The sequence below is a fragment of the Vibrio sp. 10N.222.55.A1 genome, assembly GCF_041473835.1.
Lineage (GTDB): Bacteria > Pseudomonadota > Gammaproteobacteria > Enterobacterales > Vibrionaceae > Vibrio > Vibrio crassostreae_C.
In genome coordinates this window covers 57,672-115,342 of record NZ_JBFRSX010000022.1, presented here as the reverse complement: position 1 = coordinate 115,342, position 57,671 = coordinate 57,672, and the positions used below count along the sequence as shown (strand labels likewise).

Here is a 57,671-nt window from a genome sequence, read left to right as displayed (position 1 = left end):
GTAACCAAGCTCTGAAGCCGTGTTAGAGATAATACCGGCAAAAACTACGGTTACCGTAACCATACGCTTAGATGCGCCCATTACCATGCCACGCATCGCCGCAGATAATAGACCTGAGTGTTCAGCAATCGCTACACCTAGCATTGCAACAAGCACGGTACCTAATGGCGCAAAGCCAACAAAGTTTTTAACTAGATTAGTAACAATGAGCTGTAAGCCTTCAGCATTAAGTAAGCTTACAACGTAGATCATGCCGTCAGCAGCACGACCTGGAGCACCTTCTGGGCGAGGATCCATTACAGATACTTCGAAGTAACCAGCAATCCCTGAAGAAACTAGGATTGCGACACAGAAGATTGCGAAAAGAGTGATTGGGTGGGGTAAAAGGTTCCCCAAATATTCAACGCCATCGAGAAAGCGGGTAAAAATAGGTTTCTTTGGCGAGTTGTTTTTTATTGAAGCTGATGAACTCATCAGTTCCCTCCTTGTAGTGATTCCTGTGCAATTGTGACAAAAATGTTCAAATTGCCAGCGCAGAGTACGCGACAAAATTATCAATTAGAAATTCAAAATGTTACAAAATGTGTAACAAACGACGATTTTTAACTCTATTTGAACAATTAATTAGCAAATAAATCTATATTAAATACAAAAGATAGATTTATAATTCACAAACAAGTATTCACTACAAATATGACTGACAATATAACTCATTGATTCACATGAAAATAAAACACACCATACTCTAAAGTAAGATTCTATATTGGCCAAGGTTCCGCTCGAAGGAAAAGAAAAACAGGCAAATGAATGAAGTTTGACTTTCCCCTCGTTTTTACACACGCGTCACATCATATTGACGGTTATTTTTGAACCGCTTTAAATCTTGGATTGGATTTGCAGATCACATAATGACGCCCTCTACGCTTAACGATCTGGCAATCTGGGTGACGGCTTTTCGCACTTTTAAGTGATTTAACAACTTTCATTATTTAGCTCCCTTACCTAATTGACCAAAGCGACGAGTAAAGTTGGCAACACGCCCTTCTTTATGTAGCACTCTCTGTTTACCCGTATAGAAAGGATGCGATTTTGCAGACACTTCAATCGTGAAATAAGGGTAAGTATTGCCATCTTCCCATTCGATAGTGCGGTCTGTTTTCAGCGTAGAGCCGATTAAGAAGTATTCATCAACGCTGGTGTCGTGGAACACCACTGTGCGGTAGTCCGGGTGGATATTCGGTTTCATTGTATTTCCCTAAATGATCAAATTGATATGTTATAACATACCAAATGATAATTATTATCAAAAGAAAAACAAGCGATTTTGTGATATTTTTCTGCCATAGATCGTAATTAGAGAACGCCCACTCATGTACTCCATTGAACCTATTGGCTTTATAGAGTCTCCCTATAAAGAGAAGTTCGCGGTACCCAGGCAGCCTAGATTGGTGCCAACATCCACCTCAAGAGTCAGATTAGTTGATGCAGCAAACTGCCTTGAGTCTGTTCGTGGTATTGAGCAATTTAGCCATGTTTGGTTACTATTTCTGTTCGACAAGAACCTTGAAGCAGGCTGGAAACCAACCGTGAGGCCACCTCGCCTTGGCGGGAATGAACGTATTGGTGTATTCGCGTCTCGTGCCACATTCAGACCGAATGGAATTGGCATGTCTGCGGTTGAACTAAAAGGTGTGTCTCAAGAGAAAGGGCAAACTTGGTTGGATCTCGGCAGCGTCGACTTAGTAGATGGCACACCGATCATCGACATCAAGCCTTACATCCCCTACTCAGATTCGATTCCGGACGCATTGGGAGGGTTTGCTGCTGACGAACCAGAAGTGCTCGAAGTTAACTTTTCGCAACAAGCGCAAAGTAAGCTAGCCAGTCATCCACAAGCGCGCCATATCGTTCAGGTGATCAAAGAAGTATTAGGCCAAGATCCTCGTCCTGCCTATAAGAAAGGTAAACCTGACAACAAGGAATATGCGGTAAATTTGTTCGATCTTAACGTGAAATTCGTAGTTGAAACACTTTTCATCAATGTAACTGACATTGAACGCTTTTGAGATCCCAAATAGGCTGATATTATATGCGGCTATATCAGATTTGCTGTCGTCGCTAACGACAGCAAGTTTTCTTTTATCAATGATGAAACGGATACCATAGAATGCGTACCAGTAACTACCTTCTTTCTACTCTGAAAGAGACTCCAAACGACGCAGAAGTTATCAGCCACCAGCTGATGCTACGTGCAGGTATGATCCGTAAGCTAGCTTCAGGTTTATATACTTGGCTACCTACTGGTCTACGTGTACTGCGTAAAGTCGAAAATATCGTTCGCCAAGAGATCGATAATGCAGGTGCCGTTGAAATCTTGATGCCCGTAGTTCAACCTTTTGAGCTTTGGGAAGAGACTGGCCGTTCTGAAAAGATGGGCCCTGAGCTACTTCGTTTCACAGACCGTCACTCTCGTCCGTTTGTTCTTAGCCCAACAGCTGAAGAAGTAGTAACGAGCCTAGTACGTAACGAGATCAGCTCTTACAAACAGCTACCTCTAAATCTGTACCAAATCCAGACTAAATTCCGTGATGAGCGCCGCCCTCGTTTTGGCGTAATGCGTGCACGTGAATTCTCTATGATGGATGCGTACAGCTTTGATATCGATAAAGAAGGCTTAGAAAAGTCTTACCAAGCGATGCACGATGCTTACTGTAAAGCATTCGACCGCATGGGCCTTGAGTACCGTCCAGTATTGGCAGACTCTGGCGCAATCGGCGGCAGCGGCTCTCAAGAGTTCCACGTTCTTGCTGAAAGCGGCGAAGACCTAATCGCATTCTCAACTGAGTCAGATTACGCAGCAAACATCGAAAAAGCAGAAGCACTTGCTCCTACTGAAGATGCTGCAGCACCAACTCAAGAGATGGAACTGGTTGATACACCAAACGCGAAAACTATCGCAGAATTGGTAGAGCAACACGGTCTAGCAATCGAGAAGACAGTTAAGACTCTATTCGTTAAAGCTTCTGATGAAGTAGACGCTGATATCATCGCGCTAATCATCCGTGGTGACCACGAACTGAACGAAGTGAAAGCAGAGAACCTTCCACAGGTTGCTTCTCCACTAGAGATGGCTTCTGAAGAAGAAATCCGTGCACTTGTTGGTGCAGGTCCTGGTTCACTTGGCCCTGTTGGCCTAGAGCTACCATTCATCGTTGACCGCTCTGTTGCTGTAATGAGTGACTTCGGCGCTGGCGCAAACGTAGATGGTAAGCACTACTTCGGCATCAACTGGGGTCGTGACGTTGAGCTTGCTCAAGTTGAAGACCTACGTAACGTTGTTGAAGGCGACCTTAGCCCATGTGGTCAAGGTACTATTCAGCTTAAGCGTGGTATCGAAGTTGGTCACATCTTCCAACTAGGTAATACTTACTCTAAAGCAATGAACTGTAACGTGCTTGGTCCTGATGGTAAGAGCGTAATCCTAGAGATGGGTTGTTACGGTATCGGTGTTTCACGTGTTGTTGCATCTGCTATCGAGCAAAACCACGATAAATTCGGTATCACTTGGCCAGACGCACTAGCGCCGTTCCAAGTTGCTATCGTACCAATGAACATGCACAAATCTGAGCGCGTTAAAGAAGCAGCTGAGAAGCTATACGCTGAATTAACAGCTATGGGTATCGAAGTTTTATTCGATGACCGTAAAGAGCGCCCTGGTGTTATGTTTAAAGATATCGAGCTTGTGGGTATCCCTCACACTATCGTTATCGGCGATCGCAGCATGGACGAAGGTAACTTCGAATACAAAAACCGTCGTACTGGTGATAAAGAAGCTATCGCAATGGACACGGTTATCGAGCACCTTAAGGCTCAACTAGCTTAGTAATCCGATTACTGACTAGATAAACATTGAAAGGCTGCCGTTAGGTGGCCTTTTTTGTGCCTGTCATTTCGCTTCAAACTCCCTTCTATTTATCAGTAGAGTAAATAACGTAAGTTAATCCCCTGTTCATCTTTAAATCCGTATATTGGTGTCATCAACTTTTTGGACATGCTCACCATTGGAGGTATCGATGGATATCAAAAGCTTACTGAACCAAGCACTTAAATCAGATCTCGTAAAACAAGGTACTCAGCAACTTTCACAAGGGTCTTCAAGTTTAAGTGGCCTTTCTCAAGGCAGCAATAGCAAGAGTAGCAGTAAAAGTACACTCGGAGCCTTCGGTGCAGGCGCAGTTGGCGGAGGACTGTTAGGTGCGTTAATGGGCTCTAAGAAGACTAAGAAAATGGGTAAGAAAGCGGCTGGGATTGGCGGCGCAGCAGCACTGGGCGCTTTGGCTTATAAAGTCTACAACGACTACCAGTCCAAACAAGGCCAGACACCTAACGCCGAACAGGCTCAGTTTGATGAAAATGATGCAAACCACAGCGTGCTGATTCTACGATCGATGATTGCCGCGTCTAAAGCTGATGGCCATGTTGATGAAGAAGAGATGGCTAAGATAGAGCAAGCCGTCGAGAATATGGGCGCTGATTATCAACTGACTAAATTGGTCTCTGAAGAACTGCATAAGCCACTCGACCCAAGCGAAATCGCTCAACTGGCAACGTCACCTCAACAGGCGAGTGAGATCTACTTAGCCTCTTTGATTGTGGCCGACGAACAGAATTTCATGGAAAAGGCGTACCTGAAAGAGCTCGCGAAACAGCTCAATCTTGCTGATGAAGTCACCTATCAACTTGAACAACAAGTCTCTGGCTAATCGGCAAGTACCAAACGAAGCCGTAAAGAACGGCCTAAGCAGCGAGCTAACCAAGTGAGATATTGAGCAAGGACAAACTAACTCTGAACTTAATCAGATCCACTTTGTTTTTGCTTATCTCTATGTGTATATTGAGATCAGTTATCATTTGGTTAGGTATAAAAATGAAAGTATACGATTGTTGTGATTTGGTGCGTGAACTGTATTCTCAAATTGGCAGTGGCGACCAAGGCTATATCCCTAAAGCGATCACCTGCGCGGTAAAAACATTGAATGACCTTGCTGCAGATGAATCTCTTCCTAAAGAAGCGCGTGAGCGTGCAGCCTTTGCCGCTGCAAACCTGCTGATCTCAGATTTCGAGGACTAATATGAACCTCGCTAATTTTGAAAAAATGGATCCTGTAATGTTGATGAGTATCGTCAACATGAAGCTACGTGACGACTTCGGTGGTGATTTGGATCGAGTGGTCAACTTCTACGAGATCGACAAAGCAGCATTGATCGCAAAGCTCGCGTCTGCTGGTTTTGAGTATCTTCCAGAAGCTAAACAGTTTCGATAGTCGTTAAAAAAATCTTCCTATTTAAAGGCCAACCTCTGTGTTGGTCTTTTTTTTGGTGATACGTAACAAGCAAACATGCAGCAAACCCGTTATAAATTATCTGTCTGCACCTATACTTTTATATCTTAGAGTCAACGAACGCGCCTTGAACCAAAGCGTATTGTTGTATAGGCTACCCAAACTAGCATATAAAACTCATCACCCAACTTGATGATAGTGAAGGATTAACAATGAAAAGACTCGGACTTTTAGCCGTTATCGCAGCCGCACTCACCGCAGGTTGCGCTTCAAATACTCAGCAAGACAACTTTCGCGAAGCCTCTTTTGAGCTGTGTAATACTGAAGTCGATATTTACTCTGTAAGCCATGATGAACGAGTTCGCATCGTCTGCTCTGATGGCTCTAAATTCGCTTTGAACAGCGAAGATACACTAGAAGTAATGCGTGATATCAACATCGACTACTGCGATGGCGAAGGCTTAGGCAAATTCAACGAGAGCCGCCACTATTACTCATTCAAGTGTAAGTCAGGCACCCTACTTAGCATCAAAAAGTAGAATCGACACTACCAAATACCAAAGGGTTAATGTGAAAGCATTAACCCTTTTTAATACCCGGTTTTCTTTACTCTTAATCCCAAATCCACCAGCCACCAGCCACCAGATACAAAAAATAGCTCCTTTAAAGAAGCCTCTAGTATCATTGCTTTTCAAAGTAGTTGTTTGAAATTCTAAGAGAGCACGCAGAGATTACGGGTGTAAGTGAGCATGCTCGACAACAATTTTAAAACTTCTAAGTACAAAAAAGGCCCCTATTAAGGAGCCTCTAGTATCAATATTTTTCAAAGTAGTTGTTTGAAATTCTAGGAGAGCACGCGGAGCTTACGAATGTAAGTGAGCATGCTCGACAACGTAATACCCAAAAAAACAAAAAAAGCTCCCAACAGGAGCCTTTCAAATCGTATTTTTCAATCAAATAGCTTTAGTTCAAGGAAAAGGCGCGGAGTTTACGAATGTAAATGAGCACCTTTGACACAGAAATTAAGCTATTTGAGCCAGAAAAATTAAGCGTAAACCGGTAGACGCTTACAGATCTCTAGTACTTTTGCTTTAGTCGCTTCGATAACAGACTCATCACCCATGTTATCTAGGATGTCACAGATCCAACCTGCTAGCTCTTTCGCGTCTGCTTCTGAGAAACCGCGACGAGTGATAGAAGGAGAACCGATACGGATACCTGAAGTAACGAATGGGCTACGTGGGTCGTTTGGTACTGAGTTCTTGTTTACAGTGATGTTTGCTGCACCTAGTGCTGCATCTGCTTCTTTACCTGTGATGTCTTTGTTGATTAGGTCAACTAGGAACAGGTGGTTCTCTGTAGAACCTGAAACGATGTTGTAACCACGAGCTAGGAATTCAGCAACCATTGCTTTTGCGTTAGCAACAACGCGTGCTTGGTATTCTTTGAACTCTGGCTCTAGAGCTTCTTTGAACGCTACTGCTTTACCAGCGATAACGTGCATTAGAGGACCACCTTGGCCGCCTGGGAATACTGCTGAGTTCAGCTTCTTGTAAAGATCTTCGCCTTCGTTAGAAAGGATTAGACCACCACGAGGACCCGCAAGCGTTTTGTGCGTCGTTGTAGTTACTACGTGAGCGTGTGGCACTGGGTTCGGGTAAACGCCTGCAGCGATTAGACCTGCTACGTGAGCCATATCTACGAACAGGTAAGCACCTACTTTGTCAGCGATTTCACGCATGCGCTTCCAATCACAGATTTGAGAGTAAGCAGAGAAACCACCGATGATCATCTTAGGCTTGTTCTCGATAGCCAGCTTTTCCATCTCTTCGTAATCGATTTGACCCGCTTCATCGATACCGTAAGGGATGATGTTGTAAAGCTTACCAGAGAAGTTTACTGGAGAACCGTGAGTTAGGTGACCACCGTGTGCTAGGCTCATACCTAGAACCGTATCGCCTGCATTTAGTAGTGCCATGTATACAGCGTTATTTGCTTGAGAACCTGAGTGAGGCTGTACGTTTGCGTACTCTGCACCAAATAGTTCACATGCACGTTCAATTGCTAGAGTTTCAACTTTGTCTACGTACTCACAACCACCGTAGTAACGCTTGCCTGGGTAGCCTTCAGCGTATTTGTTTGTTAGCTGAGAACCTTGAGCTTCCATTACACGTGGGCTTGTGTAGTTTTCTGAAGCGATAAGTTCGATATGCTCTTCCTGACGAAGAGTTTCTTCTTGGATAGCTGCGAATAGATCCGCATCGTAATCAGCAATGTTCATGTCACGCTTAAGCATCTGTATCTCCTGACTCAGATTGTACTGAAAGTTTCAAAAAAACCACACAACGACCGAAAGCAAACGTTTCCGTCACCGTTTTGATGTGACGCATTCTACATAATTTGATCTAGGTCATAAAGAGCTAATTGCAATTTTATCATGCAGTTTTTTCATAATCACAAATAAGATTCATCATGGTTATTTGGCTTATCCAACCAAAGATGGCGCTTACTGTCAATTTTACGCTTTACACCCTGTAAAACGCAGATTACATAGGTTTACCTTAATTTTGCCCCTCAAGCTACCGAAAGCTAAGGTTTTTCTCTACTATGCACGCCTTTATTGGTTAGGTAATTATAAAAACGATGGAAAAACACTCACGTAAAGAAGATTGGGTAGCGATTCTCACTGGCACGTTTTTAGTGGCGTTAGGCATCTTCTTTTTACAGTCAGCGAACCTGCTTACCGGGGGCACTACTGGCTTGGCTCTGCTTTTGAGTCAATTCTTGCCTGTAACCTTTGGTATTTTGTACTTTGTTGCCAATTGTCCATTCTATTTATTAGCATGGAAACGATTCGGCCGTAGCTTTGCTATTAGCAGTGCGATTTCTGGTGCTTTAGTGTCTGTGTTTGCCGATCATTTATACTTAGTTATCTCGCTAGAAGTTCATAACGAGATCTATTGTGCTGTTGCCGGCGGCTTACTAATGGGCTTAGGTATGCTAATCCTATTCCGTCACCGCTCAAGTCTGGGTGGCTTCAACGTACTGTGCTTGTTTATCCAAGACCGCTACGGTATCTCGGTAGGTAAAACACAAATGGGTATTGATGCATGTATTCTGTTTGCATCGTTCTTCTTCGTGTCACCTTGGGTGATTGCCGTTTCTGTATTAGGCACCGCAGTATTGAACATCGTATTGGCAATGAACCACAAACCAACTCGCTACTCGGTGAATTACGCGTCTTAGAGTTCATTACCTGCTCTGTCGTTGCTGGCACTCGATGCTCAAACTTCTCGCAAGTAGACTCGAGGCACGATATTCCAGCCATCACTAAAACAAAAAAGGCTTTGGGGAGCACTCCAAAGCCTTTGTAGAAGCCCAATCCTTTAAGGGGAATAAGAATCAAGCTTCTTAAAATGAAACAAGGTTAACCTTCAATCAAGAGAATACGAGTCTCGTAAGGACGTAAGACTTGATGATGTAATGCAACTGAAGTGTTCGCTTGTTGATAGTTAGACAACAGACTCTTCGCCTTAGTCATATCAAAACGTTCCGGTAAAATGCACTCCGCCTCTTCACCATAATAGTTGTTAATACACAGCAAGGTTTGCCCTTCGTTCTCACGTGCATATGCAAAAATGGATGAGTGATCAGGCAATAGATCTTGATAGCTGCCATCTGTAATCACTGGCACTTGTTTACGTAACTCAATCAAACTCTTATAGAAATAGAAAACAGAGTCTTTGTCTTCCAGTGCTTGCTCAGCGTTAATCCCAGGGTAATTATTCGCTACATCAAGCCATGGCTGAGCTTGTGAGAACCCTGCGTAAGGCTCACTGTTCCATTGCATTGGTGTACGAGAGTTATCACGAGACTTCTGCGCCAAAATCGCCATCATATCTTCATGAGCCACACCATCACGGTTCACCATGATGTCGTACATATTGGTACTCTCAACATCACGATACTGGCTAATTTCAGTATAGCTAGGGTTAGTCATGCCAATCTCTTCACCTTGATAGATATAAGGTGTGCCCTGCATCATGTGGACAGAAGCGGCGAGCATCTTGGCTGATTCAACGCGATATTGCTGATCGTTACCTAAGCGACTCACCACTCTTGGTTGGTCGTGGTTACACCAGAATAGTGCGCCCCACCCTTTGCCATTCAATCCCGTTTGCCAGTGGTTAAAGATCGATTTGAGCTGTAAGAAATCAAACGGCGCATTGGTCCACTTCTCACCATTGGTGTAATCGACCTTAAGGTGGTGGAAGTTAAACACCATCGATAGCTCACTGTTATCAACGTTTGAGTATTGCTGGCAGTGTTCCAACGTGGTTGAAGACATCTCGCCTACGGTCACGCTGCCGTACTTCTGAAATACGGCTTCGCTGATCTCTTTCAGGTATTCGTGTACACGTGGACCATCGGTATAGAAACGACGGCCATCACCGATATCATCATTAGGAAAGTCTTGCTGCTTCGAAATCAGGTTGATCACATCCAAGCGGAAACCATCAACGCACTTTTCTGCCCAAAAGCTGATAACGTCTTTCACTTCTTCACGTACAACCGGGTTCTCCCAGTTGAGGTCAGCCTGTTCTTTGGCGAATAAGTGTAGGAAGTATTGCCCAGTCGCCTCATCTAGTTCCCACGCATTACCACCGAACTTAGACTGCCAGTTAGTTGGTGCTTGACCATCTACGGGATCTTTCCAAATATAGTAATCGCGGTAAGAGCTGTTTTTGTCGCCCAAAGCAGATTGAAACCATGCATGCTCTGTCGAGGTGTGGTTTACCACGATATCCATCACGATACGGATACCACGTTGGTGCGCTTCAGACAGCAATAAGTCGAAGTCTTCCATGGTGCCGAATTGAGGATTAATCGCGTAGTAGTCTGAGATATCGTAACCATTATCGATCATAGGAGATGCGTAAACCGGGGTTAGCCAAATCGCATCGACACTCAAATGTTTGAGGTAATCCAGTTTCGAAATGATCCCTTTGATGTCGCCAGTACCTTTACTGCCACTGTCGCAGAAGCTCTTTGGGTAGATTTGATAGATGGTTGCGGTTTTCCACCAGCTTTCATCATGTTCAGTCATCGCCATCTCTAACACTCACTTACCAGAAAATATAAAATAAAAATCACCATGTGAATCATGGTCGAATAGCCGTTATAACTAAAAGAAAAAGCTATAACTAAGAGAAAAAGCGATAACTCATTTTGGAGTCATCGCTTATTCAATGCATTACGCGTTCGCGGTTTCTAACTCACCCTTGGATTGGGCTCGCTTGTAGAAAAACAGGGTTAGCGTGATAGGCAGTACTATCGCCACCAGCATCGCGACTAGGTAAATCGACCAATATTGAGGTTGAATCGATAGGATGCCCGGCAAGCCGCCGACACCGATACCATTCGCCATCACACCCGCGCTACCACAGATTGCGGCTGCAACAGCACTACCAATCATTGCGCTCAGCATTGGGAATTTGTATTTAAGGTTAATACCGTACATCGCAGGCTCTGTTACACCTAAGTAGGCTGAGATTGCCGCAGGAACCGAGATATCTCGTTCACCTTCACGCTTACTCAAGATAATGATGCCGACTACTGCCGATGCTTGTGCAATGTTTGATAGTGCAATCAAAGGCCAAATTGGTGTCCCGCCTAAGTCTTGCATCAGTTGCAGATCCACCGCGTTGGTGGTGTGGTGAATACCCGTGATAACCAAAGGTGCGTATAGGAAACCAAAAACCACTGAACCAAGAATCGCAAAATCACCTGTCATTGCAGCTTTAGCCGCGAATGCCACACCATCGCCTAACATACGACCGAATGGGCCAATGAAAGTGTGCGCTAGAATCACAGACAAAATAATCGATACAAATGGCACAACCACTAGGTACAAGTAAGCAGGGACGATACGCTTAAGATTGGTTTCAATGAACGCCAAAGCCACACCCGCTAACATCGCTGGGATCACCTGAGCCTGATAACCGACCTTCTCAATCACGAACAGCCCAAAATCCCATACCTCAGGTACCGATTTACCTATCATGTATGCGTTCATGAGTTGTGGTGAAACTAAGGTCACACCGAGCGTGATACCCAAAATAGGGGTTCCGCCAAGCTTCTTAACCGTAGCCCAACACACGCCAACCGGTAGGAAGAAGAAAATAGCTTCGCCGATCAACCATAAGAAAGAGTGAACGGTTGCCCAGAATTGACTGATTTCAACGAGGGTTTTGCCGTCGAACATGCGAATGTCGCCAATCACATTACGGAAACCAAGAATCAAACCACCTGTAATGATGGCAGGCAGCAGTGGTACGAAAATTTCGGCTAAATGGGAGATACCACGCTCAAGGAAGTTCATGTTTTGACGAGCAGCCAGCTTCGCCTCATCTTTTGATGATGCCTCTTTACCTGTCTGTTCAATCAGAAGTGCGTACACTTCATCAACTTCAGTGCCAATCACAACTTGGAATTGGCCTGCATTAGTAAAACAGCCTTTTACTAGCTTCAGTTTTTCGAGTTCAGCTTTGTTGGCCTGCTCTGTATCGTTCAATACAAAACGCAGTCGAGTCAGACAGTGGCTGACACTCGCAATGTTTTCTTTACCACCGACTAACTCGATAAGACGCGCAACGTCTTGCTTCGCTATCTTACTCATACTACCCCACCCTGGTTTCATTCAATTACTCATCTAAACCATGCAAGCTATAATCACTCAGACTTAGATTTATGGGAACATTCCCAATTACGGTTATTATAATGCCCGTATGAATGATAAATTAAAATGGGAACAATCCCATTAATTGAAAGAGATCACACTCTAATTTTAATCTAAGCGGTTCAATTTCGCTTAATTGAGTGGATTATAGAATAGGAGATTGTGTGTGATGAGAGATCTCTGAATTGCCTAAAAGCTGAGAGATCAATAGATTAGCAGCCAGCTTACCTGCAGATTGGTAACCAGGATCAATGCTAAATACTCGTGGGAATAAGAAAGAGAGAAGATCATTGCCACCAACGCCGGTGACGACCACATCTTCACGTTGTAGTTCTTGCAGACGCTTGATTACACCAAGAGCCAGCGTATCACTGGCACAAACGATCGCTTGAGTCGCGGGAGTTAACACCTCATCCACCAGCTGATAAGCACTTTCGTGATGAAGTTGACCAGTACGATAGTTTGCCACTGAACCTGTGTTTTCACACCAATCGAGATAAGCCTTAAGACGCAGTTCACCGGTTGATTTATCACTAGGATCAACCCCGATAAAGCCAACGTCAGAGATCCCTTGATCCGATAAATGCACCAACGCACTATTGATCACCTGTTGGTTATCATAGTTAATCGACGTCACGTTCTCGGTATCCAGAGCAATCACCACCGCTTTGTGTTCCCAAGCTTCGATTGCCGGAATATCGCAGTCAGTAAAACCAAATACAATAATGCCATCAACGTTACGACGCTTTAGAACTTGCAGGTGCTCATTGGCTTTATCTCTATCAAGTTGGCTTTCCATGATCACGACATCGTAATCCGCTCGATACAACTCGGCCAGCATCGTACTTACCGCTTTGTTTTCAGAAGGAGAGTCCAGACGAGAAATGATTACGCCGATGACTTTTTGACTGCCACCGCGCATCGATTGCGCAGATTTTGAAGGCGTGTACCCAGATTCTTGAATTACTCTTTCCACCCTTTCACGGGTTTCAGGTTTCACTTTTGGATCATTGGTCAGAACGCGTGATACGGTTGACTTACCAACACCGGACAGCTTTGCAATATCAAGAATAGTGAGTTTTTTGCTCATAAAAAGTCTAACGTTAAAGGGAAGAGAAGAAAAAGTGAGGGTAGATTCCCTCACTTAACTGTTTGTAAATACTAGCAGTTCTTACTATGACTTACTTTTGGCAATTTCGATAGACTACGCGACCAAGTTCTAGACGCGCATTGTCACCTTTCGTGCGCAAAGTGATGCTGTTAATCATCTCTGAAGTGCCATCATCTAAGATGTATTTGGTTCCTGAGCCCGCTGGAACTTGAGTCAGGCGGTATTCATTATCAGGCAAGCGTAGTACCGCTTTTTCATTATCAAGGTAAGACACATCAAACGAGACGTCAGACTCACATTGATAAGTCGCGAATTGATCATTCGATGTTGCGCTATCAGTCTCAGGGGCTGCTGATTTAGAGCACCCAACCAATGCTACTGTACATAGAGATGCTACCAACATAGCTTTCATACTTCGTTCCTCATCTTTATATAGTCAACGACACTTAGCCTATTCACAGGTTCGAACAAACCTAATGTAAGTGCCTAATGATAGGTCCATACCTTAGTGATAAATAAAACGTTTAGCCTTTTAAGAAAGCGGGTACGTCTTTAATGCTATCAAGTACCACGCTAGCCAACGCTTCACCTTTTTCAGTGATGGGTTTACCCGTTCTTACCAAGACTTTAGTACCAACACCTGCTGCTTCTGCAGCCATCATGTCTTCCGCTTTATCGCCGATCATGACCGAGTTAGCCATATCAATCTTCAGAAAGTCACGAGCAGAAATGAACATGCCTGGCTTTGGCTTACGACATTCACAATCTTGCTTGTAGTCACCAATACCGTGCTCAGCGTGGTGAGGACAGTAATAAATGCCATCGAGCTCGACACCATTATCAACAAAGTTCCAATCCATCCACTGCGTTAAAGAAAGAAAACGGTCTTCACTAAACATGCCGCGAGCAATACCAGATTGGTTGGTCACTAGCACCAATAAATAACCCATATCTTTAAACGCTTTCGCCGCTTCAAACACACCATCGATGTATTCAAAGTCATGCTCATCATGTACGTAGCCGTGATCAACGTTAATCACTCCATCACGATCTAAAAAAACAGCAGGTTTAGACAAAATTTTGTTCTCTATCAACTCTCTATTAATCATTAATTATTACACGCTTTATTTGCTTCATCACTATCTATTTAGTTTTGCGTTCGTTAACGATTTGTTTCTAGCTTAGCCATACAATCGACGTTTAGCCGTCTAGACGTAAAAATATCTATTGACTTAGATCATAGAACACCATAGCATCGTCTGTAAATCGAGCGAGCTATCGACATATTATTCTGTTCTACCTGCACGGGTTTCTCTATGATTAAAGTGAATCAAGTCAATAAGGTTTTTTATCAAGGCACTAAAGAAATCAATGCCTTAATTGATATCAACCTCCACATTCCTCAAGGTCAAATCTTTGGAGTCATCGGCTCTTCAGGTGCAGGCAAAAGTACCCTAATCCGCTGTGTAAATATGTTGGAAGCCCCGACTTCGGGTGAAGTGATTGTTGATGGTATCGACCTAACAAAACTCAGCAAATCAGAGCTTAGCGAAGCGCGCCGTAACATCGGCATGATATTCCAGCACTTCAACCTGCTGTCTTCTCGTACTGTATTTAACAATGTAGCACTGCCTCTAGAACTTGCTGGTAAAGATAAAGCGATTATTGAAGCGAAAGTCAGCGAGTTACTTGAACTGGTTGGCCTTGCTGATAAGCGTGACACCTACCCGGCAAACCTAAGTGGTGGTCAAAAGCAGCGTGTGGCGATTGCTCGCGCACTGGCCTCTGACCCGAAAGTACTGCTATGTGATGAAGCCACCAGCGCATTGGATCCAGCAACAACTCAATCTATCCTTGAGCTGCTGCGTGAAATCAACCGCAAGCTGAACATCACTATCCTGCTTATTACACACGAGATGGATGTGGTTAAAAGCATTTGTCACGAGGTTGCGATCATTGGCGGCGGTGAATTGGTAGAGAAAGGTACAGTCGGTGACATCTTTGCTCATCCGAAGACAGAGCTAGCGCATCAGTTTATTCGCTCAACGTTGGATCTGACGATCCCTGAAGATTACCAAGCACGTTTGCAAGAGACTCGCGTAAACAGCAGCTACCCGCTGGTGCGTCTTGAGTTTACTGGTGCAACGGTTGATGCTCCGCTAATGACGCAAATCGCACGTAAATTCAATATCGATGTCAGCATCTTAAGTTCTGACCTTGATTACGCCGGTGGCGTGAAGTTCGGCATGATGGTCGCTGAACTGTTCGGTAATGAAGCAGATGATAATGCTGCTATCCAATTCCTACGCGACAACAATGTAAAAGTAGAGGTGCTTGGTTATGTCCTTTAGTTTCAACGAGATTGCTGACTGGATCAGCCTTAACGGTAACCTTCTATTAGGCGCAACAGGCGAAACGCTTTACATGGTTGCTGTTGCAGGCATTGTTGGCTTCGCGGTCGGTATTCCACTAGGCGTGATTCTGCATACGACTAAAAAAGGTGGCCTGTTAGAGAACACCAAAGTAAACAAGATTCTAGGTGCGATTGTGAACGTGGGTCGTTCAGTACCTTTCTTAGTTTTGATGGTTGCGATTATTCCACTGACTAAGATGCTGATTGGTACCTTCATCGGTACAACAGCAGCGATTGTTCCACTGACGATTGGCGCTATCCCATTCGTGGCTCGACTTATCGAAAGTGCACTACTTGAAGTACCAACAGGTCTAGTGGAAGCGGCCCAATCAATGGGCGCAACACCAACACAAATCATCAATAAGGTTCTGCTTCCAGAAGCACTACCGACTATCATCAACTCAGTAACGATTACGCTAGTGACTCTGGTGAGCTACTCAGCAATGGCCGGTACTGTAGGCGGAGGTGGCCTAGGTGATGTCGCGATTCGTTACGGATTCCACCGCTACGATGTGACCATCATGGCTGTGACAGTAGTGATGTTGATTGTGCTGGTACAAATTATTCAATCAATCGGTGATTCATTAGTTCGCCGTGTTGACCACAGATAAAGACTCACACATAAAGAGTAGAGTCGTCTGAACCTAATTAAATAGATTTATTAAAAGGAGATTATTATGAAATTTAACCTTAAAGGTTTACTAACTATCGCAGCAGCAGCTTCAGCGCTAGTTCTAGCAGGTTGTGGCGATAAAGAAGTGGATACTTCTAAAGTAAAAGTTGGCGTAATGGCAGGTGCAGAAGCGCAAGTTGCTGAAGTGGCAGCTAAAGTAGCGAAAGAGAAATACGGCCTAGACGTTGAACTGGTTACTTTCACGGATTACGTAACACCAAACGCAGCTCTAGATGATGGTTCTATCGACATCAACGCATTCCAACACGCACCGTACCTAGATCAGCAAGTGGCTGACCGTGGCTACAAGCTAACTATCGCTGGTAACACGTTTGTTTACCCAATTGCGGGTTACTCTAAAGAAGTGAAATCGGTAGACGAAATCCAAGACGGTGCTCGTATTGCTGTACCAAACGACCCTACAAACCTAGGTCGCTCTCTACTTCTTCTTGAGCAACAAGGTCTTCTTGAACTTCGTGAAGGCGCAGGTCTTCTAGCTACAGTTCGCGACATCGTGGGTAACCCTAAGAACCTAACGATTGTTGAACTAGACGCAGCTCAACTGCCACGTTCTCTTGATGATGTTGCTCTATCTATCATCAACACAACTTACGCGAGCTCTATCAACCTGACTCCACAAAAAGATGGCGTATTCGTTGAAGACAAAGATTCTCCTTACGTAAACCTAATCGTTTCTCGTGAAGACAACCTAAACGCTGAAAACGTACAAAACTTCGTTAAAGCTTACCAAACTGAAGAAGTGTACAACGCAGCTTCTGACATCTTCCAAGGTGGCGTCGTTAAAGGTTGGTAATCAACTAAACGACAGCACTGTATAGATACCCGAAGGGGCTGACATAACGTCAGCCCCTTTTTTAATGATAAAGATTTGCTAGAAAGTAAAGCATCTCAGATTTAAGCGAAACAAAGTCGATTACTTCAGGTGATCCCAAGAGATGTTTGACACCAATCGGCAGTCATCACACTTGAAATAGAAAATATCGTGGATAGGCGCATCTAGCAGCCATTCACCACCACATTGCGGGCATTTGCGCTCTTTTTCATCTTTCAGGCTGATCCCACCGACACGGTATAAGTAGTAGTAGGTTGGAACCTTAGTCAGATACTCAATGCGCCCTCTTAGACCCCAACCGCGTTTAAACAGCACACTCTTCGTGTCACTGATCTCGGCTAGCGTTGCATGTTCCGCGCGACAACCACCACCCATTTGTACTTCATCACAGGCTTGCCATTCGGTCTGCCATTTCAACACGGCTTTATGGTCGCCATTGAAGGTAGGTGGATTGCGATATAAAGGGATTGGTAGCAAGCTATCGCCACTACGCAGCGGTGAACAGGTGTGCACGAATGTCGTGTATAACACCTGCCAGCTTGGTGTTTCATCTTCTGCCACTTCTTCTGAGTTCAGATCTCGACCTAGCAAACGCATTTTAGGCGCTAGTAGGCTCGCGTTAGACAAGCGATCAAAACACACTTTCACAAAGTCTGAGTGATTACGCGGGTGCAAGCTATCTTGCTCCGGGCACACAACGCGAACATAGAATTCCCCATCGCCCATCACGATTGGGAACTCACGACCTAACACTTGTCCGTTATAACGAAGTGCATCCATTAAGCCATTAACCGCCTTGTCGACAGCGCTTACCGTTGTGTTATCAAAACACTCAAATTGAAGTTCTAGTACGTACATCTATTTATACCGCTGGTTGTAGCTTTTCTAAAAATTCTGCCAATGTCTCGGCGAGCACATCACGATTTTTGGTACCTAAGCGCTCCAAAATCACGTTACCCGTTAGGTTACAGATAGAGATAACATCCAGCTCAGCATCGGTCGCGGCAATGAAAACCGTTGGTTTTAGCTTCAAGCGACGCTGAGTTACTAGGTGACCCAAAATGTTTTCTTGTAGGCATTCGAAGTCTTCATCACTCCAAATCTGTAACAGAGTCAATTCGTTACCATCGAAAGTTGCGTTCATATCTGCGCTGAATTGTGCGCCGTAGAAAGTTTTGATGTCTTCATGCAGAGTCAACTCAATACCGGTTTCAACGTTGGTGAAATCCGCGAATTGCTCACGTGGATAGTGCTTCCACAACACGGCATCGCCACTCTTTTCTTCTACGCATGGCGATACGATGTCCACCAACTCCTCATTACGAGGTAAGCTTTGGTGTTTCTGCTGCCACGCGTCAACGTATCGCTGACTAAAAGAAAGTAGTGCGTCTTGAGCACGTTGAGTCATGAAAATCTCCTAAACACAAAATAATAAATAGAATCCGAGCCCTTTCCGCGCCGATTAAGCGATGACTTAATGACAGGGTAAGGGGGATTCAGTAAAATCGACCCCATTCTAATCGAATTTGAAACGAAAGTATGAGCAAATATTCTGACGCAAAAGAGCTAGCGGGTTTAACCCTTGGCCAAAAAACTGAGTACTCTAACCAATACGATGCAAGTTTATTGCAACCAGTGCCTCGTAGCCTTAATCGCGATGATCTTGCGCTAAACGGCGAGCTGCCTTTTGTTGGTCATGATATTTGGACGATGTACGAGCTTTCGTGGCTAAACACCAATGGTCTACCACAAGTGGCTGTCGGTGAAGTTTTCATCCCAGCAACCAGCCCAAATTTAATTGAATCAAAATCTTTCAAGCTGTACCTGAACAGCTACAACCAGACTCAATTTGAAAACTGGGATCAAGTAACCGAGCGCCTGACCCAAGATTTGTCGGCATGTGCAGGCGAAACGGTGATTGTGAATGTAAACTCAGTAACCGACTACACTAACCAACCTATCGTGACGATGGAAGGTGACTGTATCGACAACCAAGACATCCAAATCACTAGCTACGACTTTGAAGCGTCGCTGCTTGAAGGCGCTGCTGGCGAACAAGACGTTGAAGAAACACTGCACAGCCACCTATTGAAGTCGAACTGTTTGATCACCAATCAACCGGATTGGGGCAGCGTTGAGATCGCATATTCTGGTAAGCAAATTGACCGTGAAGCTCTGCTACGCTATTTAGTTTCTTTCCGTGAGCACAATGAATTCCACGAACAATGTGTTGAGCGTATCTTCACTGACATCATGAAATACTGTGCACCTTCGAAGCTAACTGTGTTCGCACGTTACACACGTCGTGGTGGTCTGGATATCAACCCATACCGTTCAACAGAGCAAGATAGACCAAGCCACAATAAGCGTATGGCTCGCCAATAATCAGGCGAGAACCACCCACACTTATTTGAACCTACCAAATCTTTAAAGGGACATTGAAATGCGTTGGTTATACGTTGTTAGTCTATTTATTTTAAGCTTAAGCACATCGGTCAATGCGTCGGTTTATTCGTCGGCGCTACTCAATGAAGCCAATAATTTGGTTGAGATCGATCCGAGCCAAGCAAAACAAATGGCCAACAGCTACCTAACGCTGCGTGTCCTTTCTGATCAACGCGAGAAAAGCCCTTCAGCTATTTCTCGCGAAGAGACAGACTCCTCGATTCGAACACCAAACAGCAGTATCGATGCGTATAAGATCTTAGCCAAAGCGGAATACAACCTTGGCAATATGCGTATTGCGATTCAGCACATCGACAAAGCCTCCGAGCTAGCGCAAACCTATAAGCTTGATTACCTAAAAATAGATCTTCAGATCCTAAAAGTTCGCTTACTTTGGCTGAGTGATAGAAAATCAGCCAAAGCAAAATCAGAGCTCACTAACATTGAAACAAATCTAGAGTCGGTGAATAAAACCTTACGCTTAACGGAAGGCATTACCTATCGCTTGATCATGTTGAAAGCCGACATCGCCTCTTACGACAACAAGATCGATGAAGCCGAAAAGTTCTATCAAGAAGCCAAAACCTATCTCGATCAACGTTACTCTGAAAAAGTCACCATCGACTACCATATCTCCGTCGGCGAGTTTTATCTGACTCACAAAGAGTACAACCACGCGTTATCCGAGTTGTTGTATGGCTACTGGAAATCAGTAGAGGGCAATCTAAGTTCACGTTTGGCCAAGGTCAACCGCCTACTTGCGCAGCTTTTCTTTGAGCGCCAAGTGTTGGATAAAGCGTTAGAACACCTATCTCAAGCCGCTGATTTCTATGACAACTTTGAAAGCTCGCCTGTCTTAGCACAAGTGCTTAAGAAAATGGGGGATGTGTACTTCTATCAAGGGAAATATAACCTTGCCTTGGTACACTTCTTCAACGTTCTTGATCACGAAAGCACTGACCGAGATATCCACCAAGTCATTGATATCCGACTAAGTCTATCGGCGACCTACTTACGCCTTTATAACTACCCTCTAGCAGAACAGTACCTAACCCGTGCCCTTGAGCTGCTGGAATATACCGACATTCCAAAGCTGGAAGGCCGTGCTGCACTGTTATCTGCAGGGTTAGCGTATCACCTACAAGAAAGCGAAGACGTGATAAAGCATGCGACACGTGCACTTGAGATCTCACGCCAGATAGAGAACATGCGCCTTTCACAACGCTCGTACTACTTACTTTCTTTGGGTTATGAACAGGCAGGTCGTCCACAGCAAGCATTGGCAAACCTCAAGCAATACAACAGCCTTGTCTCTCTAGAGCAGCAAAAACTCAACCGTGTTGGCGAAGACGCGTTCCGTCAACAGAAAGAATTTGCCGAACAAACCCTGCACTACGCAGGCCAAGCGCAAGAGCTAGAAAAGTACAAACTAGAGCATCGCAAGTTCCAGAAAATATCGTTCGCCCTATTCTTGTTCAGTATTATCTTGTTCTTCTTTGTGCTTCGCCGTGGCTACCTCATTCAAACCTTAGCCAAAGAAGTCGACTCACTACGAACAGACCTGTTTACGCACTCACGATCTAAGCTCCCGAACCTCAGAATGCTGAATGCCAAGCTGTCCAATTCGCTAGAACAAACCAGCCAGACCTTCGAACAGTGGCAACTTGGCGAATTGATTCATGAGCCACTCAACGACCGCTTACGCTTCGTGATGATTGATTTACCGTTCTTACGCAATATGTACACGCAGAACGGTTACAAAGCCGGTCTAGAACTGGAAGACGCTTTCGGTGAATTCCTAAAATCTAAGCTTGAAGGCCCAGCTCGTGTCTACCACTTCTCGGATGCGAACCTGCTTTATATCGAGCCAAACGCGGACCGTGATTTGTCGCCTGAGGACATGTTCAGAAAGATTCAGTCTTGGGTGAATGACTTCGAAACAGAGCGAAACATCAACCGAACGGTCCGTATGGGCATCGCTGACTACCCATTCTTGCCACGCGCTTACACCGCAATTAACGATCAAGAGCTGCTCGACGTATTGTTGATGTCGACCAATCTCGCCCGTGAGATCAGTCTCAAAGAGCGCAGTAGCCAATGGGTCTATCTAAAAGCTATCGATAATGCACCAGCAGCGAGCCTTGCAACTGGTAACATAAGAGAAGCGTGTAAACATGCGATTAATCAAGGGTTAATAAAAATACAATCCTCGTACCAGAATGAGGACAACATCAAAAAAATGCTAAAAGATGACTGATTTGCGAGCGGTTAAGAGCAGCAAGTCGTGACCTTATTTTTAGTTTTGTTATTATCGATGTAACGGAATTTCATCAAAATGATCGAGATCGGTCTACGCGGCGCTAATAAATACATCTATGGGCATTCTTGAAAAAGACATTCAGGCGCAACTCCACCAGCTGAAATCTCAGTTGGAGCAGGTCCGTTTGACGCAAAGAGACACCTCGTTCAAGTTTATTAGAGAACAGAAAGTTCTAAAGCGTATCGTCACGTCTTTAAGTGATGCATGTGTTGGTAGTAACAGCCATTTAGATGAAAACCTCATTGCCCTTAGGGAAGAGCTAGAAAAGCAAAAAGACATTAGCTCAATGATCCCAAAACTGGCAGTATTAGAAAGGATGCTTAAACAGAAAACGTTGGCTATGGATAAACAGAACGGGTATCTGGACGATAGCATTAAGCACAGTGGGGAAACGCTGCAGCGCATAACTGGCCTTCCAGCACAGCTCAAACGCGACCTACGAAACTTACTTAGCTTCTCCGAATGCAATGGCAGTCAGAAAGTCGACCACGCCATGAAACTTCTCGGTATTTATGAGCGTGCCATAAAGATTATGGCGAATAACTCACGCACCCATTTTGCTGACGCTGCGCACTCTCCGGAACAAGAGCTCCTTTCCGACCTATCAAACGAACTACAACATCTGATCACTGAACTCGACTTCGAGGGTGAATCGGGTGATCTGCTTACCGATATTCGAGCGAAGCTGCTGCTTGGTGTTTCCACACAAAACCTACTTGAGCTAACACTTCAGATCCTCAAACTGGTTATTGAAGGCACCAACCTAGAACGTAAGAAGTCTGAACAATTCATCGATCAGCTTAATTCTTCTTTAGCGTCCAGCATCAAAACGGCAGACCAAAATGCCGACCAGAGCCAGAGCTACTTTGAGCACCGACAAGGTCTAAACTCTGAGTTAAATGAACTAGTCACTAGAAGCCAAAGCTCGGTAGATAAAGCGAAAGATATTGATAGTTTAAAGCTGTCGATTAATCCGCTACTCAGTGAAATCGCCTCTCTTTCGGAAAGGCTGAACCACGCAGAGCAAAAAGAACAAGCTCTGATAGAGAGAATGAGTTACGGAAAGACTCAGTTAGATTCACTCTATGAAGTGACGCAAGATTACCGTAAGCGCTTGGAAGATCAGGCTCAGCGTATGCTGCTTGATCCTCTAACCAAGGTTTACAATCGCACTGCCTTTACTGATCGCTTAGAGCTTGAGTATCGCCGCTGGATCCGCGCGCAACACTCGCTACGCGTAGTACTGCTCGACATCGACAACTTCAAAGCAATTAACGATAGCTTTGGTTACACCGCGGGCGACAAAGCACTCAAGATCATCGCAAGAACTATTACCAAAGAAGCAGGCACCACCGATACTGTGGCACGTTTTTCAGGTGAAGAGTTTGTGTTATTGCTGCCAGAGCAAACCGATGAATATTGCCATCAGGTGATTCAGAACATTCAAACTCAAGTAAGCCGCCTGCCCTTTAAATTCCGTGACCAGCAAATCACGATCACTTTATGCGCGGCAAGTACTCAGTTTAAAGAGTCAGATACACCTGAAGAAGTGCTAGAGCGACTCAATAAGACTCTAAATAAAGCAAAACAACGCGGTACCAACCAACTTGTTTGGCACTAGGCCAGCCCTAGATTTAATTTATTTCATTTTTTCAAATACTTATCACATACCATTTCCCTCAATGTTTGCTAAGCTAATGATTAACATTCGCTTAACAAGCATTCATGGCAAGCAACGCTGTCGTATCCGTTTCGTCTGGTTAACTCTCTCCTACCTTTAACCAAACACTTTCAACGTTTGCTTCTCACTCTCGAGCCAGAGGGTCACTTCAACGTCCCCTGCTCTTTTCAACAAGGAGGCACTATGATCACTCATATCAGCCCTGCCGGTAGCATGGATTTACTCTCTCAACTTGAGGTTGAGCGTCTTAAGAAAACCGCGTCTAGTGATCTGTACCAACTGTATCGCAACTGTACGTTAGCGGTCCTGAACTCGGGTAGCCATACCGACAACTCCAAAGAGTTGCTCGACAAATATCTGTCGTTCGATGTCGAAGTCGTTCGCCGTGAGCGTGGTATTAAGCTCGAACTAAGCAACCCACCAGAGCATGCCTTTGTCGATGGTGAAATCATCAAGGGTATTCAAGAGCACCTATTTTCAGTGCTGCGTGACATTGTTTACGTCAACATGCACTTAGCCGATAACCAAAGGCTCAACCTGACTAATGCCACTCACATTACTAACCTTGTGTTTGGTATCTTGAGAAATGCAGGTGCGTTGACGCCAGGCATCGAGCCTAACCTGATTGTATGTTGGGGTGGTCACTCTATTAATGCCAGCGAATACCAATACACTCGTGAAGTCGGTAATGAGCTCGGCCTCCGTGAACTGAATATCTGTACCGGTTGTGGACCGGGTGCAATGGAAGGCCCAATGAAAGGGGCTGCCATTGGTCACGCGAAGCAGCGTTACACCGATCATCGTTATCTTGGGCTTACCGAGCCTTCGATCATTGCGGCTGAGCCACCAAACCCAATCGTCAACGAACTGGTGATCATGCCAGATATTGAGAAGCGTCTTGAGGCGTTTGTTCGTATGGCACATGGCATCATCATTTTCCCAGGCGGCCCCGGCACGGCCGAAGAGCTGCTGTACATCTTAGGGATCATGATGCACCCGAATAACGCCGAACAGCCAATGCCGATTGTGTTAACGGGCTCGAAAGAGAGTGAGGCTTACTTCCGCTCAATCGATAAGTTCATTGGGGAAACTCTAGGGCCTGATGCTCAGAAACATTACGAGATCGTGATTGATGACCCAGCACGCGCTGCGAAAATCATGAAACAAGCGATGCCAGATGTGCGTTCTCACCGTAAAGAGACCGGTGATGCCTACAGCTACAACTGGTCACTGCATATTGAGCCTGAGTTCCAACTGCCATTCGACCCAACACACGAATCTATGGCGGCGCTTGATCTTCATATGGACCAAAAAACAGAAAGCCTAGCCGCTAATTTACGTAAAGCGTTCTCAGGCATTGTGGCTGGTAACGTCAAAGCAGAGGGTATTCTGGAGATCGAGAAGCACGGCCCATTCCTAATTGATGGCGACAAAGAGCTAATGACCAAGATGGACCAACTGCTGAATGACTTTGTTGAGCAACATCGAATGAAGTTACCGGGAGGGACCGACTACGTGCCTTGCTATAAAATCGCCTCACGTGATTAAGGCGTTTACGTTACCAACGTTTCAACTCACCAAGTGATACGTTACTATAAGGGGCTAGCAGCCCCTTTTTTATTGCCTATTTAGTGGAAACTTATGTCTATCCATCTTGTTATTATCGATGCCTTAAACCTCATCCGACGCGTGCACTCTGTTCAGCCGGATCCAACCGATATAGCAAGAACCATTACCACCACAATTCGCACTCTCAATAAGATTCTGAATGAATCAAAGCCCACCCACATCATCGCGGTATTTGATCACCATTTACAAGACCGTGGCTGGCGCGCAGATGTGCTTCCTGCTTATAAGCAGAATCGTAAACCGATGCCAGAACCATTGATGAAAGGCCTTGATGCTATTCAACAAGCTTGGTGGGAGTTAGGCATTGATTCACTGCTGTCTGATGGCGATGAAGCGGATGATCTCGTCGCAACACTGGCAAAGAAAGTGGCTGACCACGGAGAAACCGTCACCATCGTCTCGACGGATAAGGGCTACTGCCAACTGTTGTCACCAACGCTTCAGATCCGAGATTACTTCCAGCACCGCTGGTTAGATAAACCCTTTATCGAAGCTGAGTTTGGCGTTAAACCTGAACAACTGGCGGATTACTGGGGATTAACGGGCGTAAGCTCAAGCCAAGTACCGGGCATCCCAGGTATCGGGCCAAAAGCAGCCAAAGAGATATTGACCACTTACCCAGATATCGAAGCGGCCTATCAAGCAGAAGATCTGCCGAAAAAATATCGTAAGAAGTTCGACGAACACATCGAATCCGCTCGTGTATGTAAGCAAGTATCGGCACTCAAAACCGATATTGATTTAGGGTTCAACCTGCAAGATATTCGTTACGAAGCAAACGCTTAAGTCGCTGTGACTCGATAATATTGATACAAAAAATGCCCCTTAAAGGAGCATTTTTTATCACTGACACACTAACGTAAATATTAGTGCGGTGAGATGTTTGAAAGCGCCTGAATGTGGACCGTGATCTCTTCGCGATCGTGGTAAAGGTGCTTAGCCTGCATCTTGAACTTCACTTTGTTCTCAATCAGGAACACTTTTAGGTTCTCGATATCTTGCAGTACTTCATCGTAACGGCCTTTCATAGGCAGTTTAAGGTTGAACAGTGCTTCTTTCGCCCAGCCTTTGATGATCCACTCACCCATAAGGTGAGCAACACGAGCTGGCTTCTCAACCATGTCACAGATAATCCAAGTTACGTTCTTACGGTCTGGTTCAAACTTAAAGCCATCCACCATGTGGTGCTTAATTTGACCTGTTTCCATTAGGCTGTCTGCCATCATGCCGTTATCAACACAGTGAACGAACATCGAGCGCTTAACCAATTGGTAAGTCCAACCACCTGGACATGCACCTAAATCAACACCCCACATACCTGGAGCCAAACGCTCGTCCCACTCATCACGAGGGATGAATACGTGGAATGCTTCTTCTAGCTTCAATGTAGAACGGCTTGGCGCATCTGATGGGAACTTCAGACGAGGGATACCCATAAAGAACTGGGAGTTGTTCGTTGGGTAAGAGTAACCAACAAAACAGTGGCCCGGAGCGATGAAGCATAAATGAAGCACAGGCTTCTTAGCGTTATCTTTCGCTGTCATCAGGCCTTTACCACGCATCGCTTGACGCATCGGCACGGTAAATTTACGGCAGAACTTCAAAAGCTCTTTTGCTTCGTTAGTATCTGGCGTTTCAATACGGATATCACCACAACGAGGGAAACCTTCTTTCTCAGAAAGCGCCTCAAGAATTGGAGAAATACGGTCATCGGTTGGCAGGTCTTTAATTTCAACAGCCACTGCCAACATTTGACGAGCAAAGATCAGTGATTGGAAATCGATCTCTTTGATCAACTTGTCCGCTTCACCTGCTTGGTAACATTCAAACAATACAAAACCTGTATTGTTCTTTAGGCGAGGAAAACCAAACACTTCCAGTTGTGTTGCCTTGTCTTGAATTTCGCCAGCACATTCTTTTTCAAAACCAGAGCGACAATAAAGTAGTACGTGTTTCACTGAGTTACCTCTTTTATATTCAAAGCAGCGAAGGAGAAGACTCCCCAACCAATGATAAATAGTAGACCACCAAACGGAGTGATAGGGCCAAACCATTTTATTCCTGTCAGTGCCAAGCCATAAAGGCTGCCACTAAAACAAAGGATGCCGATGATAAAGCAAATTGCCGCAATGAAAAAATATTTTTGTGATTTAGCGCCAAGTTTCATCTGCAGCAGAGCGCCACACGCCAATATCGCTAGAGTATGGATAAATTGGTACTGAACACCCGTCTCAAACACGCCTAGCAGATATTCAGACAAGATAGCTTTCAAACCGTGAGCTGCAAAGGCGCCAAGCATCACAGCAACCGCACCAGAGATGCCAGTAAACGTGAGTAAATACTTACTTCTCATTGAGTACCTCTTTGATAAACGCCGATAGTTTCTCAACGGTTAACGCTATGTTCTGCTGTTCGGTGTAGCCAGAGCTCTTACGAGGCTTAAAGCTGTGATCGCCATCAGGAATAAACTCAACACGAATCGAATCCGACAGGTCGAAATCAGCAAACTCTTCTCGCTTACCAAAGGTATCACGTTCACCCTGCAGAATAAGACACGGCTTTGCTAACTCAGCCAAGTGCTCACCTTTGTATTTCTCTGGTTTGCCTGGCGGATGAAAAGGAAAGCCTAAACAGGCCATTGCAGCCACCTTATCAACTTCAGACAAATGGCTCGCCATACGTCCTCCCATCGACTTACCGCCAATCACAAGCTTATCGGCATCTACCTGTCCGATAATATCTTGGTAAGCTTCGAGCAGTTTAGGGGCTCGATCAGGTGGACGACGCTTACCATCTTCAGCACGTTTGATCATGTAAGGGAAATTAAAACGAATCACTCGTATCCCTTTAAACGCCAACCCTTTTGCTACCGACTGCATGAACTCATGATCCATACCTGCGCCAGCACCATGTGCAAAGATAAAGGTTATTGGGTTGTCTTCACCATCAATGATGAGGTTATTCATCAAGTAAGTCCTCTTGTTCACTTTGCGCTTTCGCCAACATCCAATCACGGAAAGTCGCAATACGCCCCATGTCAGCTTGTTTCTCATGACACACTACATAGAAGGCGTTCTTACTTACCAACACTTCATCAAAAGGTGCAATCAAACGACCTGCTTCGATTTCAGGTTGCGCCAACACATTATTACCCAAAGCAATACCTTGCCCGTGAGCGGCCGCCTGCAATACCATGGTTGAGTGACTGAAGATAGGGCCATGATTAACGTTTACCCCATCAATACCATTTTGCTTAGCAAACTGTTTCCAATCCTTTCGAGATGTATCATGCAGTAGCGTATGACATGCCAAATCACTGAGAGATTCTAAAGGTTTAGCTCCTAGCAGCACGGAAGGTGAGCAAAGAGGAATTAAGTATTCTTGGTAAAGTTTATCGGCTCTGAGCCCCGACCAATTCCCTCGGCCATAATAGATAGCGACGTCTACATCATCGGTTAGCGAGCCTTCATCCATATCAACGGCTTTGATTCTTACATCAATATCAGGCTCTTGCTGATTAAAGTCAGCGAGCCTTGGTACCAACCATTGAATAGCAAAACTCGGCGGTAAACTGATGGTCAATGCGCCCTTCTCACTTCGCTCCAGCACTTTGTCTGTCGCTTCTGCTAGTGATGTGAAAATATCTTTGATATCTAAGAAGTAGCTTTGACCTTCTTCAGTTAGCAGCAAAGAGCGGTTTCTTCGGCGAAACAGCTTCAAAGATAAGAATTCTTCAAGCGCTTTGATCTGATGACTGACTGCCGCTTGAGTAACAAACAACTCTTCTGCAGCACGCGTAAAACTCAAGTGTCGAGCTGCAGCTTCAAACACTCTTAGCGAGTTTAATGGGGGTAATCGACGAGACATAGTTACTCTCTAAATAAGCATTAGTTTTTTTTATCTGAAACATTATAATTTGTCCATTGCCTAGCAGCCAGAGAAATTCTATATTTCATCCCGCAGCAGCTAGCCTGAACGGCTTGATTCTCTCTAGAATCAATTGGCTTAGCTCCTGCGATGTTGTGTTTGCAAACTCGTTCTTTTCGAGTTGGGTAGAGTTCTACCAAATGTTTTGTTGCAGTTTATACTGAAACGAGGCATGTACTTCCTGTATTTATTTTGACCTGTCTGTCAAATTTGTTTACACCGCCTTATGGGCGGTGTTTTTTTATGTGCAAAGAAATGTAACAACAAGTTTATCAATAGCTGTGCTAATTAATCTTTATTATTTTTCATCGCCAATCACAGAATCAGACACCCACTCAAATAATCAACTGAACACATACAAATAGCACCATTGAGTTGCACTAAAAAGTAACAGAATACTTCAAGATACTCACACTTCTTCGGTACTTATAAACCCGTTTAGAACACACTCTTTCTATCAATCAAAAATTTCAAAGCTGAGCATGACGATAGCACGCCCAAACTCACGCCTCTGTCTGACTACTGTAAATCATTCACAATAGAAAATAAAAAAGCCGCTTACTTTTCAGTAAACGGCTTTGCAAAATGATTAACGCTTGGTCAACACACCACTATGGGCGGTAAACCTTAACGTTATGGAAGCCCTGCTCTTGTAGGTAAAGTGCCTGTAGACGGCTCATTACACCACGGTCACAGTACAGCAAGTACTCTTTCGCTTGGTCTAGGTCGCCAAACTGAGTCGAAAGCTTGAAGAATGGGATGTGTTTAATTTCAACACCCTCGATCTCTAATGGGCTTTCGTCTTCTTCTTCTGGGCTACGGATATCAAGAACGATAGCGTGCTCAGCAACAGCTTGAACTTGTTCAACTTCAGGCGCTTGCTCTTGGCTCTCTTTCTCGATGTCACGGATATCCATAACACGAGCGTTCTCGATCACTTGATCCAGCACTTCAAAGTTAAACTTAGCTTCTTCTGCTTCCAGTTTGCCTTTCTTCGCTTTCACTGTTGGCTTCTTAGAAATAACACCACAGTACTCAGGCATTACCTTAGCGAAGTCTTCAGTACCGATGATACGAGAAAGGTCGATGATGTCTTCTTTATCCCAGTTGATAAGCGGACGAAGAATCAAAGTATCTGTCACGTTGTCGATGTGACGCAGGTTAGTTAGCGTTTGGCTTGATACCTGACCTAGTGCTTCACCAGTAACCAACGCTTCGATCTTGAACTTGTCTGCAACCATACCACCAGCACGCATGAACATACGCTTAAGAACAACGCCCATTTGGCCGTCTTCTACGTTCTCAAGGATTTCAGCAACCACAGGTTCAAAGTCTACAGAAATGAACTTCACCTTTGCAGATGAGCCGTATTTATTCCATAGGTAGTGAGCCACTTGTTTAACACCAATCTCGTGCGCTGGGCCACCAAGGTTGAAGAAACAGTAGTGAACCTTAGAGCCGCGTTTGATGTGCAGGTAGCTTGAAACACCAGAATCAAAGCCGCCAGAGATCAAGCTCAGTAGATCTTCTTGAGTACCAAGAGGGAAGCCACCGAGGCCTTTGTGACGAGCTAGAACTTGGTTTAGCTTGTCGTTAGCCACTTCAACCTTAACGGTTACATCAGGGTTCTTAAGTCGAACTTTCGCTGACTCAACTGCTTGGTTTAGACCGCCGCCTACGTAGCGCTCAAGTTCAATAGAGGTAAAGTCATGCTTACCACGACGCTTAGCACGTACAGAGAAAGTCTTGCCTTCAATGTCAGCACGGCTGCGTTCTAGTACTTGCTCGTAAATATCGTGCAAGTCTTTGAATTCAGACTGTTGAACTTCAAGAGAGTGGTGAATACCTGGAGTGTGAGTCAGAGCCTCTAACACTTCTGCGTAGTACTGGTCACTCTCAGACGTCACTTCAATATGATCGCGACGGTTGAATACCGCAACACTTTCACAGCGACGTTGAATAACGTTACGAATGTTGCACTCTAGAATCCTTGTGAAGCGCTTACGCACCGATTCACTTTTTACAAAAATTTCCGGATGGGGCTTAACAATAAATTTCATAGTACTTTCACAACATTAATGTTCAAAATTTTGAAAACGCTCATCGCCAAGTAAATTAGAGAATTTACACAGCACTTGAAGCAAGAATAGATCATATCTAAATCTAAGGGCGCGAATTATACATGAGAAAGTGAAGCAAGGAAAAGAGTGCTTGCTGTAACACCATCATTAAACCGCTTGTTATTAACAGTAGCAGGTTTCGAAACGACATAAATGCCGCAGAGAGAACCATTGAAGACCAGCAAACAAAAAGCCCAACCTCATTATAAGGTTGGGCTTTCGATGCTATCTGCATGCTACCGTGTGTACACGTATCGGCTATTCATTAATAACAGGCACTTCGTCACTGTAAAGCGGCTCGCCCTGCATGATGCTGATTTCAACGCGGCGGTTGAGGCTACGTTGCCATTCAGTATCGTTCGGCTCGACTGGCTCGGTATCCGCCATGCCGCGTACTCTCAAGCGTTGATGAGAGAAACCACGCACCTTTTCCATCTCTTGAGCAACAGACACTGCTCGCTGTGATGACAAGTCCCAATTAGAGCGATAAAGCTCGGAATCAAGACGTTGATTATCGGTGTGCCCTGAGATTCGAACGATACCCGGAACATCTTTCACCAACTCAGCAACCTGTCTCACCAAAGGTCGGAACTTAGGCTGTAGGAAAGCAGAACCCGATGGGAATGCACCCTTCTCACGAATTCGAATCACAATCTGCTGGCCAAGGTTTTCAACTTCAATCGCGCCTTGGTCTATCTCTCGCTCCAACGCCTTCTTGATGCTTTCCATCAAGGTTTCCATCTCTTGCGATTGAGCTTCAGCTTGTTGTTGCTGTTGGTCTGACTCAGAGTTTTGATTGTCGTGAGTCGAAACCTCTGGCGACTTGCCTCCGGTCATCTTGCCTTGATCACGCATGGTACCGCCAGCACGCTCAGATTCACCTTCATGAAACTCAAGCGTTTGCTGCGTAATATCAATCGTCTGCTGCATGATCACATCAATCGGTGTCGGCTCTGGACGACCAGGTCGAAACTCTTGTGCAATGATGCTGGTGCCTTTAGGAATGTCTTTCACTTCCAAGCGGTTTTGTACACCAAACGCAAATTTCATCGAGCCAGCGATCTGTTTGAACTTCAGTACGTCCATCTCAGAGAATGAGAGCAGCAGTACGAAGAAACACATCAGCAGTGACATCAAGTCAGCAAATGTCCCCATCCATTGAGGCAATCCCGGAGGAGGACATTTACATGGATTTTCTTCATCCATCTTCAACTCCTCTTACGCAGGTTCACCATCAATCGTACGCTTACCTTCGTTTAGGTAGCTCTTCAGGTAACCATCGATTACTCGTGGGTTCTGACCATCTTGAATCGCGAGTACGCCATCCATAACCAAACGACGGTTGAGTGTCTCTTGGTCACGACGCAGCGCAAGCTTGTCGGCAATTGGGAAGAACACCATGTTCGAAAGAATCGCACCATATAGGGTGGTTAAAAGTGCCACCGCCATCGCAGGACCGATCGCTTTTGGATCATCCATGTTAGAAAGCATGGCAACCAAGCCAACCAAGGTACCAATCATACCCATCGCGGGTGCTACATCACCAAATGCAGAGAACACCTTCGCGCCCTGCTCATGACGCTCTGTGGTTAATGCGATGTCTTTTTGCAGTGCAGCACGAACTACATCTCCATCATGGCCATCCACCAAAAGATCGATGCCCTTTTGCATGAAACTGTTGTTAATTTCCATCTCTTCCAGTGCTAAAAAACCACCTTTACGAGCCGCATCAGCCATCTCTACAACTTTCGCAATAAGATCTTCAGGCTCATCCGCTTTAAACATAAAAGCTTTGCCTGCGATTTTAGTCGCGCCAAAGAACTGTCCCATGGTGAACTTCATTAGAACAACAAAGGTTGAGCCCCCAACTACGATCAAAATGGATGTCGTGTCATAGAACATCCCGAGGCTTCCGCCTAGGATCATTGCCATAATTACAAAGGCAAATCCACCAATCAAACCTATTAGGGTTGCTAAATCCACTGAGCACTCCTCATGCTTTTTTGTAGCTCTATGTCGACGATAATCTTTTTATCGGCAAGACTATAAGATCTTTTAGTAAATTCTTGGCCTAAGTATCACACTTTTGCTTTTTGTATCACAACTATTACCCGCTTCCCCGTTCTCGAGCAGTCATAAACTCGATAAAGGTGAGGTTATTAGATGAAAGTGGCTTCAAGCCTCTTAAAAACGAACTTTCTAGCAAAATTTATTGGTTACATTTGACCATCTCAACGCCCTAAGGTAACGTTCGTTCATCTTTCCAAGCGCAGATTTATTATGGCTACTAAGAAACCTGAAAATATGAGCTTTGAAGCGGCAATCGAAGAGCTCGACGGCTTGGTTGATCAACTAGAAAACGGTGATCTAGCTTTAGATGATGCGCTGAAAAAATTTGAACGAGGTATCTCCCTCGCTCGTGCCGGTCAAAGCAAACTAAACGATGCTGAACAGCGTGTTAGCATCCTACTGCAAAATGATGAAAACGCAGAACTTAGTGACTTTAACCCACAACCAGAATAACGAATTGTATGAGATCCCCTATGATCGAGACTTTATTCTCTTATCAGGCACGTAATAACGAGCAACTGAACCTTTGGCTTGATCGCCTGCCACACCAAAATCAGAACCTGATCAACGCAATGCGTTATGGGTTACTTTTAGGCGGCAAGCGCGCGCGTCCATTTCTTGTCTATATTACAGGGGAGATGCTCGGTTGCACCGCTGAAGAACTCGACACTCCAGCTTCTGCAGTCGAATGTATTCATGCCTACTCTCTGATTCACGACGACCTGCCAGCAATGGACGACGACGAACTGCGTCGTGGCCATCAGACCTGTCACATCAAATTCGATGAAGCGACCGCCATTTTAACGGGCGATGCCCTACAAACTCTGGCATTTACTATACTTGCGGAAGGTACATTAAGTGCTGACGGTGAAAGCAATCGCGTTCGAATGATTCAACGCCTAGCCGAAGCCTCTGGTGCACAAGGTATGTGCATTGGACAAGCACTTGATATTGAAGCTGAAAACCGCTCTGTCACGCTAGAAGAGTTAGAAGAAGTTCACCGCAATAAAACGGGCGCGCTAATGAAATGTGCGATTCGTTTAGGTGCTCTGGCTGCTGGCGAAAAAGCGTTTGAAGTGATGCCTCAATTAGATAAGTACGCCGATGCAATCGGGTTAGCCTTCCAAGTTCAGGATGATATTTTAGATATCATTAGCGATACCGAAACTTTGGGTAAACCACAGGGCTCTGACCAAGATTTGAACAAAAGCACCTACCCTTCTTTGTTAGGTTTAGAGGGCGCTCAAGAAAAAGCGCAAACTCTGCTACAGGAAGCGCTTCAAGCTTTGGCTGCAATCCCATACAATACCCAGTCACTCGAAGAGTTCGCCCGATACGTCATCGAGCGCAAGAACTAAGACAATAAGCGCGCATTACCTATGACTCTTGATATATCAAAGTACCCAACTCTTGCTTTGGCTGATAAGCCAGAGGATTTGCGTCTACTTCCAAAAGAGACGCTTACACAGCTTTGTGATGAATTACGTACCTATCTTCTTAACTCGGTGAGCCAGTCAAGTGGTCACTTAGCGTCAGGCTTAGGTACAGTAGAGCTAACCGTTGCTCTGCACTATGTGTACAACACGCCTTTTGACCAATTGGTTTGGGATGTTGGCCACCAAGCATACCCACATAAGATTCTTACTGGCCGTCGTGACCGCTTATCGACTATCCGTCAAAAAGATGGACTGCACCCATTCCCATGGCGTCAAGAGAGCGAATACGACACTCTATCTGTTGGTCACTCTTCAACATCGATCAGCGCCGGACTTGGTATGGCGATCAGTGCGAAGAAAGAAGGTAAGAACCGTAAAGTCGTGAGTGTGATTGGTGATGGCGCGATTACCGCAGGTATGGCATTTGAAGCCATGAACCACGCGGGCGATATTCACAATGACATGCTGGTTATCCTTAACGATAACGAGATGTCGATCTCTGAAAACGTCGGTGCTCTAAACAACCACCTCGCTCAAGTTCTTTCTGGCAGTCTTTACACGTCAATTCGTGAGGGTGGCAAGAAAGTGCTATCAGGCGTTCCGCCAATTAAAGAGCTCGTTCGTCGTACAGAAGAACATTTAAAAGGCATGGTTGTCCCTGGCACCATGTTTGAAGAGTTAGGCTTTAACTACATTGGTCCAATTGATGGTCACGATGTCAATGAGCTGATTAAAACGCTGAAGAACATGAGAGATCTAAAAGGTCCTCAGTTCCTGCATATCATGACGAAGAAAGGTAAAGGCTACGAGCCAGCTGAGAAAGATCCAATTGGCTACCATGGCGTACCTAAATTCGATCCTGCACATTCAAGTCTGCCTAAGAGCACCAGCTCTAAACCAACTTTCTCTAAGATTTTTGGCGACTTCCTGTGTGATATGGCCGCTCAAGATCCTAAGCTAATGGCGATCACGCCTGCAATGCGTGAAGGTTCTGGTATGGTGCGTTTCTCGAAAGAGTATCCAGAACAGTACTTTGATGTAGCAATTGCTGAGCAACACGCTGTGACGCTAGCAACCGGTATGGCGATTGCCGGTGATAAGCCAATTGTCGCTATCTACTCGACTTTCCTACAACGTGGCTACGATCAACTGATCCACGATGTGGCAATCATGGATCTACCGGTTATGTTCGCTATTGACCGTGCAGGTCTCGTCGGTGCCGATGGTCAAACACACCAAGGTGCGTTCGACTTAAGTTTCATGCGCTGTATTCCAAACATGGTGATCATGGCACCAAGCGACGAGAACGAATGTCGCCAAATGCTTTACACCGGTCACCAGCACACGGGTCCAAGTGCCGTTCGTTACCCTCGCGGTAATGGCATGGGTACTGAGATTCAAAGTGAGTTTACCGCTCTTGAGATTGGTAAAGGTCGTATCGTTCGCGAAAGCGAAAAAGCAAAAGATGGCTCGAAGGTCGCTATCCTAAGCTTCGGTACTTTCCTTGAGAGTGCACTTCAAACGGCTGATGCTATCGATGCTACAGTGGCAGATATGCGCTTTGTTAAGCCCCTCGACGAAGCTCTGATCAAACAACTTGCTGCTGACCACGATGTACTAGTGACTATCGAAGAAAACGCGATTGCAGGTGGTGCGGGTGCGGGTGTGATTGAATTCTTGATGCAAGAAAAACTACTGATGCCAGTATTGAACCTTGGCCTACCAGACAAGTTTATTGCTCAAGGTACTCAAGGTGAGCTGCATGAAGAGCTTGGCTTAGATGCGAAAGGGATTGAGAAGTCTATCACTGACTATCTTGCCAAGTAGCTTTAATACGTAAGCTCGTAAGCTCCGCAAACAAAAAAGGTTGGCCCTAGGGTCAACCTTTTTAGTATCTGCTAATTAGTTTGGTGTATCGCCAACTAAACCTTAGCCCTTCAGTTAACTCACACTAACCAACCTGCGAAATGTGCCACGGCATACAACGAAATAGCCGCCATAATACCCGCTACAATATCGTCAATCATGATACCCAAGCCGCCGTGAATTCGCGCATCTAGCCAACCAATCGGCCAAGGTTTTACCATGTCAAAGAAGCGGAAAAGCACAAAACCAGTCAGAAGCCATTTCCAGTCATCGGCAGGGATATTCAGCATAGGCACTAAGCTCATGGTGATCCAAAAGCCCGCAAACTCATCCCAAACGATAGAACCGTGGTCATGCACGCCCATATCATCAGACGTTACTTGGCAGATCTTAATACCAATAATGCAGCTTACCACCACCACGGCAACGTAAGCAGGAAACGGTAGCTGAACCAACAATAGGTACAACGGAATTGACGCAAGCGTGCCCATTGTGCCGGGAATAATAGGCGATAAGCCACTGCCAAAACCCGTTGCTAAGAAATGCCAAGGATTTTTAAGAGAAATAAGAGAAAGTGGGTTTGTCATCAATTAACCTTAAAGTGATCGTAACCAGTTAAGTTCCAGCTTAGTGGTTCACCATTATTGTGTAATTCAAAATATTCTACAGGTCTTATCTGGCCAATGCAGGTGACTTTTGTACCAGTGTGTGACAAAGCACTTTCCAGCGACCCTTTATTCTCTTCTGGTACAGTAAAGCACAGTTCGTACTCTTCACCACTCATTAGCGCATACTGCTGAGCTGAAGTGATATCAGGAGCGAACTGACGTAACTCTGGAGAGATAGGCAGCGTGCTTACATCAATACTCGCGCCAACTTGAGAACGCTTAAGGATATGTTTTAAATCAGCAATAACGCCATCAGAGATATCAATAGCAGATGAAGCAAGGTTCACTAGAGCCTGACCCGCTAACACTCGTGGGGCGCTCACATAATGTCTCTCTTCAAGCTCAGCAGCATAGGGCTTCGCTCTGTTCTGCTCAGGGTTAAGTAACACTTCTAAGCCAGCTTTGCTGTCACCTAGATTACCTGTTACGTAAATCCAGTCGCCCACTTTCGCGCCATCTCTGCGCAGCGCTCGTCCTTCAGGAACAAAGCCCTGTACCGTCAGTGTCAGGCTTAGTGGACCTTTGGTTGTGTCGCCACCAATTAACTGAATACCAAAGTAGTCTGCGAGTTTAAAAAAGGAGTCACAGAAGGGAGCAAGCCATGCTTCATCGATTTCAGGCATGGTTAAAGCAAAAGACACCCAAGCAGGCGTCGCGCCCATTGCAGCAAGGTCACTGATATTGGAAGCCAACGCTTTGTGTGCCACCCAAGCCGGATTCGCCTCAGCTAAGAAATGGGTACCAGCCACTAAGGTGTCCGTGCTGATCGCTATCTCAACATTGCCCGGCGCTTTGACCAAAGCACAATCATCGCCAGCAGCTAGAAGAACGTCTTTACGTTGTGGTTGTCGATTTACAAAATATTTTTCAATCAGGTTAAATTCGCCAGACATCACATGCCCTATCTTTAGTCTCATAAAAATCGCCGTAATCATGGATATTACAGAAATTTAGTTACAAAAAAGGCCAGCATAAAAGCTGACCTTTAGATTCAATATACGAACGTCTTATTTCTTACGAACGTGCGGTGCAGCTTTATCAAGCACACCGTTAACAAACTTATGGCTGTCTTCTGCTGCAAATACTTTTGCAAGCTCGATAGCTTCGTTGATAACCACTTTGTATGGTACATCTTCGCGACGAGTCATCTCGTACATAGCTAAACGTAGAAGCGCTAGTTCCATCAGATCCAGATCTTGCATAGGGCGAGATACGAATGGACGAAGCTTGCTATCAAGTTCCATGTGGCTAAGAGCAACACCAGTTAGTAGGTCGCGGAAGTATGCAACGTCTGTTTCTGGCATAGCAAGAGCAGGCTCTGCAGCATGATGCTCTTCTTCATCATACTTACCACCAGATAAGAACTGTTCTTCAACGGTAGCAATATTTTCTTTAGTAATTTGCCAAGAATAAATTGCTTGTAGAGCAAATTGACGTGCGTTACGACGTGCGGCTGGTTTCACACTGGCCCCCATTAGGAATCGATTTCAGAAAGAACGTTGATCATCTCAAGTGCGCTAAGTGCTGCTTCTGCACCCTTATTACCAGCCTTGGTTCCTGCGCGTTCAATAGCTTGATCGATCGTATCAACAGTAAGAACACCAAACGCTACTGGAAGAGAATATTCCAGAGACACTTGTGCCAAACCTTTATTACATTCACTACAAACATAGTCAAAGTGAGGTGTACCGCCACGAATTACTGTACCAAGAGATACAATCGCATCGAACTTACCTGTTTTTGCAACGCGCTGCGCTACAAGTGGAAGTTCTACTGCACCAGGGCAACGAACAACAGTGATGTTGTCTTCGCTTACTTGTCCATGACGCTTTAAAGTATCGATTGCACCAGAAAGTAAACTTTCGTTAATAAAACTGTTGAAACGAGCAATAACGATAGCAATTTTTGCATTTGGCGCTGGGAAGCCACCCTCGATCACTTTCATAAGCCTTCCTTTAACTATTTTCATCAAGTGAGAATCGCCGGATTCTAGCACAAAACTGTGAGCAATATCTAATGGTAATTTAGAAGAACAGACACCGGCAATGTAAAGATGATAATGCAGCGCTGATCCCAAGCATATAGGAACAGCGAGTAACCAAGTTTGTGTGTTGAACACGTTTTGAGTCGGACTTGGCTACTTTGCTCTTTTGGCAAGATTTATCACCAAAAGAGCCACTGAAATCATCGGTAAATTATGTTGCTACAAACGGAGAAACGTCTGCTTGCTAACGCATGGTTTATTCGCAAACGTACTCAACAACGTTAAGGCCAAAACCACCCAATGCGTGGTAACGCTTAGTGCTTGAAGAAAGCAGACGCATATCGTGCACACCTAGATCTTGAAGAATCTGAGAACCGACACCAACACGACGCGAGGTACCCTGCTTCTTCGCCATAGTTGGCTGCTCGTTCTTGTCTTGCGCTTCGAATGTCTTCACTTTGTGAATCAAAGAATCAGACGACTCTTCGTTGCCAAGAATAACCAACACACCGCCTTCGTCGCCAATACGCTTCATCGCTTTATCTAGCGACCAGCTGCGTTCAGTACCACGGTCTGAATGAAGCAGATCGGTGAACGTGTCATGCAGGTGAACACGTACCAAAGGAGCACCTTCAGATAGGTCTCCTTTTTGCATCGCGTAGTGGATCTGGTTATCAATTGTATCGCGGTAAGTCACCAGCTCGAAATCACCAAACTCTGTTGGTAAATAGCATTGTGCTACACGCTCAATCGTTGTTTCTGTGTTGTTGCGGTATTCAATCAAGTCAGCAATCGTGCCTAGCTTGATGTCGTGTTTTTCAGCAAACACTTCAAGGTCAGGGCGACGAGCCATAGTACCGTCGTCGTTAAGGATCTCAACGATAACCGATGCTGGCTCGCAGCCTGCAAGACGTGCTAAATCACAACCTGCTTCTGTGTGTCCTGCGCGAGTCAGAACACCGCCATCTTGCGCTGTCAGTGGGAAAATATGACCAGGTTGAACAAGATCAGCCGCTTTCGCATCTTTCGCCACTGCCGCTTGAACCGTCACTGCACGGTCTGATGCAGAGATACCCGTTGTTACGCCCTCTGCCGCTTCAATCGAAACAGTAAAGTTAGTGGTGTACTGTGCGTTGTTATCTTGAACCATAGGCGCTAGACCCATGCGGTTTGAACGCTCTTTGGTTAGCGTCAGACAAATTAAACCACGGCCGTACATCGCCATGAAGTTAATCGCTTCTGGCGTCACATGTTCTGCTGCCATGATCAGATCGCCTTCATTTTCGCGATCTTCATCATCCATCAGGATAACCATTTTTCCTAGGCGAATGTCTTCAATAATTTCTTGAGGAGTACTAATTGGCATTGTTCTATATCCTTTGAAATGGTTCTGCTTCCTAGAACCGACACTATTTAAACCTGATGATATTGCTTCGCTTTACAAAGTCTCGCTTAACGCACTTTGTATCAACGGTTAGGCAAAACCATTCTGCTGTAAGAATTCCATCGTTAATCGAGATTCAGGCTCAGATTCTTGTTGCTGACCTTGCAGTAAACGCTCCATGTAACGTGCTAATACATCAACTTCTAGATTCACTTTACGACCGACATTGAATTGGTCGATGGTGGTTTCTGAAGAAGTATGAGGAACGATAGTCAGCTTGAATGCGTTCTTACGTAAATCGTTCACAGTCAGGCTAATGCCATCAACTGTTACTGAGCCTTTTTGAGCCACGTATTTTGAGATTTCTGCTGGCATTTCTACCCAGAATTCAATCGCACGGCCAACTTGGTTACGTTCAACAATCTCACCCACGCCATCAACGTGACCAGACACTATATGTCCACCGAAACGCGTGGTTGGTAACATTGCTTTCTCAAGGTTAACTTTATCGCCCGCTTGGTAATCGACAAAACCCGTTTTTTTCAGGGTCTCAAGCGAAAGATCTGCACTGTAGCTGTGGTCGTTATATTCAACAACTGTCAAACACACACCATTGGTAGCGATACTGTCGCCTAACTTAACGTCAGCCATATCAAGCTTACCAACATTAACCGTTACGGTGATGTCTTCTCCGCGGGGAGTGATTGCACTCAATGTACCTACGGCTTCTACAATTCCTGTAAACATTTTAAAACTCTTTTTGTTGTCAACGACACGTATGTAGTTGGAGTAACTATTTCCACTGTGGTTTCGTTACTATCTGTTTCGAAATACGGGTTTCGCAACGATGCGAATATCCACACCAACCTGTCGAACATCTTTAATTTCTAGGTCAATAACGTCAGACATTGAAGTGAGCCCTAATGCACCCATCAAACCTCGTCCGTCACTGCCCATAAGTTTAGGTGCTAAATAAAGGATTAGCTCATCCACCAGCTGCTCTTCAATCAAGCTTTTTGCCAATGTTGCGCCCGCTTCGACCCAAATATGGTCGATATGATTGGCAGGTAATTGACGCATCAGATCGTGCAAATCGAGCTGACCTGCATCTGTGGTTGCGACTTCAATATCAGCAGATGCTTCGGCAACTCTCAACACCGATGTTGGAGTCTGGAATAACTTGAGTTCAGGACGCAGTTGGTTTTGACGATCAAGAATCACGCGAATCGGCTGACGCAGCTCGTCTTCAGCGTAATGACCTTTGATACTGCTTGGCAACTCTGCCCAACGAACATTCAACGACGCGTTGTCTTCAATCACCGTCTGGCTAGTTGACAACACAGCGCCTGATTTTGCTCGGTAGTTCTGAACATCACGACGTGCTTCTGGCGATGTGATCCACTGGCTTTGACCATTTTCCAATGCCGTTTGCCCATCAAGGCTAGCCGCCATCTTTAACTGAACGAATGGCATGCCCGTTTGCATACGCTTGATAAATGCAGGGTTCAAGTCGAGAGCGTCTTGCTCTAGCAAACCGATTTCAACCTCAATACCCGCATCGCGTAGCATTTTGATACCACGACCTGCGACTTTTGGGTTTGGGTCCTGCATGGCACAAATCACTTTGGCTACTTGAGCCTTAATCAAACCTTCAGCACAAGGCGGCGTTCGACCGTAATGAGAACAAGGCTCTAGCGTGACATAAGCCGTCGCACCTTTTGCTTTGTCGCCTGCCATTCGCATGGCATGTACTTCAGCATGAGGTTCGCCAGCTTTGGCATGAAAACCTTCACCAACGATCTGACCGTCGGTTTGTACAATGACACAACCCACATTAGGGTTTGGCGCAGTAGTGTAAATGCCGCGTTTTGCTAACTGAATAGCACGCGACATCATTTGAAAATCTAGGGGAGTAAAGTTTGACATGATTGAGGAGTTAATCCTCTAATTTAGCGATTTCTTCGCCAAACTCTCGGATGTCTTCAAAGCTGCGGTAAACAGAGGCAAAACGAATGTACGCCACTTTATCCAATTCTTTCAATTGGCCCATCACAAGATTACCAATCATCTCGCTTGGTACTTCACGCTCACCAGTTGCACGGAGTTGTGACTTAATCGTACTGATCGCAAGTTCAATCGCGTCAGCACTCACTGGGCGTTTTTCTAGGGCGCGCTGTACACCACCCACCATTTTATCTTCATTAAATGGTTCGCGGTTTCCATTCGACTTTATGACTTTAGGCATCACAAGTTCTGCCGATTCGAACGTAGTAAAACGTTCACTACATGCAAGGCATTGACGGCGACGACGAACCTGATGGCCATCGGCTACCAGTCTTGAATCGATTACTTTAGTGTCGTTCTCTGAACAAAAAGGACAATGCATATCACCTCCAAATAATTGAATATCAGTGTAACGGAATTGCCAAACGTTAGGAAAGAAAAAGGGCCAATTAAGGCCCTTTTGTGTGGTGATTCATTGATTATTGCTACTCGACCGCCATTTCAAAAATGAGCTGAGGAGTAAAATTAACGACCAGCGTTAACCGCGGACTAAATAGTTCGCTTTACCTACCCATTTGTAGCTTGTCAGCTCTTCTAAGCCCATTGGGCCGCGAGCATGCAATTTCTGAGTAGACACGGCAACTTCAGCACCTAAACCAAACTGTGCTCCATCAGTGAAACGTGTTGATGCATTCACATAAACCGCTGCAGAACCAACAGAGTTAATGAAACGCTCTGAGCTCTCTAAGCTATTGGTCATGATCGCATCTGAATGACTCGCGTTGTGTACACGCATGTGGTCAATCGCTTCTGCCACATCCGCTACCACTTTCACGCCTAGCGTGTAGCTTAGCCATTCAGTGTCAAAGTCGCCTTCAACCGCATCACGTTGGTCTTCAAAACCCGCTAGCAGCGATTTTGCACTGGTATCAGCAACTAAGGTTACCTTGCCGGCTAAACGCTGTTTCAGCTTAGTTAGGAAAGCTTCAGCAACCGCTTCATGCACTAGCAGTGTATCTAACGAGTTACACGCCGATGGACGTTGAACTTTTGAGTTTTCGACCACATCGACAGATTTCTCAAGATCAGCGCTTTCATCAACGAAGATATGACTGATACCAAAGCCGCCGATGATTACTGGGATGGTGCTGTTCTCTTTACACATCTTGTGCAGACCAGCGCCGCCACGAGGAATGATCATATCCACGTAGTCGTCCAGTTTAAGCAGTTGAGAAACGAGTTCACGATCAGGCTTCTCGATGTACTGAACAGAAGCGGCTGGAAGCTCCGCTTTCTCTAATGCAGACTGGATAACCTTAACCAGTTCCATGTTCGAGAAAAACGTCTCTTTACCACCACGTAGAATGCTTGCGTTACCTGTCTTCAGACACAGAGCTGCAATATCGATGGTTACGTTCGGACGCGCTTCATAGATAACACCCACCACACCAAGTGGCACGCGGCGGCGAGACAGAGACATACCGTTTTCTAGTACTTTGCTGTCAATTTCGCTGCCAACTGGGTCATTCAGGCTAATCACGTTACGAACATCGTTAGCGATACCGCTTAAGCGCTCTTCGTTAAGAAGTAGACGATCGAGCAGTGCGTCAGTTAAACCCGCTTCACGACCCAGTTCGATGTCTTTCGCGTTCGCTTCTAAAATCGTTGCTGCGTTTGCTTCTAGCTCATCAGCGATAATCGCCAATGCTTTATTCTTTTGCGCCGTTGATGCGGTCGCTAGGTGGAAAGCAGCGTCTTTTGCTGCGATACCCATGTTAGTTAAATCCACGTTTAACTCTCCCTAAATTCTGTCTGTCTTTGGATGCAAAAAGGCGATTCGCCTTATCATCACGAGCTACTCTTGAATCACAACTAGGTCGTCACGGTGAATGACTTCTGACCCATAATCGTATCCAAGGATGTCGCCAATATCTTTACTGTGCTTGCCTGCAATTTTTGCTAGGTCTTGGCTTGAATAACTGGCGATACCACGCGCAATTACTTTGCCTTTACTGTCTGTGACTTGGGTAACTTCACCACGAGAGAATTCGCCTTTAACTCGAACAACCCCTTTCGCCAACAAGCTGCTGCCTTTGGTGTTGACTGCGTTTACTGCGCCGTCGTCAACCACGATGTCACCTGCTGAAGCAGGGCCCGCTAAAATCCAGCGTTTACGGTTTTCAAGCGCTTCAGCTAAAGGCAAGAAACGTGTGCCTTGTGGGTTATCACTCAGTGAATCAAACACCACATTTTCAGCACTGCCCGCAGCAATAATCACTTCGATGCCTGCGCGACGAGCAATATCAGCCGCCTGCAGTTTTGTTGCCATACCGCCGGTACCTAATGTCGTACCGCTGCCGCCTGCGATCTTACGCAGCGTGTCATCAATGGTTTTCACTTCTTTGATGAGCTCAGCATTTGGGTCTTTACGAGGGTCAGCTGTAAACAGGCCTTTTTGGTCTGTTAGTAGCAAAAGCTTATCAGCACCGCACAAAATACCCACTAAGGCCGACAAGTTATCATTGTCGCCCACTTTAATTTCGTTGGTTGCTACTGCGTCGTTTTCGTTTACTACCGGAATAATATCGTGTTCAACCAGTGCGTTGATCGTGTCACGTGCATTAAGAAAACGCTCGCGATCATCGAGATCAGCACGAGTCAGTAGCATCTGGCCAATCTTAAGGCCATAGATAGCAAACAAAGACTCCCAAACTTGAATCAACTGGCTTTGCCCAACTGCCGCAAGCAACTGTTTGCTCGCCATTGAGTTGGGAAGTGCGGGGTAACCAAGGTGCTCACGTCCTGCTGCAATTGCGCCAGACGAAACCATAACCACAGAGTGGCCTTGTTTTTTTAATTCAGCACATTGACGAACCAGCTCAACCATATGAGCGCGGTCTAATGCCAATGTTCCACCAGTTAAGACACTGGTACCCAGTTTAACAACGACAGTTTTACGCTGTGTTGTTGTCCCGCTTTGATGATTTGTTGTCATGAAGTCTTTTATGGATAAAACAAATAAGAGGTGATGTTTTAGCAATCAAAAGGGGAATTCACAAGCAGAAAAGGTGCGAAATCGCACCTTTTTGCTTTATATAGAAGAGTAACCTTTAAAATTAGACGAATTCGACAGACTCTTCGTCTAATTGGATACTGATTTCAAACTTACTTTGAAGTTCATCAACCAGTTTTTTGTGGAAGGCTTCTTGAGTTCGAGAGACCTCAGCGACCGCCTTTTTAGGTAACGGCAAAGAATCCCAGTTACCATCGATGTTGTACTTGCCGATATTGTACTTCGCCGAATATCCCTCTTCCGACTTATCCAATTCCAGCCACCAGCCCCAGAACTCGCGTTCTTCTGGTGATTTTTTATCGTTCACACATACAGACAAGCAATCAAAGATATAGTGGCCTTCTTCTGATTGCGGTTCCCTTAAGTAAGGCCCGATCGCCTTTAAAACATTCAACAAGCGGTAATGCGTAGGTTGTTGTGTCACTTCTGACATATTGAATCTCCATTTTCAATGTTAAGAATGACGTTACTCAGACTGTTATACGTAGAAACTACGCATTTGGATTTTATAAATTATCTCTGAGTATCAGGTACTTAGTTTGTACACTTTTCATGCTTAACTAATTTAGGAGAAATGTCATCTAAATAATTCATCCTCAAGCCACTTTATCGCCAATTCGAGGGATTGCTCATAACCTTGTGTAATTGACTTAGCTTTGATTTTCTTCGCTTTTCCGTAATCACTGTAAATAGCAACCAGTTGATTATCCATTGGCGGTGAAACCGGGTCACCTTCCAGAGCCAATGCCAAGATAGGAACACTGGTTTTACTGTTTGACAGCAAGCCTTGTACCTTGAGTGACCACGCCATCAACTGCCCAGAAAGGCTATTGATATCGACCGCCCCTTTACCAAGACGCGAAGCCAACACATCTAGATGCATCTTAGGCATCTGTTTCAGTTTGTCGGCATGAACAAAGATGTCGTGAATTGGCGCGCCTAAAGAGATACACGCTTTAATCTTATGTTGCTCAAGGAAAGATAATCTCACCATCGCATTGCCACCGAAGCGGAAACCAAACAAGCCGACTTTGTGGTGATCGACCCATGGGATGTTAGGCAGTTCATTGAGCACAGCTTGGTGAAGGCAAGACGAGTCTTCAGTTAAAGGCCAATGCGCACTGTGCCCTATCGACGGCATATCGACCGTCAACATAGCAATGTTTTTAGGGGCTAGGTAATCTCTAAACAAGCGCCACATATCGGTTTGCAAACTGTCTAGTCCAGCGCTCACAATCACAACAGGCTGAGGTTTATCTGTTTTGGTTAGATGCAAGTTCGCTTTGATCTTCTTGTTTTGGTATGGAATATCAATCTGCTTGACGATCAACTTAGTGTGCTTGATCGCTTCAGAATACGCTGCGTTGGCCAACACTTGAGCCTGAGCTGCCAAGTTGTCGTTCTTGAGGTGTGGGTAACCCGCAATACTGAAGCACAACGATGCGGAAAATAGCTCTTCAGCCATCTCTTCACCATTCTTCTCATTAGAACGATTTTGATGCTGCATACCCAGCTTGGTCCATTCGTATGCCCAGTTACCACTTCGGTAACCCATGACCGTATCAAGCCACTCATCGGTTGTACGAGAGTTATCTGATGACGCGATGCGAGCCAATACCGCTTCCTGCTCTATTGGATTAACGCCTTGCCATACCCACTGAAGACGTCTTAGGTTTCGATACCATGATGAGTTTTGCTGTTCACGTTTCTCATCCAATAGCGCTTCAGAGCTTGGCATGTATTGTGTCAACATTGAGGTCTCTTTCGCTTGCTTGTGCTTTACAAACAAAGTTTCCGAAAGGTTCGAGCTCGTTTCTTCTGGTTCAGACATTGGGATACTTAATAAGAAATGGTTGTCACTAATAATATAAAAAAAAATGACCCTATAAAGGGTCATTTCTCAAAAAACTAAGTTTACGCTTATTTTGACTTGCGATTTACTGGCTCTACGTAGCTTAGGCTAGTATCCCAAGGTTGCTCAATCCATGTGTCTTGAGCGATATCAACAATGTACTCGTCTAGCAAATCAGCGCCAGATGGTTTTGCACATACAGCGATCAGTTTCGCTTTAGGGTACATTTCGCGAAGCTTACGTGCAGTGTCACCACTATCAACCAAGTCTTCAACGATTAGGAAGCCTTCGCCGTCACCTTCAGGTGCTTTAACTACTGTCATATCACGTTGGTGATCGTGGTCGTAGCTAGAAATACAAATCGTATCTACGTGACGAATACCTAGCTCACGAGCCAAGATTGCACCAGGAACCAAACCACCACGGCTTACTGCCCAGATGCCTTTCCACTGCTCTGCTGGCATTTGCTTTTCAGCAAGTTGACGGCAGTAAGTCTGCATGTTGTCCCAAGTGATAACGAATTTGTTGCTCATAGTATAAAACCTAATAATTTTGTCATGTTATTAGAGGCTATTTCAAACATAGCCTCTTCAGCGATTAAGCAGAAATCTAGACGATTAAGCGAAAATGTATTTAAGAATAAAGATAGCCGACATTACCCACACAGCAGGTGAAACGTCGCGACCTTTACCACTTAGCAGCTTAATTGCAGCGTAAGCGATGAAACCTAGTGAGATACCCTCAGCGATAGAGTACGTCAGCGGCATAAGCAGACATGTTACCACGACTGGTGCTGCTTCCGTAAGATCACGCCAATCAATGCCAACTAGGCCAGACATCATCAGAATTGCTACATAGAAAAGTGCACCTGATGTTGCGTAAGCCGGAATCATACCTGCAAGTGGCGAGAAGAAAAGAGCCAGTAGGAATAAGATACCAACAACAACAGCCGTTAGACCGGTACGGCCGCCTTCAGCAACACCCGCAACACTCTCAACATAAGAAGTAGTATTTGATGTACCTAGCAGTGCACCAATAGATGTTGCTGTAGAGTCAGCAAGCAGTGCTTTGTTCAAGCGAGGTAGTTTGCCGTCTTCTTTGATTAGGTTTGCTTTCGTTGCAACACCAACCAGAGTACCCGCTGTATCGAACAAATCGACGAACAAGAACGCGAATACCACTGAAATCATACCGATTTCAAATACAGCAGAGAAATCAAGCTGCATGAATGTAGGAGCAAGGCTTGGTGGTGTAGACATGATGCCGCCGTATTGAACGTCACCAATAACAATGCCAAGAGCTGTGATAGCTAGAATCGCAATCATTACTGCCCCTTTCACGCCACGGTGAACAAGAGCAATCGTTAGGAAGAAACCAAGTGAGCCTAGGATAGGAGCAATCGCGGTAATGTCGCCCAGTGAGACTTTAGTTGCTGGGTTAGAAACAACGATGCCTGCATTGCTAAGCGCAATAAACGCTAGGAAAAGACCGATACCTGCAGAGATACCAACACGCAGAGACATAGGGATCGAGTTGATAATCCATTCACGGATCTTAAAGATGCTTAAGAAGATGAAGATTACGCCTGATACGAAAACCGCTGCCAGAGCAACTTGCCACGTATAACCCATACCCATTACAACAGCGTAGGTAAAGAATGCGTTCAAACCCATGCCTGGAGCTTGAGCAATTGGGTAGTTAGCAACAAAGCCCATGATGAAACAGCCAATAGCAGCCGCTAAACAGGTTGCTACAAATACAGCGCCATGGTCCATACCAGCATCAGCTAGAATCATTGGGTTTACAAAAATGATGTAAGCCATTGTTAGGAAGGTTGTTAGACCTGCGATGATTTCAGTGCGCACATTGGTGCCATTTTCACTGAGTTTGAATAGCTTTTCGAACATTATCGAATCCTATAAGGGTAAAAAGTAAACGGTTGCGTAATCGATTGGCTGTGGATTATAAAGTTATCAAATAACAAATTCCAGATAGAATTAAGGCTCTAATCGATATTTATCAGAATGCCGTATGAAACAAAGCGATTAAAAATGAAGATATCATCGATAAATAACCATTAAAAACAAACAGTTAACAACAATAGACTCACTAAAACTAGTTGGTTGTTTTTTCTACCATCGGTTATTTTCATTGATAATCTAGCCAGTAAATTCTGAATTCAAACTCACAATAGTTATGTATTTTTCAACAGGATCAGTAATAAGGCGCAAATTGATATTTCGGCGTTTAAAAAACAACCACGCAGAACAGCAAGGAAAGTGACAAGCGAAAGCGGTTTGGAAAAGTAGCAGGCAAAAAAAACGCCACTCAAAACTGAGTGGCGGTAGAATCTGTCAACCAAAAGGGCTGTAAAAGAATTCCAATATATAGGGGTGAACAAAACTGTTCGAGTTACATGCTTACGGTATTAGTAACCAAAGCTTGTAGGGTATGCAAAGTTGCTAGTGTAAACAGAGCTGTTAATCCAGAACATTGCAGATGGTAAACCTTTCATAACTATCACCTTAATAAATCAATAAAAAACGAATTTGATTTCTCGGTTCCTTGGAGGCGATAAAACGGACTCATCCTTTGAGCATTTACTCTTCATCTCAGAAGTTGGTTATTAATATACCCTAAAGAAAAAAGATTACAAGTATTTTTTGCTATACGTCACATTTTTGGCCATTTACGGTTATTTTACAAACTTATTTTGTAATAAAACTACAAAATAGAATTAAACAAACGTTTGCCTGCTCCATTTATAAGCATCAAGGCGCTTAGCTGTGATCAGATGGACAAGATCGCTTTCAAAATTTGAGCTATTTGAGGTTTAGAACCGCTACTCGTCAAAACGCTCAAGTGGTATGCTGTTGCCATCAAAATAGACCCATATTTTAGATTTTTGTTCTAGGTTTTTCCCCATACAAAACCTAAATATATGGTTATTAAATAAAAAAGGAGTCATCCGTGTCTGAATTCCATTCTGAGATCAGTAAATTATCCCCTGCCCCTATCTGGCAGTTCTTCGATAAGATTTGCTCAATCCCACACCCTTCTAAGCATGAAGAAGAGCTTGCTCAATACATTATTGCTTGGGCAACAGAGCAAGGCCTAGATGTACGTCGTGACCCAACGGGTAACGTATTCATCAAAAAGCCAGCAACGGCGGGTATGGAAAACAAAAAAGGTGTAGTGCTACAAGCTCACATCGATATGGTTCCACAAAAGAACGAAGACACAGTTCATGACTTTGCTAAAGATCCAATTCAACCATACATTGATGGTGAGTGGGTTACAGCTAAAGGCACAACGCTTGGCGCTGATAACGGCATGGGCATGGCTTCTTGCCTAGCGGTTCTTGCTTCAAACGAAATCCAGCACGGCCCTATCGAAGTTCTACTAACAGTAGATGAAGAAGCAGGCATGACTGGTGCTTTTGGTCTTGAAGCGGGTTGGTTAGAAGGCGATATCCTTCTTAACACCGATTCAGAGCAAGAAGGCGAAGTGTACATGGGTTGTGCTGGCGGTATCGACGGCGCAATGACATTTGAAATTGCTCGTAATGCGATTCCAGCTGACTTCGTAACACGTAAGCTAACGCTAAAAGGCCTAAAAGGCGGTCACTCTGGTTGTGACATCCACACAGGTCGTGCAAACGCAAACAAACTGCTTGCTCGCTTCCTAGCGGGTCACGCAAAAGAGCTAGACCTTCGCATCGTCGAATTCAAAGGTGGTAGCCTTCGTAACGCGATCCCTCGTGAAGGTTTCGTAACGGTTGCTGTTCCTGCGGCAAACCAAGAAAAACTGGCTTCACTATACAACTACTACACTGAGCTGCTTTCAACAGAGCTAGGTAAAGTAGAAGACAGCATCGTGACTTTCAATGAAGAAGCTTCTGTAGAAATGGGCGCACTTGCGTCAGCAGACCAAGCTCGCTTTATCGCGGCACTTAACGCATGTCCAAACGGCGTGATTCGTATGAGTGACGAGGTTGAAGGTGTTGTGGAAACGTCTCTAAACGTAGGTGTTATCACAACAGAAGAGAACTCAATCACAGTACTTTGCCTGATCCGCTCTCTTATCGATTCAGGTCGTAGCCAAGTAGAAAGCATGCTTCACTCTGTTGCTGAACTAGCAGGCGCTAACATCGCGTTCTCTGGTGCTTACCCAGGTTGGAAACCAGACGCAGATTCAGAAATCATGCATATCTTCCGTGACATGTACGAAGGTATCTACGGTCACAAGCCAAACATCATGGTTATACATGCTGGTCTTGAGTGTGGTCTATTCAAAGAACCTTACCCGAACATGGATATGGTTTCTTTCGGCCCAACCATCAAGTTTCCGCACTCTCCTGATGAGAAAGTGAAGATCGACACCGTTGAGCTATTCTGGAACCAAATGGTTGCATTGCTTGAAGCGATCCCAGAAAAAGCTTAATTCGATAAGCTATGTTTGTTCAGTAAATGGTGTTTTACAGTAAACACCGTTTATCTGAGACAAAATAAAACAGGTACTCAATGAGTACCTGTTTTTGTATCTAATCTTTGTAGCTACTACTTGTGACTAAATAAACAATTAAGCGCGTGAAGCCGCGTAGCTTTCTAGCTCATCAATTGAAGTTTGTGCCACAACTTCGCCATCGATGAAGTACGTCACCATCTCGCCATCACGAACACCGATTAACGTCGCACGCTCACCAGACTGGTAAGTAATGTCCATTTGGATCGTGTTTTCATCAATCTGCTGCATTTGACCTTTTTCGATCACATCTGCACTCGTGATAGGACCCACTGGCGCTTCCGTTAGAGACGGATCAAGTTGGTGGTTGATGTCTAGGTAAGTATCAGTCTTAGTATCAAAGATGTGCGGAGCACCTGTTAGTGGGTTGCTACCAGTCCAGAACTCTAGTGAGTTGAATACTAGGTAATCGGCAGCAACTGTTAGACCGTATGCAGGTGCAAGTAGCATGTTCAAACCACCACGAGCGTAACGGTTATCAACAGCCTTGATGTTGAACTTCATTAGGTAACCCGTTACTGCGTTGCTACCAACACAGCCAGATAAAGCAACAGATACCACCGCTAGTGCTACAACTTTTGAAATTGTTTTTTTCATTTTGATCTCAATATTTGAATTTGGCCGCCAAAAAATGGCGGTGGATAATACCAACGAACTGAATGACAAATATCAGCTCTAAGTTAATGTATTGTCAGAAAATTCAAAATTTTAAACACCCTTCAATTAGCCAGATAAAAAACTGAAACCAATTCAGAAGCCCCTTCATAAAAAACTTTTGTCGTCACCGTAAAGCGATTGATTCGTACTAAAAATCAACGATTGCTACATTCCGTGTTAACGAATTATCACCATGTTGAGAACAACCTAAATGGCAAGACTAAAACCTAATCAACCATTCGAATTACTTGGTTATACTGTTCAGCCAGGACAGCGAATGGAGATTGAACTGCAAGCGGCTCAGCTTTACACGCATTCTCCACTTTCGATCCCGATTGAAATTATTCACGGTCGCCAAGCAGGCCCAACACTGATGGTAAATGCGGCTATCCACGGCGATGAGCTAAACGGTGTTGAGATTGCACGACAACTGACCAATGCGATTGATCCAAAGAAACTGAAAGGGACATTAATTGTTGTGCCTATCGTTAACGTATTTGGCTTTATCCATAAATCTCGTTACCTACCAGACCGTCGTGACCTAAACCGTTGCTTCCCTGGCAGTGAGAAAGGATCGTTAACATCACGTATCGCTTACACCTTCTTTGAGAACGTGGCAAAGCACTGTGATTACATTCTGGATCTACACACGGGCGCGATTCACCGTACCAATCTGCCACAGATTCGTGCAAACCTATCGAACCCTGAGACACTGCGCATCGCAAAAGCGTTCGCAACACCCGTGATTATTGATTCTCCACTGCGCGACGGTTCACTGCGTAGCGAAGCGGAAAAACTGGGTATTCCTGTATTAACTTACGAAGGTGGTGAAGCGCTGCGTTTTGATCACCTCGCGATTCGTGCGGGTTACCTTGGCGTGCATCAAGTGATGAAAGAAATCGGCATGCTGCGCCCTAACCGTAAGAAGTTACCAGAGCCAGTATTGAGTAAATCCACCAGCTGGATCCGCGCTGAATCAGACGGTATTTTGCGTAACATGGTAAGACTTGGCGAACAGGTTGAAGCAGGACAAACCCTTGCTTACATCAGCTCTCCATTGGGTCACCAAGAAGGCCAAGTGATCACAACCAAAGGCGGTATCGTGATTGGTCAGCAAACTCTGCCTTTGGTCAACGAAGGTGATGCTGTGTTCCACATCGCTTACTTCAAGCAAGACGATGAAGAAGTAGGACAATCAGTAGAAAGCTACATTGAAGAAGTGGCAGAAGACGATTGGCTAACTGCACTGAATAACTGATCAGACAATGCTTAACAGTTTAAGAGCTCGACGTTAAAAGCGAGAAGCCAAACCGAGCTCTTAAACACAATAAAACAGAACTCCACAAACTAAAAAGCCCCAAAACACTTTTAACTCGAAAGAAAAAAGTTGTATCGGGGCTTTTTTTCACAAATCCCTTATCTTAAAATTAAGGGATCTATAAATTAGTCATGCACTGAATTATTCAGCGTCTTGTTGCTCTTCTGCACGAGCTTTAGCGCGCGCTTCACGTGCTTGCTCAGCTTTAAGCTCTTTAGTGTGACGTAGTTCGTCACGCTCTTTACGTTGCTCTGATTTACGCTCGTTACGTTCAGCTTGGTTAGCGATGAAAGATGCTAGCTCTTTCTCTGCCCACTCTTGTGCTAGAGCTTCAGTTTCGAAACCAGACTCACGCTTAGATACTGTAGTGCTGCGAGACGTTACTTGACGAGTAATCTCTGCACACCAACCGTTGCGTTTTTCTGTAAGGCGGATATCAAATTTTTTGTTCTTAGACATGTTCTATTTTTTCCTAAGGGAGATCATTAAGGGATCGGTCAACTTTGATAACTCCATCTAAGTGAGCATCTTTTAACACCATCCCTTGGTAAGCGCGGTATTAGAGCACAAATCAATGAATATTGCTGCAAATATTTGCAGCGGATCACACTCCAATGCTGCAAATCGTTTGCGCCTAATTTCAATCGGTTCATAACTCTCGGTTCACCATCAACTTCTATCCTATTTTATCGATAACAATGAAATGAACTATGCTCAAACAGAGATAAATGAAAGAGATACCTGCTTGCTCAGGTTTATAGACTCTACTGTCTCACCTACTCCGCTCATAATTAAAATAGCTAAGGAGTTGCTATGGATAGCTTCATCAAAAATTTACCCAAAGTTGAGCTGCACTTACATATAGAAGGCACATTAGAGCCAGAGCTGATGTTCCAACTCGCCAAGCGTAATAACCTGTCGATTCCCTTTGAGACCCCAGACCAAGTTCGAGACGCGTACCAGTTCCACAATCTTCAATCCTTTCTCGATATCTATTACCAAGGTGCAAACGTACTGATTCATGAACAAGATTTCTACGACCTGACGTGGGCTTATCTGTTGAAGTGTCAGCAAGATAATGTGGTTCATACTGAGATCTTCTTCGACCCTCAGACTCACACTGAACGCGGCATTGACTTTGAAGTCATCGTTGGCGGGATTACTCGAGCTTTGAATCAAGTGGAGCAAGAGCTTGGTATCAGCAGCCAACTGATCATGTGCTTTCTGCGTCATCTCGATGAAGACAGCGCTTTTGAAACACTCAAACAAGCCCTTCCTTATAAAGATAAGATCATTGCCGTTGGGTTAGATTCATCAGAACAGGGCAATCCACCAGAGAAGTTTAAACATGTATTCCAAGAAGCGATCAACCAAGGCTTTCTGACTGTCGCGCACGCCGGAGAAGAAGGCCCAGCACAAAATATTAGCGACGCACTGAGCTTGCTAGGCATTACCCGAATTGATCATGGCGTTCGCTGTGTAGAAGATGAAGAGTTGATGGAACAGCTAATAGCAAAACGTACACCACTGACCGTCTGCCCGCTGTCGAATACCAAGCTCAAGGTGTTTGAGACCATGCAAGAGCACAACATCGTCGAGTTGCTGAGAAAAGGGCTGTGCGTCACCATCAATTCCGATGATCCGGCTTACTTCGGCGGCTATATGAATGATAACTTCCTCGCCGTCGCCAATGCTCACCCAGTGACCAAAAACGAATTGGCGCAGTTCAGTATTAATGCCATCGAAGCCAGTTTTATCTCGCCTCACGCCAAGGAAGATCTCATCACACAGGTACGCCAATACCTTGCTGCGAGTACTTAATGAGTTATCAAGATCAAAAAGGGAAGCTCTGAGCTTCCCTATCTATATCAATAGATAACTAATTGGCTTAGCCCGGGTGACCATCCACTCTTGGCGTTAACAGCATCATCCCAAATTTCCAGATAAATAGACCGAACGCTAACGTCCATAAACCCGCGCTGATATTGACCATCTCAAATAAATACGCCGGGAAGAATGCCACACCTAAACTACGAACGAGTGCCGCGATAAATATAGCCGAGAACGCCAAAGCCATACTTGGCCCTTTATAGATAGCACGGCCAGTATGTCCCATTGTCACGCGCGTGATCATCGCCAGAATTAACCCACTCAAACCGCCAATCGCAAACAGGTGCAGCATGTTATGGCTCGCGAACGGGTTATCTAGCAAACCGCGTAACAGCAAGCTGAGAGGGATACATAGGTAAGCCGCATGCAGCGACCACACCAAGGGTTCTGATAGTGTTGTCCAAGGCTTCCAGCGGATAAAGCGCACCAACTGTGTCACACCTGCAAATACCATCAACTCATTGCCGACTTGAGCAAAGGTCAATGGGAAGAAGCTCAACACAAATAAGCCAACCAAAGGTAGATTGGCTAACCATTCCAACCAAACCAAGGGCTGCGCTTTTTCGAAATCAAAACGACGCGCTGTAAAGAATGGGAGCACTCGCCCACCCATCACTGATAACAGCAAGGTAAACCACCACAACATAGCCTGCCAAACTGCAGACGATGGGAATGGAGGCATCCCCTTAATGGTCGCGTAACTAGCAAAGTTCGCCACGATAGCCAATATAAACAGTGGCACAAAGAATAGATTCTTCCAGCCTTTCGACTTCACGACTCGGAAACCAATTTCGTAGGCGGCGAAGATTAAGAACAGCGCCTCAACCGACGAGATCAGCCATAACGGAGCGGGTGTCCAAAACAGAATACGAGGTGCGAGCCACAAACCGACTAGCGCAGCTAATCGATAATGCTTGGTGCCATTGACACCCGTCCACGTTTGTACTGCCGTTAACACAAAACCGACCACTATCGCCATTGAGAAACCAAACAGCATCTCATGCACGTGCCACCACAGTGCGGGAACTTTTAAAATCTCAGGCTGACCGTTTTGGAACATGATGACCCAAGCTACAATCGCAATCACGGCATAGAGACTGCCTAAAAAGAAGAAAGGTCGAAAGCCTAAACGCAGGTAGGCTGGAATCGCGTCTTCTACACTTTTATCTGTGATATTTAACAAACTCGCTCCTAATTCTCAGATAAGCGGCCAAGGTATTACCTAAACCAAATTTGGTGTGCATCAAATTCGATGCAATATGCAGATCACATTGCATGAAACGCGCCAATTCGATAAAGCCAGTAAAAACAGCCACTCACGAGATTCACTAGCCAATAAACAGGTCAAAAAAACACAACCAAAAGAGTCATAAAGACATATAGGTGTATAAATAGAAACTTACTGACTTTTACTATCTCGCCACATATAGTAAGACTAGTCTCAAATACAACAGAACAGACAAGGAACGCGATGTATATTTTTGGTTATGGCAGTTTAATCAACTCATCTTCACGTCAGCTTACCGGTCAGACAGGGCAAGCGATCCCTGCGATTGTTCATGGCTTGATTCGCCATTGGAGCAAGATCGATGACAGCTATGTCTTATCCCCTTTGATCGTCAATCTCGGCGAAGGACAAGTGAATGGTGTGTTGCTTGAGGTGGATGATATTGCACTGGCTGAGTTTGATCG

General features: G+C 44.9%; 57 protein-coding genes (2 of these 57 cut by a window edge). 22 read left to right on the top strand and 35 right to left on the bottom strand.

The window, feature by feature from the left end:
* The 3 genes from AB4493_RS07040 to AB4493_RS07030 form a co-directional block, all read right to left on the bottom strand.
* Positions 1-474: the start of an AbgT family transporter gene (locus AB4493_RS07040; RefSeq protein ID WP_372154719.1), read on the bottom strand. The gene continues 1,113 nt to the left of window position 1, outside the view; 474 of the gene's 1,587 nt are visible here — the first part of the coding sequence; the start codon lies at positions 472-474; its stop codon lies off the left edge, out of view.
* A gap of 386 nt (positions 475-860) precedes the next feature.
* Positions 861-986, bottom strand: a complete 126-nt coding sequence (gene ykgO / locus AB4493_RS07035; protein ID WP_010436457.1) for a type B 50S ribosomal protein L36 — start codon at positions 984-986, stop codon at positions 861-863.
* Entirely contained in the window at positions 986-1,246 is a 261-nt protein-coding gene (locus AB4493_RS07030) for a type B 50S ribosomal protein L31 (RefSeq protein WP_054541634.1), read from the bottom strand. Before AB4493_RS07030 ends, ykgO begins: the two co-directional genes overlap by 1 nt.
* Before the next feature lie 124 nt (positions 1,247-1,370).
* On the opposite strand from AB4493_RS07030, the gene tsaA reads away from it, so the two are divergent.
* From tsaA to AB4493_RS07000, 6 genes are all read left to right on the top strand, one after another.
* The gene (gene tsaA / locus AB4493_RS07025) at positions 1,371-2,066 is read left to right on the top strand and encodes a tRNA (N6-threonylcarbamoyladenosine(37)-N6)-methyltransferase TrmO (protein ID WP_372154718.1); all 696 of its coding nucleotides are present in this window, start codon (positions 1,371-1,373) and stop codon (positions 2,064-2,066) included.
* Positions 2,067-2,167: 101 nt separating this feature from the next.
* Positions 2,168-3,883: a proline--tRNA ligase gene (locus tag AB4493_RS07020; RefSeq protein ID WP_017063353.1), complete on the top strand. Its 1,716-nt coding sequence runs from the start codon at positions 2,168-2,170 to the stop codon at positions 3,881-3,883.
* Positions 3,884-4,073: 190 nt separating this feature from the next.
* Entirely contained in the window at positions 4,074-4,763 is a 690-nt protein-coding gene (locus tag AB4493_RS07015; protein WP_017063352.1) for a tellurite resistance TerB family protein, read from the top strand.
* A gap of 164 nt (positions 4,764-4,927) precedes the next feature.
* Positions 4,928-5,131, top strand: a complete 204-nt coding sequence (locus AB4493_RS07010; protein ID WP_008222923.1) for a YaeP family protein — start codon at positions 4,928-4,930, stop codon at positions 5,129-5,131.
* A 1-nt stretch (position 5,132) separates the two neighbouring features.
* Positions 5,133-5,324: a DUF4250 domain-containing protein gene (locus AB4493_RS07005; protein ID WP_004738555.1), complete on the top strand. Its 192-nt coding sequence runs from the start codon at positions 5,133-5,135 to the stop codon at positions 5,322-5,324.
* 230 nt (positions 5,325-5,554) lie between these two features.
* The gene (locus AB4493_RS07000; protein WP_102320137.1) at positions 5,555-5,881 is read left to right on the top strand and encodes a hypothetical protein; all 327 of its coding nucleotides are present in this window, start codon (positions 5,555-5,557) and stop codon (positions 5,879-5,881) included.
* Positions 5,882-6,387: 506 nt separating this feature from the next.
* On the opposite strand, the gene glyA is transcribed toward AB4493_RS07000, so the two are convergent.
* Complete coding sequence (gene glyA, locus AB4493_RS06995) at positions 6,388-7,638, bottom strand: serine hydroxymethyltransferase (RefSeq protein ID WP_017066387.1); 1,251 nt, start codon at positions 7,636-7,638, stop codon at positions 6,388-6,390.
* Positions 7,639-7,985: 347 nt separating this feature from the next.
* Between glyA and AB4493_RS06990 the strand changes: the two genes are divergently transcribed.
* A complete protein-coding gene (locus AB4493_RS06990; RefSeq protein WP_372154717.1) occupies positions 7,986-8,588 on the top strand; it encodes a YitT family protein in 603 nt (200 codons plus the stop codon).
* 181 nt (positions 8,589-8,769) lie between these two features.
* Here the strand turns inward: AB4493_RS06990 and treC are convergent, their stop codons facing one another.
* From treC to gmhB, 5 genes are all read right to left on the bottom strand, one after another.
* Positions 8,770-10,455, bottom strand: a complete 1,686-nt coding sequence (gene treC, locus AB4493_RS06985; RefSeq protein WP_372154716.1) for an alpha,alpha-phosphotrehalase — start codon at positions 10,453-10,455, stop codon at positions 8,770-8,772.
* 141 nt (positions 10,456-10,596) lie between these two features.
* Positions 10,597-12,021 carry a PTS trehalose transporter subunit IIBC gene (gene treB / locus AB4493_RS06980; RefSeq protein WP_372154715.1) on the bottom strand — a complete coding sequence of 475 codons (1,425 nt, stop codon included), beginning with the start codon at positions 12,019-12,021 and terminating at the stop codon, positions 10,597-10,599.
* Between the two features lie 205 nt (positions 12,022-12,226).
* A complete protein-coding gene (treR, locus tag AB4493_RS06975; RefSeq protein ID WP_017060760.1) occupies positions 12,227-13,171 on the bottom strand; it encodes a trehalose operon repressor TreR in 945 nt (314 codons plus the stop codon).
* 91 nt (positions 13,172-13,262) lie between these two features.
* Complete coding sequence (locus AB4493_RS06970) at positions 13,263-13,604, bottom strand: MliC family protein (protein ID WP_017060761.1); 342 nt, start codon at positions 13,602-13,604, stop codon at positions 13,263-13,265.
* 112 nt (positions 13,605-13,716) lie between these two features.
* Positions 13,717-14,301: a D-glycero-beta-D-manno-heptose 1,7-bisphosphate 7-phosphatase gene (gene gmhB, locus AB4493_RS06965; RefSeq protein ID WP_017060762.1), complete on the bottom strand. Its 585-nt coding sequence runs from the start codon at positions 14,299-14,301 to the stop codon at positions 13,717-13,719.
* A gap of 207 nt (positions 14,302-14,508) precedes the next feature.
* On the opposite strand from gmhB, the gene metN reads away from it, so the two are divergent.
* From metN to AB4493_RS06950, 3 genes are all read left to right on the top strand, one after another.
* On the top strand, positions 14,509-15,543 hold the full coding sequence (gene metN, locus AB4493_RS06960; protein WP_017060763.1) for a methionine ABC transporter ATP-binding protein MetN: 1,035 nt from the start codon (positions 14,509-14,511) through the stop codon (positions 15,541-15,543).
* The gene (locus tag AB4493_RS06955) at positions 15,533-16,216 is read left to right on the top strand and encodes a methionine ABC transporter permease (RefSeq protein WP_017060764.1); all 684 of its coding nucleotides are present in this window, start codon (positions 15,533-15,535) and stop codon (positions 16,214-16,216) included. The genes metN and AB4493_RS06955 overlap by 11 nt, the downstream gene beginning before the upstream one ends.
* A 66-nt stretch (positions 16,217-16,282) precedes the next feature.
* Positions 16,283-17,092: a MetQ/NlpA family lipoprotein gene (locus AB4493_RS06950; protein ID WP_017060765.1), complete on the top strand. Its 810-nt coding sequence runs from the start codon at positions 16,283-16,285 to the stop codon at positions 17,090-17,092.
* A gap of 120 nt (positions 17,093-17,212) precedes the next feature.
* Here the strand turns inward: AB4493_RS06950 and AB4493_RS06945 are convergent, their stop codons facing one another.
* A complete protein-coding gene (locus tag AB4493_RS06945) occupies positions 17,213-17,989 on the bottom strand; it encodes a Zn-ribbon-containing protein (protein WP_372154714.1) in 777 nt (258 codons plus the stop codon).
* A gap of 4 nt (positions 17,990-17,993) precedes the next feature.
* Positions 17,994-18,539, bottom strand: coding sequence for a SecY-interacting protein (syd, locus tag AB4493_RS06940; protein ID WP_050633962.1), 546 nt, complete (start codon positions 18,537-18,539; stop codon positions 17,994-17,996).
* A gap of 131 nt (positions 18,540-18,670) precedes the next feature.
* Between syd and queF the strand changes: the two genes are divergently transcribed.
* The 5 genes from queF (at position 18,671) to xni (ending at position 25,992) form a co-directional block, all read left to right on the top strand.
* Positions 18,671-19,516: an NADPH-dependent 7-cyano-7-deazaguanine reductase QueF gene (gene queF / locus AB4493_RS06935; RefSeq protein WP_017060768.1), complete on the top strand. Its 846-nt coding sequence runs from the start codon at positions 18,671-18,673 to the stop codon at positions 19,514-19,516.
* Between the two features lie 58 nt (positions 19,517-19,574).
* Complete coding sequence (locus AB4493_RS06930) at positions 19,575-21,833, top strand: tetratricopeptide repeat protein (protein WP_372154713.1); 2,259 nt, start codon at positions 19,575-19,577, stop codon at positions 21,831-21,833.
* Positions 21,834-21,951: 118 nt separating this feature from the next.
* Positions 21,952-23,517 (top strand): GGDEF domain-containing protein, encoded by a 1,566-nt coding sequence (locus tag AB4493_RS06925; protein WP_017069497.1) that lies wholly within the window; start codon positions 21,952-21,954, stop codon positions 23,515-23,517.
* A 243-nt stretch (positions 23,518-23,760) separates the two neighbouring features.
* The gene (gene ppnN, locus AB4493_RS06920; protein ID WP_017060771.1) at positions 23,761-25,125 is read left to right on the top strand and encodes a nucleotide 5'-monophosphate nucleosidase PpnN; all 1,365 of its coding nucleotides are present in this window, start codon (positions 23,761-23,763) and stop codon (positions 25,123-25,125) included.
* Between the two features lie 93 nt (positions 25,126-25,218).
* Complete coding sequence (gene xni, locus AB4493_RS06915) at positions 25,219-25,992, top strand: flap endonuclease Xni (protein ID WP_017069498.1); 774 nt, start codon at positions 25,219-25,221, stop codon at positions 25,990-25,992.
* Between the two features lie 80 nt (positions 25,993-26,072).
* Here the strand turns inward: xni and rlmM are convergent, their stop codons facing one another.
* The 7 genes from rlmM to pomA form a co-directional block, all read right to left on the bottom strand.
* On the bottom strand, positions 26,073-27,164 hold the full coding sequence (rlmM, locus tag AB4493_RS06910; protein WP_017070491.1) for a 23S rRNA (cytidine(2498)-2'-O)-methyltransferase RlmM: 1,092 nt from the start codon (positions 27,162-27,164) through the stop codon (positions 26,073-26,075).
* Positions 27,161-27,559 (bottom strand): DUF423 domain-containing protein, encoded by a 399-nt coding sequence (locus tag AB4493_RS06905; RefSeq protein WP_372154712.1) that lies wholly within the window; start codon positions 27,557-27,559, stop codon positions 27,161-27,163. The genes rlmM and AB4493_RS06905 overlap by 4 nt, the downstream gene beginning before the upstream one ends.
* A complete protein-coding gene (locus tag AB4493_RS06900) occupies positions 27,549-28,172 on the bottom strand; it encodes an alpha/beta fold hydrolase (RefSeq protein WP_017069501.1) in 624 nt (207 codons plus the stop codon). Before AB4493_RS06900 ends, AB4493_RS06905 begins: the two co-directional genes overlap by 11 nt.
* On the bottom strand, positions 28,165-29,073 hold the full coding sequence (locus AB4493_RS06895) for a transcriptional regulator GcvA (RefSeq protein ID WP_017063339.1): 909 nt from the start codon (positions 29,071-29,073) through the stop codon (positions 28,165-28,167). The genes AB4493_RS06900 and AB4493_RS06895 overlap by 8 nt, the downstream gene beginning before the upstream one ends.
* 671 nt (positions 29,074-29,744) lie before the next feature.
* Positions 29,745-31,193 carry a tRNA uracil 4-sulfurtransferase ThiI gene (gene thiI / locus AB4493_RS06890; protein WP_029235325.1) on the bottom strand — a complete coding sequence of 483 codons (1,449 nt, stop codon included), beginning with the start codon at positions 31,191-31,193 and terminating at the stop codon, positions 29,745-29,747.
* A 318-nt stretch (positions 31,194-31,511) separates the two neighbouring features.
* Entirely contained in the window at positions 31,512-32,459 is a 948-nt protein-coding gene (locus tag AB4493_RS06885; protein WP_017060777.1) for a flagellar motor protein MotB, read from the bottom strand.
* A gap of 12 nt (positions 32,460-32,471) precedes the next feature.
* A complete protein-coding gene (pomA, locus tag AB4493_RS06880; protein ID WP_017060778.1) occupies positions 32,472-33,236 on the bottom strand; it encodes a flagellar motor protein PomA in 765 nt (254 codons plus the stop codon).
* Positions 33,237-33,533: 297 nt separating this feature from the next.
* Here pomA and xseB point away from each other — a divergent pair, with 297 nt between their 5' ends.
* The 3 genes from xseB to dxs are packed head-to-tail and all read left to right on the top strand — an operon-like array spanning position 33,534 to position 36,586.
* On the top strand, positions 33,534-33,776 hold the full coding sequence (gene xseB, locus AB4493_RS06875) for an exodeoxyribonuclease VII small subunit (RefSeq protein ID WP_004734405.1): 243 nt from the start codon (positions 33,534-33,536) through the stop codon (positions 33,774-33,776).
* Positions 33,777-33,796: 20 nt separating this feature from the next.
* Positions 33,797-34,681, top strand: a complete 885-nt coding sequence (ispA, locus tag AB4493_RS06870; RefSeq protein ID WP_372154711.1) for a (2E,6E)-farnesyl diphosphate synthase — start codon at positions 33,797-33,799, stop codon at positions 34,679-34,681.
* Positions 34,682-34,702: 21 nt separating this feature from the next.
* Positions 34,703-36,586, top strand: a complete 1,884-nt coding sequence (gene dxs, locus AB4493_RS06865; RefSeq protein WP_017070488.1) for a 1-deoxy-D-xylulose-5-phosphate synthase — start codon at positions 34,703-34,705, stop codon at positions 36,584-36,586.
* A gap of 119 nt (positions 36,587-36,705) precedes the next feature.
* Here the strand turns inward: dxs and pgpA are convergent, their stop codons facing one another.
* From pgpA to AB4493_RS06795, 14 genes are all read right to left on the bottom strand, one after another.
* Entirely contained in the window at positions 36,706-37,212 is a 507-nt protein-coding gene (pgpA, locus tag AB4493_RS06860; protein ID WP_017060782.1) for a phosphatidylglycerophosphatase A, read from the bottom strand.
* Positions 37,212-38,186, bottom strand: a complete 975-nt coding sequence (gene thiL / locus AB4493_RS06855; RefSeq protein ID WP_372154734.1) for a thiamine-phosphate kinase — start codon at positions 38,184-38,186, stop codon at positions 37,212-37,214. The genes pgpA and thiL overlap by 1 nt, the downstream gene beginning before the upstream one ends.
* A 114-nt stretch (positions 38,187-38,300) precedes the next feature.
* The gene (gene nusB, locus AB4493_RS06850) at positions 38,301-38,768 is read right to left on the bottom strand and encodes a transcription antitermination factor NusB (protein WP_004734399.1); all 468 of its coding nucleotides are present in this window, start codon (positions 38,766-38,768) and stop codon (positions 38,301-38,303) included.
* Positions 38,768-39,238: a 6,7-dimethyl-8-ribityllumazine synthase gene (gene ribE, locus AB4493_RS06845; protein ID WP_004741508.1), complete on the bottom strand. Its 471-nt coding sequence runs from the start codon at positions 39,236-39,238 to the stop codon at positions 38,768-38,770. The genes nusB and ribE overlap by 1 nt, the downstream gene beginning before the upstream one ends.
* Before the next feature lie 295 nt (positions 39,239-39,533).
* On the bottom strand, positions 39,534-40,643 hold the full coding sequence (gene ribBA / locus AB4493_RS06840; protein ID WP_372151534.1) for a bifunctional 3,4-dihydroxy-2-butanone-4-phosphate synthase/GTP cyclohydrolase II: 1,110 nt from the start codon (positions 40,641-40,643) through the stop codon (positions 39,534-39,536).
* A 108-nt stretch (positions 40,644-40,751) separates the two neighbouring features.
* Positions 40,752-41,408 carry a riboflavin synthase gene (locus tag AB4493_RS06835; protein ID WP_010436361.1) on the bottom strand — a complete coding sequence of 219 codons (657 nt, stop codon included), beginning with the start codon at positions 41,406-41,408 and terminating at the stop codon, positions 40,752-40,754.
* A 69-nt stretch (positions 41,409-41,477) separates the two neighbouring features.
* Positions 41,478-42,557, bottom strand: a complete 1,080-nt coding sequence (ribD, locus tag AB4493_RS06830; protein ID WP_017060785.1) for a bifunctional diaminohydroxyphosphoribosylaminopyrimidine deaminase/5-amino-6-(5-phosphoribosylamino)uracil reductase RibD — start codon at positions 42,555-42,557, stop codon at positions 41,478-41,480.
* A 40-nt stretch (positions 42,558-42,597) separates the two neighbouring features.
* Positions 42,598-43,047 (bottom strand): transcriptional regulator NrdR, encoded by a 450-nt coding sequence (nrdR, locus tag AB4493_RS06825; RefSeq protein WP_004734394.1) that lies wholly within the window; start codon positions 43,045-43,047, stop codon positions 42,598-42,600.
* A gap of 156 nt (positions 43,048-43,203) precedes the next feature.
* Positions 43,204-44,454, bottom strand: coding sequence for a glutamate-5-semialdehyde dehydrogenase (locus AB4493_RS06820; protein WP_372154710.1), 1,251 nt, complete (start codon positions 44,452-44,454; stop codon positions 43,204-43,206).
* Between the two features lie 66 nt (positions 44,455-44,520).
* On the bottom strand, positions 44,521-45,705 hold the full coding sequence (gene proB / locus AB4493_RS06815) for a glutamate 5-kinase (RefSeq protein ID WP_012604650.1): 1,185 nt from the start codon (positions 45,703-45,705) through the stop codon (positions 44,521-44,523).
* A 76-nt stretch (positions 45,706-45,781) separates the two neighbouring features.
* Positions 45,782-46,171 (bottom strand): sigma factor-binding protein Crl, encoded by a 390-nt coding sequence (crl, locus tag AB4493_RS06810; protein ID WP_017060787.1) that lies wholly within the window; start codon positions 46,169-46,171, stop codon positions 45,782-45,784.
* A 144-nt stretch (positions 46,172-46,315) separates the two neighbouring features.
* The gene (frsA, locus tag AB4493_RS06805; protein WP_017060788.1) at positions 46,316-47,569 is read right to left on the bottom strand and encodes an esterase FrsA; all 1,254 of its coding nucleotides are present in this window, start codon (positions 47,567-47,569) and stop codon (positions 46,316-46,318) included.
* A gap of 89 nt (positions 47,570-47,658) precedes the next feature.
* Entirely contained in the window at positions 47,659-48,123 is a 465-nt protein-coding gene (tet(34), locus tag AB4493_RS06800; RefSeq protein ID WP_009847475.1) for an oxytetracycline resistance phosphoribosyltransferase domain-containing protein Tet(34), read from the bottom strand.
* A gap of 84 nt (positions 48,124-48,207) precedes the next feature.
* Positions 48,208-49,497: an NCS2 family permease gene (locus tag AB4493_RS06795; RefSeq protein WP_017060789.1), complete on the bottom strand. Its 1,290-nt coding sequence runs from the start codon at positions 49,495-49,497 to the stop codon at positions 48,208-48,210.
* 1,063 nt (positions 49,498-50,560) lie between these two features.
* Here AB4493_RS06795 and AB4493_RS06790 point away from each other — a divergent pair.
* Positions 50,561-52,033 carry an aminoacyl-histidine dipeptidase gene (locus tag AB4493_RS06790; RefSeq protein WP_372154709.1) on the top strand — a complete coding sequence of 491 codons (1,473 nt, stop codon included), beginning with the start codon at positions 50,561-50,563 and terminating at the stop codon, positions 52,031-52,033.
* Between the two features lie 138 nt (positions 52,034-52,171).
* Here AB4493_RS06790 and AB4493_RS06785 read toward each other — a convergent pair whose 3' ends face one another.
* Positions 52,172-52,711 carry a DUF3332 family protein gene (locus AB4493_RS06785; protein ID WP_048605541.1) on the bottom strand — a complete coding sequence of 180 codons (540 nt, stop codon included), beginning with the start codon at positions 52,709-52,711 and terminating at the stop codon, positions 52,172-52,174.
* A gap of 271 nt (positions 52,712-52,982) precedes the next feature.
* Between AB4493_RS06785 and AB4493_RS06780 the strand changes: the two genes are divergently transcribed.
* Positions 52,983-54,029, top strand: a complete 1,047-nt coding sequence (locus AB4493_RS06780; RefSeq protein ID WP_017060792.1) for a succinylglutamate desuccinylase/aspartoacylase family protein — start codon at positions 52,983-52,985, stop codon at positions 54,027-54,029.
* A 201-nt stretch (positions 54,030-54,230) separates the two neighbouring features.
* On the opposite strand, the gene AB4493_RS06775 is transcribed toward AB4493_RS06780, so the two are convergent.
* Entirely contained in the window at positions 54,231-54,548 is a 318-nt protein-coding gene (locus AB4493_RS06775; RefSeq protein ID WP_017069509.1) for a DUF3622 domain-containing protein, read from the bottom strand.
* 354 nt (positions 54,549-54,902) lie between these two features.
* On the opposite strand from AB4493_RS06775, the gene AB4493_RS06770 reads away from it, so the two are divergent.
* A complete protein-coding gene (locus tag AB4493_RS06770) occupies positions 54,903-55,910 on the top strand; it encodes an adenosine deaminase (RefSeq protein WP_017069510.1) in 1,008 nt (335 codons plus the stop codon).
* 67 nt (positions 55,911-55,977) lie between these two features.
* Here the strand turns inward: AB4493_RS06770 and AB4493_RS06765 are convergent, their stop codons facing one another.
* Positions 55,978-57,162 carry an NnrS family protein gene (locus tag AB4493_RS06765; protein ID WP_372154708.1) on the bottom strand — a complete coding sequence of 395 codons (1,185 nt, stop codon included), beginning with the start codon at positions 57,160-57,162 and terminating at the stop codon, positions 55,978-55,980.
* Positions 57,163-57,450: 288 nt separating this feature from the next.
* Between AB4493_RS06765 and AB4493_RS06760 the strand changes: the two genes are divergently transcribed.
* On the top strand, positions 57,451-57,671 hold the 5' end (the start) of the coding sequence (locus AB4493_RS06760; protein WP_372154707.1) for a gamma-glutamylcyclotransferase family protein. The gene runs 334 nt beyond the window's last position; only the first 221 of its 555 coding nucleotides appear in the window; the start codon lies at positions 57,451-57,453; its stop codon lies beyond the right edge, outside the window.

Excerpts from the sequence above, each read along its gene's own strand:
- ykgO (WP_010436457.1), bottom strand. The coding sequence starts at position 986 with ATGAAAGTTGTTAAATCACTTAAAAGTGCGAAAAGCCGTCACCCAGAT.
- AB4493_RS07030 (WP_054541634.1), bottom strand. The coding sequence starts at position 1,246 with ATGAAACCGAATATCCACCCGGACTACCGCACAGTGGTGTTCCACGAC.
- tsaA (WP_372154718.1), top strand. The coding sequence starts at position 1,371 with ATGTACTCCATTGAACCTATTGGCTTTATAGAGTCTCCCTATAAAGAG.
- AB4493_RS07020 (WP_017063353.1), top strand. The coding sequence starts at position 2,168 with ATGCGTACCAGTAACTACCTTCTTTCTACTCTGAAAGAGACTCCAAAC.
- AB4493_RS07015 (WP_017063352.1), top strand. The coding sequence starts at position 4,074 with ATGGATATCAAAAGCTTACTGAACCAAGCACTTAAATCAGATCTCGTA.
- AB4493_RS07010 (WP_008222923.1), top strand. The coding sequence starts at position 4,928 with ATGAAAGTATACGATTGTTGTGATTTGGTGCGTGAACTGTATTCTCAA.
- AB4493_RS07005 (WP_004738555.1), top strand. The coding sequence starts at position 5,133 with ATGAACCTCGCTAATTTTGAAAAAATGGATCCTGTAATGTTGATGAGT.
- AB4493_RS07000 (WP_102320137.1), top strand. The coding sequence starts at position 5,555 with ATGAAAAGACTCGGACTTTTAGCCGTTATCGCAGCCGCACTCACCGCA.
- glyA (WP_017066387.1), bottom strand. The coding sequence starts at position 7,638 with ATGCTTAAGCGTGACATGAACATTGCTGATTACGATGCGGATCTATTC.
- AB4493_RS06990 (WP_372154717.1), top strand. The coding sequence starts at position 7,986 with ATGGAAAAACACTCACGTAAAGAAGATTGGGTAGCGATTCTCACTGGC.
- treC (WP_372154716.1), bottom strand. The coding sequence starts at position 10,455 with ATGGCGATGACTGAACATGATGAAAGCTGGTGGAAAACCGCAACCATC.
- treB (WP_372154715.1), bottom strand. The coding sequence starts at position 12,021 with ATGAGTAAGATAGCGAAGCAAGACGTTGCGCGTCTTATCGAGTTAGTC.
- treR (WP_017060760.1), bottom strand. The coding sequence starts at position 13,171 with ATGAGCAAAAAACTCACTATTCTTGATATTGCAAAGCTGTCCGGTGTT.
- AB4493_RS06970 (WP_017060761.1), bottom strand. The coding sequence starts at position 13,604 with ATGAAAGCTATGTTGGTAGCATCTCTATGTACAGTAGCATTGGTTGGG.
- gmhB (WP_017060762.1), bottom strand. The coding sequence starts at position 14,301 with ATGATTAATAGAGAGTTGATAGAGAACAAAATTTTGTCTAAACCTGCT.
- metN (WP_017060763.1), top strand. The coding sequence starts at position 14,509 with ATGATTAAAGTGAATCAAGTCAATAAGGTTTTTTATCAAGGCACTAAA.
- AB4493_RS06955 (WP_017060764.1), top strand. The coding sequence starts at position 15,533 with ATGTCCTTTAGTTTCAACGAGATTGCTGACTGGATCAGCCTTAACGGT.
- AB4493_RS06950 (WP_017060765.1), top strand. The coding sequence starts at position 16,283 with ATGAAATTTAACCTTAAAGGTTTACTAACTATCGCAGCAGCAGCTTCA.
- AB4493_RS06945 (WP_372154714.1), bottom strand. The coding sequence starts at position 17,989 with ATGTACGTACTAGAACTTCAATTTGAGTGTTTTGATAACACAACGGTA.
- syd (WP_050633962.1), bottom strand. The coding sequence starts at position 18,539 with ATGACTCAACGTGCTCAAGACGCACTACTTTCTTTTAGTCAGCGATAC.
- queF (WP_017060768.1), top strand. The coding sequence starts at position 18,671 with ATGAGCAAATATTCTGACGCAAAAGAGCTAGCGGGTTTAACCCTTGGC.
- AB4493_RS06930 (WP_372154713.1), top strand. The coding sequence starts at position 19,575 with ATGCGTTGGTTATACGTTGTTAGTCTATTTATTTTAAGCTTAAGCACA.
- AB4493_RS06925 (WP_017069497.1), top strand. The coding sequence starts at position 21,952 with ATGGGCATTCTTGAAAAAGACATTCAGGCGCAACTCCACCAGCTGAAA.
- ppnN (WP_017060771.1), top strand. The coding sequence starts at position 23,761 with ATGATCACTCATATCAGCCCTGCCGGTAGCATGGATTTACTCTCTCAA.
- xni (WP_017069498.1), top strand. The coding sequence starts at position 25,219 with ATGTCTATCCATCTTGTTATTATCGATGCCTTAAACCTCATCCGACGC.
- AB4493_RS06905 (WP_372154712.1), bottom strand. The coding sequence starts at position 27,559 with ATGAGAAGTAAGTATTTACTCACGTTTACTGGCATCTCTGGTGCGGTT.
- AB4493_RS06900 (WP_017069501.1), bottom strand. The coding sequence starts at position 28,172 with ATGAATAACCTCATCATTGATGGTGAAGACAACCCAATAACCTTTATC.
- AB4493_RS06895 (WP_017063339.1), bottom strand. The coding sequence starts at position 29,073 with ATGTCTCGTCGATTACCCCCATTAAACTCGCTAAGAGTGTTTGAAGCT.
- thiI (WP_029235325.1), bottom strand. The coding sequence starts at position 31,193 with ATGAAATTTATTGTTAAGCCCCATCCGGAAATTTTTGTAAAAAGTGAA.
- AB4493_RS06885 (WP_017060777.1), bottom strand. The coding sequence starts at position 32,459 with ATGGATGAAGAAAATCCATGTAAATGTCCTCCTCCGGGATTGCCTCAA.
- xseB (WP_004734405.1), top strand. The coding sequence starts at position 33,534 with ATGGCTACTAAGAAACCTGAAAATATGAGCTTTGAAGCGGCAATCGAA.
- ispA (WP_372154711.1), top strand. The coding sequence starts at position 33,797 with ATGATCGAGACTTTATTCTCTTATCAGGCACGTAATAACGAGCAACTG.
- dxs (WP_017070488.1), top strand. The coding sequence starts at position 34,703 with ATGACTCTTGATATATCAAAGTACCCAACTCTTGCTTTGGCTGATAAG.
- pgpA (WP_017060782.1), bottom strand. The coding sequence starts at position 37,212 with ATGACAAACCCACTTTCTCTTATTTCTCTTAAAAATCCTTGGCATTTC.
- thiL (WP_372154734.1), bottom strand. The coding sequence starts at position 38,186 with ATGTCTGGCGAATTTAACCTGATTGAAAAATATTTTGTAAATCGACAA.
- nusB (WP_004734399.1), bottom strand. The coding sequence starts at position 38,768 with ATGGGGGCCAGTGTGAAACCAGCCGCACGTCGTAACGCACGTCAATTT.
- ribE (WP_004741508.1), bottom strand. The coding sequence starts at position 39,238 with ATGAAAGTGATCGAGGGTGGCTTCCCAGCGCCAAATGCAAAAATTGCT.
- ribBA (WP_372151534.1), bottom strand. The coding sequence starts at position 40,643 with ATGCCAATTAGTACTCCTCAAGAAATTATTGAAGACATTCGCCTAGGA.
- AB4493_RS06835 (WP_010436361.1), bottom strand. The coding sequence starts at position 41,408 with ATGTTTACAGGAATTGTAGAAGCCGTAGGTACATTGAGTGCAATCACT.
- ribD (WP_017060785.1), bottom strand. The coding sequence starts at position 42,557 with ATGATGTCGCGTGCTATTCAGTTAGCAAAACGCGGCATTTACACTACT.
- nrdR (WP_004734394.1), bottom strand. The coding sequence starts at position 43,047 with ATGCATTGTCCTTTTTGTTCAGAGAACGACACTAAAGTAATCGATTCA.
- crl (WP_017060787.1), bottom strand. The coding sequence starts at position 46,171 with ATGTCAGAAGTGACACAACAACCTACGCATTACCGCTTGTTGAATGTT.
- frsA (WP_017060788.1), bottom strand. The coding sequence starts at position 47,569 with ATGTCTGAACCAGAAGAAACGAGCTCGAACCTTTCGGAAACTTTGTTT.
- AB4493_RS06795 (WP_017060789.1), bottom strand. The coding sequence starts at position 49,497 with ATGTTCGAAAAGCTATTCAAACTCAGTGAAAATGGCACCAATGTGCGC.
- AB4493_RS06785 (WP_048605541.1), bottom strand. The coding sequence starts at position 52,711 with ATGAAAAAAACAATTTCAAAAGTTGTAGCACTAGCGGTGGTATCTGTT.
- AB4493_RS06780 (WP_017060792.1), top strand. The coding sequence starts at position 52,983 with ATGGCAAGACTAAAACCTAATCAACCATTCGAATTACTTGGTTATACT.
- AB4493_RS06775 (WP_017069509.1), bottom strand. The coding sequence starts at position 54,548 with ATGTCTAAGAACAAAAAATTTGATATCCGCCTTACAGAAAAACGCAAC.
- AB4493_RS06770 (WP_017069510.1), top strand. The coding sequence starts at position 54,903 with ATGGATAGCTTCATCAAAAATTTACCCAAAGTTGAGCTGCACTTACAT.